Below are 57,671 nucleotides of genomic sequence, written 5' to 3' on the forward strand. Positions count from 1 at the left end.
CCAAAATGAAGACGAACAGATAATCTGCATTCAATGCGTTCACTGACTTATCCCCCTGTTGTCAGGCAGCCGCTGCCTGAACGAAGCGCGGGTGAACAATTTCGCCATGGCGGGTCAGCGTCACCGCTTCGATCAGCGCGTCATCGGTGGGCATCGCCAACCTTCTTTCCGACTTGTCCCAATAGGCTTCGATGAAATTGTAGCAGTTGCGAGCGAACAGGTTCGATGCGTCCACGGCGACCTGCGAAGGCCCGTCGACAAGCCCGATGATCTTGACCCCGTGACGCATCACCATTTCCCCGGCGATGGCCCCCTCCACATTCCCGCCGCTTTCGGCTGCCAGATCGACGACCACGCTGCCGGGCTTCATGCTCGCAATCTGCGCATCGCTGATCAGACGGGGGGCCGGCCTGCCGGGAATGAGTGCGGTCGTGATGACCATATCCTGTTGCGCGATGTGCCCGCTGACCAGCGCGGCCTGCCGCTGCCGATAGGCTTCGCTCATTTCTCCGGCGTAGCCGCCCACCGCCGCGGTAAGCTGGTCGCCATCCTGGATTTCTTCAAATATGGGTTTGGCGCCCAAAGACATGATCTGCTCGCGCGTTTCAGGGCGAACGTCGGTGGCGGAGACAACCGCGCCCAGCCGGCGGGCCGTGGCAATTGCCTGAAGACCTGCGACGCCCACGCCCATGACGAACGCCTTGGCAGCGGCGATCGAGCCTGCTGCCGTGGTCATCATCGGCAGGCAGCGATTAAGTTCGGTCGTGGCCCGTGCAACGGCATGATACCCGGCAAGATTTGCTTGGCTGGACAGTATATCCATGGCCTGAGCGCGCGTCGTACGCGGGAGCAGTTCGAGCGCCATCGCCTCCACCCCCAGTTCGGCATAGGCCGCTATCCGCGCCGGATCAGCGAAAGGCGCCAAGCCGCCTATCAGCTTCGTTCCCTTACGGACCCCCATAAGATCAGCTGGAACTGGCGGGCGTACCGTGACCAGAACATCAGCCTGCGCCAGCGCTTCCTTGCGATCCACGATCGAGGCACCCTGCGCAGCATAGGCTTCATCCAAAAAGCCTGCCGCAGAACCTGCGCCGCTCTCGACCACTGTCGATAGGCCAAGCTTTGTGTATCGCGCGACGATCGAGGGAGTGATGGCTGTGCGATGCTCACCAGCCACCTGGTTGGCCAGGACGGAAATCTTTACCATCGATCCTCTCTCTGCGTCAGTCAGATCGCAATGCTCACCGCAACTGATATTTGGCTAATGCGGAGGCAGTCGTCCTTTGGCCTCAGGGGCCGCATTTGATAATGCCTTTTATCTGACATCTGTCAATTAATAATAACATCACCCTCTTCAGAGCGGCAGTCGTAGGGCAGGCGCAATCGCAGGGTCGGCGCCTGCCCCCCAATCCTCAAAGCGAGATGCCGCCGTCCACGCAGGTGATCTGCCCCGTGACGTAGGACGCCTGCTCGGACGAAAGATAGAGCACCATGCTGGCAAGCTCCTCGCCCCGGCCAGGCCGATTGCCGAGACGAATGCGGCTGGTCATCCATTCCAGCGCTTCCGCACCCGCTTCGCCGCCGGTCATCGCGCGGCCTGGATCATCCAGCGCAGCTTCCGTCTTGTCGATCGCGCCCATGCCGAAGTTGAACCAGCCGAGGCGAACGACGTTCGCGCGCACGCCGTAGACCGCCTCTTCCGCCGCCAGATAGAGCGCCATGCTTTCCAGACCTGCCTTGGGCACTGCGGATTGGCCGTCACGATCGAAGCGGCGGGCGTTGCCAAAGCTGGTGCAAATGGTGATCACACCCTTGTGCGCACGCATCTGTTCCTTCGTGGCGCTGATCACGTTGAAGAAGCCGAATAGCTCTGTCTTGACGAGGAATTCCATGAAGCCCGGCTTCACGTCAGCCAATTGCAATGTATTGTCCCACATCGGACCGGACGCGTAGATCACCGTGTGGATATGCCCGAAGCGTTCCACTACTTCGCCGACGCATTTTTCCACGGCCTGCAAGTCGGTAATGTCCAGCTTGCTGGCCGCCGCTGTCACGCCTTCACCTGCCAGTTCATCCACGAGCGCATTCGCCTTGGTTTCGTTACTGTTATAGGTGAAAGCGATGCTGGCGCCAGTCTTCGCGAAAGCACGGACGATTGCCGAGCCAGCGCCGCCGGTTCCGCCGATGATGAACACGGCACCTTCACGACGTACCGTCAGATTGTAGCTCATTTCCTTCCTCTCCATAATATGGCTGCAATTGCCCGATCGCCGACATACGCATGTCAGCGCCCGGAGTGCTGAGAGCTTAACTGACGATTGTCGTTCATTTAGTCAATCACCAAAGCGTGAGCCGGAGCCCGGAATGGATATTCTCACCGCCCCATCCGGGCGGTCCACGCATTTATGAATTTGACGAATGTGGGCACATCCTTTACCAGACAAATGTCGGTTGCTTAAAAAGTAACGGCGGAGGAGCAGAGCATGAGCCGCTCCGGGTAGAGGGTGAATGACCATCAACAGGCCACCGAAAGCGCTGCATAGCCTTAGCCCTGCTGACTTCAGGGCAAGGAATGGTGCAGGTTTTCGCGCCTGCGACATGTTTCCGGGCCAGTTGAAGCCGACACGATCCAAAGCCATCGGCCATGATCAGATCACTCGCGCGACCACCCTCAACATCGAATCAATGAACTGACAAATGTCTTTGAAGGAAACGACGATATGAGTGATTTTATCTTCACACCCGCCCTCGCCATCACGCAGATCGCTTTCGTGGTGCCAGACGCTATCGAAGCCGCCCGCGCTCATTCCCGCCGCTATGGGTCAGGGCCGTTCTGGGCAGTCGAACATTATCCGCTTCACGTGCACCGCTATCGCGGCAAGGAAAGCGTCATAGATGTCACCTCCGTCTATGGTCAGTGGGGCAATATCACGGCCGAATTCGTGCAGCAGCATGACGACGAACCGTCCGCCTATCGCGATCTCGTGAAGAAGGGCGAGTCACGCATCCACCATTTCGCGATGTTTGTCGACGATCTCGACAAGCGGATCGCTCAATATGAGGCTGAGGGCTGCGAGGCTGCTCTTTATGGCGAAACCTTCCCCAATCGGCTGGGCCGCTACGCCATCATGGACACGTCAAAGCAACTTGGCGTGATGACCGAACTTTACGAGGAAGAAGGCACTCGCCCCTTCTACGACCATTTGAAGAAATCCGCCGAAGGCTTTGATGGGACGGATCCGATCCGCCGGATGCAGTTCACCGACATCTAAGCTGATGTGGAGCCGCCCCGGCATGTAAGGCGGGGCGGCTTTTCCATGCCCAAGGAGATTTAGGCAAGCCGCCGTCAGACCCGCATCCGTTGTGCCCGACAGCCTATGTGGCTCAGTCGGGCTGTAGTCATGGCTTGCTGTTAGGCGCTTCCAAAGATCCGCACGCGGCTATCATGCAATCAGCAGCGAAAAGGGAGGGTCGCTCATGCGCCCTCCCTTGCCTGTTGCCGCATTGTTTCAGACGCAAGCATGGGCTCCGCCCCGCGCTACGTTATCTCGTCAACTGCTCAAATGCGCCGTCGCGCGCGCAGCGATCTCGCCGAGTTCGGACAGGATTGGGTTACGACGGAGCGTAAGCCCGCCATTCACTTGAAGATTCTGGCCGGTCATGAAACATTCATCCGATGCAAGCCACACGACGGCAGCCGCAATGTCTTCGCGCGTCCCCAGGCGTCCAAGCGGATATTCTTTTGCGAATGCGTCGATCAGCTCTTTCACGCTGAAGCTGTCGCCCGCCATCGGCGTTTCAGTCAGGCCGGGTGAAATGGAGTTCGCCCGGATGCCGCGCGCGCCATATTCGTTAGCCACGGTGCGGATTACATGATCGATCCCGGCCTTCGTGCCCATATAGGCCGCATGATTTTCGAGCATGATGGTGGCGGTGGCGGAGGAAATTTGGATGATCGATCCACCCTGCCCCATCACCCGCAACATCGCCTGAATGAAGAAGAAGGGTCCCTTGAACTGGATGCCCATGATCTTGTCGAGATCGGTCTCGGTCGTTTCATGGGTTGGCTTCATCAAGCCCCAGCCAGTGGCATTGACGCCGATGTCCAGCTTGCCATAGGTCTTGACGGCGAAGTCTGCGGCGGCATCTACATCGGCCTTGCTGGTAATGTCCATCAATATGTAGTTGCCGCCGATCTGCTCCGCGATAGCACGCAGCGGCTCTTCGTGCCGGCCCGTCACGACGACCTTGCAGCCCTCCTGCGCCAAGCGTTCGGCGATTTTCTGACCCATATTGGCGGGTCCTGCCGCTCCGGCGACGAGCGCCACCTTTCCCTCAAGCCTCATCTGAACAACTCCTACATTTCAATTCTTGGTGGCAGCTTGCCCTTTTGGATCAGAAGCGAGCAGTCAGCGACACGCCCCACTGACGGCCAATCGACGGATTGGCGAAATCAATGAAAGTGCCTACCGCATCGCCGGACGTATACCCATCATATGTCGTGTTGTTGGTGACGTTCTTCACGAAGCCAGCCACTTCTATCGTCGTCGCGCCGGTGATGGGCAGCTCATAACGGATGCCAAGATCGATTTTCGTAACCGGCGGAATGGAACCACGGGGATCGTTCAGCACGTCGGTCTCGTAGCGACTGGTGTGGAAAATCGCCGCGTTTAACCCCACAGTGCCCGGCCCGGCGCCAAAGCTGTAGTCCGATATGGCGCCTGCCGTCCATTTCGGAACACGCCGCAGCTTGAGGCCGCTCAAGTCTCTCGTCCCTTGACCCAGGTCGCCCACGAAGTCCTTATATTTCGCGTCCAAATATCCAAGCGACCCCGTGATCGTCCAACCGCGCATCGGCGCCACGGCCAGCTCTGCTTCAAAGCCCTTATACTGCGCCTTGGCCACGTTCAGGGTCGTAGCGACGTTAGTCGTACCCACAACCTGGAGGACATTTTCCTGCTTGTCATCCAGCGTATTGTGGAAGGCCGAAAGATTGAGCCGAACACGCTTGTTGAAGAGTTCGGTCTTCAGGCCGACCTCATAAGCCTGCATCGTTTCCGGCTCATAAGCCTGAACAGCGGTAACAAGATTGCCGGGACGTCCATTGAAGCCGCCGGTGTTGTAGCCCTTGCTATACTGCGCATAGGCAAGGATATCGGGCGTGAACTTATATTGCAGATTGACCTTCGGCGTGAATTTCTTGAACTTCGCCCGGCCTGTGACCTGGCCGACCAAAGGACCGATCGCGTCATTGTCACGCGTCGGTGAAACGACCGGCGCCCAAAGGCTGTAATCCGTCGTCTTCCTGTCCCAAGTCTGACGCCCGCCGACGGTCAAGCGCAACTGATCGGTGATATCGTAATCAGCCTGGAAGAATAGCGCGAAGGTCTTGTTGGTCTGGAAAGTGCGATAACGATTCAAGGAGTTGAGGAACGCCACGCCGGGCGGCGTCGAGAATGTCGGCATACCGTTGGTGAGGATGACGTTCCCGTCCACATCCGTGTCCGGCAAGACTGCCGCATCCAGCGACGGGTTTTGCTTTTCGATGTACCGGTAGTTCATATAGAATGCGCCCGCCACGATGTTGAACGGGCCTGAGAAAGACGTCGCAAAGCGCGCTTCCTGCGAGAACTGCTTCGCGTCGACTGACGCCTTATCGCGGAACAGGGCGAAACGCGTCGCGTCAAAATCACTGGTCTGACGTTCGTGGAATTCCCGATATCCCGTGAGCGAAGTGAACTTCACTTCGTCGGTCAGGTCATAGGAGATTTCGCCAGTACCGGCAGTCAGGCGCAAAGAAGCGGGCAACTGAGTGGTTTCAACTTCATTCTTCCCCTTGTCGAAATCACTCAACGGGCGGCAGACGATTTGCGTCGCCGGGTTGAGGCAGGTAGAATTCATGCCCCCGAAATAGCCTGGGACGGAATAGGCGATCAGATCAGGAACAGGCGTGGCGACGTAAGGCGGAATGGCGCTGTCATTTTCCAACCGGTCGAACGATAGATAGATATTGAGCCGATCTGTCGGCGTTGCGACCGCGGCCAGCGTATATTGACGCACGTCGCGATCACCTTCGCGTCCGCCATCCACGATGTTACGGAACTGACCATTGTCCTTGCGCACGGATATGGCGGCCTTGACCGCAAGTATATCCCTGACGACTGGCGCCATGATATAGCCTTCATAATCATTCTGGCCAAAGCTGCCGATCGTGAAGCGCGCTTTTCCAGTCGTATCCGCGGAGGGGTCCGGACGCAGGCGAATGACATTGATGGAACCGCCTGTCGTATTCTTGCCGTTCAAAACGCCTTGCGGACCGCGCAGCACTTCCACCCGCTGCACATCGAAGGCATCTATCAAGGCGCCACGCTGAAAGGCGATGGGAATGCCGTCCAGGGTAATTCCGATGCCTGGTTCAACGCTGGGCAGGACGTCCTGAATGGAAATGCCACGCAAGCTGATCTGCGGAACGTCAACGGCTGCGCCCGAACGTGTGACGGTCATGCCCGGCACCAGGCCGCGCAGTCCCGTCAGGCCATCGACGCGGGCCTTTTGAAGCGTGTCATTGCTGAATGCCGAAACGGAGACAGGCACATTTTGCAGGGGTTCGGCGCGCTTTTGCGCCGTCACGATGATATCGGAGAGCCCGCCAGATTGCTGCTGCTGATTGGCAGCGGTGACATCCGGTGTTTGCTGCGGTTCTGCGGCCCATGCCGCCTGACCGCTTCCCATCGCAGCTGCCATCGCTATCGCCGACGAAAATGCCAAGCCTCGCATCATGTCCTCCCCATCCAACGCTGTTTCTTGATCACATGTGGCGGCGATCCTTGCCGGATACTCTTGTCGCTACACAAGTGTGCTAGCTAACTGCTTTTGAGCGGAGGGTCAACAGGTAAGCGGCCGCAACGAGCCGTAGCCGCGTTTTTATGTGACAGGTGACGGTTACTTTTCGGTTTCAGAGCCGAGAATAATGGGAGACGCGATATTTTTGCCGGAGCCTGCGCGCGCTTCGGCGACTCGCCTGTCCGTCTTCGATGCATCACGTCGGCGCTTGTATATCGGACGGTCGTCATTTATCGTCGCGTCGTGCGGTGGCAGAATATCGCGGCCAAGATCGTAAGGAGTGGAAACCAGATGAGCGTTTATCTTCAGGCAACGTTGGAACTCGATTATGAAACGCTTCCAATCTTCTTGAATATAGTTCCCGAGATGAAGCGTATTGCCGAAGGCGCCGGATGGGAGATGATTGCCGGGCTAGTTACCAAGATCGGTCGGGCCAATACTGTGATCCATCTTTGGAAATTGCCGGACATGAACGCATTCGATGCCGGAATACAAGCGATGGCGAGCGCTCCTGAAGGTGGCAAAATATATCAGGAAATCTGCCGCAGCGGCGCGAAGGAGACGTTGATCTTCGCCGATGCGGCCTCCTATTCCCCAGCACATTGAGCAGAAATGAAAGGCGGGAGGCTCAACGCTTTCCGCCTTTATCGCGATTCTGCGCCCCGGCAGCGATAAAGCATAGCTGCTGCTTACAGCTGATCCAGTTCCGCCATTATATCTTGCGGCAGGACTGTCATGCAGGCTTGCGCATTGGCATGAACCTGTTCGGGCTTCGTCGCGCCGGCGATTACCGATGAAACGAAGGGCTTGGCAGCGAGCCAGCCGAGCGCCAGCTTCGTCATGGGGACGTTTGATTTGCGAGAGATTTCTGCGAGGCGACTAACCTTCTCGAACCTTTCGGGCGTCAGGAACTTGTCGAAGAAGGGTATCTTCTTGAGCGTTTCCAGACGACCCGAACTCTCGTCACCGCCGAGATATTTGCCAGTCAGAAGCCCGTTGGCGAGGGGGAAGTAAGGTAAAAACCCGACTCCATGGTCGATCATCAAGGGCGCGAGCTCCTGTTCAATGTCACGCGCCAGCAAACTATATTCCGATTGGCAGGAAATAAACGCTGCACGATGCCTGGTGCCGGCAGCTTCCAGTGCTTCAGCCAGTTGCGCGGCGCTGTGGTTCGCGCAGCCGACATAGCGCACCTTTCCCTCCTGAATGAGCTGATCGAATGCGCCCAGCGTTTCCCCGATCGGAACAGCCGGATCGGGATAATGCAGCTGGTAGAGATCGACATAATCGGTGCCCAGGTTGGCTAGGCTCTCTTCCAATGCCTGTCGCACATAGGCAGGAGCGGCGCCCTGCTTATCGTCGCCGTCGCCAACCTTGTCGCCCACCTTGGTGGCGATGATCACGGAATCCCGGCGGCCCTTGAATGCTTCGCCCAGGATGCGTTCCGATTCTCCCGGCGGGAAGCCGTAGTTGTTCGCCGTGTCGAAGAAATTGATTCCGGCGTTGAGCGCAGCAGAGATCACTTCGAGGGATTTTTCCTTGTCCAGGAACCAGCCGAAATTGTTGCAGCCAAGACCGGCAACAGAGACCTTCAAGTCGGATTTCCCGAGATTGCGCTTTTCCATGTCGAGAATATCCCCTTTCAAGGTTGGCCGTATATGTACCGGATGGGATCTGAGCCGTCCCACCCTTCGGCGGCATCCCTCACCATTTTGTAAAAGTCGCTGACAACAGCTTCTTCATAAAATTCGGTCAGCATGCCGAACTCGTTGCGGGTGTCCATCATCGCATAAGGGCTGGGCTTGGAGTCTCCGAGCGGTGACACGACGGAATAGAGGATGTTATCAAAGCCCTTACTTTCATAATCCTTGATCGCCCCGTGGATGTCATCGACGAACACCGTCATATGGTGCACGCCGGGCCCACCCGTCGGATAAAGTTCCCGATAGGCCGACGGTGTGTCACAATGCTGCTCCACCAATTCGACCATCACGTCGCCCCATTGGCCGACGACACCTGTCGTATCGAGATCGATCTCCTTGCCCCGATAGGTTTGCAGGTCATGGGGAAGATGCGCGAGCACAAAGAAGGGGCCGGACCCGAAGCGGGCCATATGCCGGTGCGCCCATTCGATCGCGTCCGGTACAACGAATGCGATCTGCCGCACCTTCTTGAGTTGGCCTGAAACAGGGTCCAGGAACATCGAGCCTCTCCTTATTTTCAAATCGGCAATCGTTGGTTCACCACTGGAGGGGCGACGCACGCTGCGTTTCGCCAGCTACCCACGAAATCCGTCACACCATAGGCGCTGCGGGCGCGGGCGCCCGCAGACCATTCGTCATTCGGCGGCAATAGACATTTCATTTTCGGCGATAAGTTGATCGATGCGATCGTGATAGTGGGCGATCCGCTTTTCCTGCCCGGCCAATTCGGCGCCGTTCCATCCGCGCGAATGCATGCCGCGCTGTTGCGCCTCCATGATGCCCGCATCACCATCTAGTGTGATGCCAAGGCTCCCCTCGCCGAAGTTACGCCATTCGCGTTCTACAGGCGCGCGCGCGGTGTCGGCCACGCCACCCGCCGACGTCAGCATCTTGGTGAAGAAATCCTCCGTGCCCGTCGCATAGAACCACGTGTCGAAGGTGCATTTTTCCGGGTCCGTCGGGTGCGGCCAGGCGCGCAGGAACAGCATACCGTCCGAAAAACAGGTCAGCGTCAGATTGGGGAAGATCGAATAAAGGAAGGTGTCGGTCAGTTGCGCATCTTCCATCCGGTCGTAATGGCTATGGCCGCGCTCGACGCCCAGTTTGCGCTTCTGCGCGATGATCGCCTCACGGATCGCCAGCGGCTTGTCTCTGAAATCCTCTGGATTCAACTCCCAGGTCTTGAGGTCCTGAATCAGATAGTCGTCGATCGCCAGCTTGCCGTCCGGCAGATAGCGCGAGGGCTGGCTGCCCGGCGTTACAAGGCGCGCATGACCGTTCTTCAACGTTTCGATGATCGCGGTCACATAATAGGGTTCGTTCACATACAGCCCTTCAGGATGAGCCGTCGGGATGTGGTATGTTTCGCGGAAATTGTCTGAAATGATCTTCCAGTTACAGGGCATCCGCACAGAAATGGCCTGTGTGCAGTGCATCAGTTCGAAGGGATAGCGCGCTAAGGGCTCGTACAGTTCACCCAGATACTCTTTGAGAGGCATTGGGTTGGCATCCATGTTTACCCAGACGAAGCTGGCAAAGGTCTCGCTGTTCAGTTCAGCGAGCCGCTTGCGCCCGCACGGCGATCCGGCGCTGAAATCCTCGGGGTCTTGCGCGCTCAGGCACTCGCCTTCCAGCGACCATTTCCAGCTGTGATAAGCGCAGGTGAAGGACGGCATCGACCCTTCCGCCACCGACACCAGCTTGTTCCCACGATGCTGGCAGACATTGTAGAAGGCTTTGATGCCGCCGTCTTCCTGGCGCACCACCAGGATCGACTCCGCGCCGACCTCTTCCACCAGGAAATCGCCCGGCTCGGGGATCTGATCTTCACGGCAAACCACGAGCCAGCTCTTGGTCCAGACCGCATCCCATTCCCGCGCCGCGAAATCGCGATCGAAATAGCGCCAACCCTGAAGCTTTGAAGAACGCCCGGCTCCCGCCTCGGCGACCAGATTTTCCGTCATATCCATCTCCTGTCGATTCAATCCAGGCGCATCCCGGCGCGCTGATCCTGTTTCCAATCGTCCAGTCATATCTGGCGACCCGCATCGCACTCTTATGGCGATGGGCGGCCCGATCCCAGACGATCATGCATAACGGACAATTGTCCGTCAATAGTAGAGTAATTGTATCGGCCGGGGCCTACGTCCCGCTGACGCAGGCCCCTCCTTCAACTTGCTGACGGCTTGTCCACCGCCTGGGCAATCTTCATCGCCAGATCTTCAGCAACCGGTTTCAGCATCGGACCCAGCAACAGGTTTAGGACTGGACCGGTGGCGCCGCCCGCCTGGACGTTCAGCCTGAAGGTGATCTGTGTATTCGAACTGCCCGCCTCCGCCACCGGCTTCACCGTCTGCACGTCGGCACTGTTCGTCACACGCCGCAGCAACCAGCGGGATAGTCGCTCCCACAAAAGGCTCAGCCAGCCGCTCGATGGAGGCGTCGCAGAGCCGGTGGAAGCTGGCGCGGCATCGGGCACGCCGCCGCCGAGGTCGGTCGCGAGAAATTCACCCGAACCTGTGACAGGCTCCTGCAAGCCCTCCATGACGAAAGTAACCCGGCTAGGCTCGTTCCATTCCGTGACCTGTACCTTGAATTCCGCGCTGCGGGTCAAACCGCCCAGCTCGCCCTTCACCACCCAGATGGACTCGTCGCGGTTGATCTTCTCATGCCGCTGATAGCCTGTCAGAAATGGCGCCCAATTGTCCATGTCCTCCACGAAATTCCAGACCTGAGGCAGGGAGGCGGCGACCGTTGTAGTATGTTCGACTTCAGGCAATCTCGCCTCCTCTTCAGAATCTGTTGACGCTGGACGCTGCCTCGCGCCCCGCGATGTGGCCGAAGACGAGGCCCGGTCCGATCGTCGCCCCGGCGCCTGGATAGGCCATGCCGGTGAACCCTCCGGAAACATTGCCCGCTGCATATAGGCCGGGAATCCGACCGCCCCTGACATTCACAACCTCGGATCTGGCGTTGATCTTCGGCCCCCCCTTGGTGCCGAGGACCCCGGAATAGACACGGCAGGCGTAGAAAGGAGCCTGATCGACCGGGCCCAATGACTGGAGCGCCCCTTCGCGGGACGGGTCGCCATAATGACGATCATATTTGCTCTGCCCCCGGTGGAAATCGGGGTCCTCCCCACGCGCCACATTCGCGTTGAAACGCGTGACCGTGTCTTCAAGGCCATCAGGATCGACGCCGATTTTCTCCGCCAATTGGCGCAGCGATGGTGCGGATTCAAGCCACGCGGGAATGGGATCCCCGGGATAGCGCGTGCCGAAGGGATATTTGTCGAGGAAGCTCCCATCGAGGATGATCCAGGCGGGGAGGTTTGGATAATCGAACGCCACGGGATCGAAATTGCGGAAGGCGCGGCCCACATCGTTATAATTATGGGCTTCATTGACGAAGCGCTTTCCCGCGCGGTTAACCATGATCGAACCGGGGGAAGCCCTTTCGCCGACAACCATGCGGTTGAGCTGCTGCCCTTCATATTCATCCCCGGGAATGCGGATCATCGGCATCCACCAGGCTTCATGGGTGTTGGCCATGCTCGCCTGGGCTTCCGCTGCCATGATAAGGCCGTCGCCTTCGTTGTAAGGCGGGCTGAGCGGACCTTCGATAGAACCGGCCATGAGATCGGTCGCCATGTCCTTGTTCCACTCAAAGCCACCACTCGCGAGGATGACGGCACGGCGCGCGCCGATCCTGACCATGCGGCCATCCTGCTCGACCTCGATCCCCACGATCGCGCCATCCTCGATCACGAGGCGGCGGCCACGCGCGTTCCGGCGAAACTCGACACCCTTGTCTACTGCGCCCTTGATGAGCCCAGCCATCAGCGCCATGCCGGTCCCTACCATGCCCTTGGCAAGCCGGTCGCCGATCACCTCCGGATCCAGCATATTGGTTCCGTCATCGATATCAGTCATCGCGACGGGCAGCGGGAAACAAGGCGCCGAACGTAGGTGAGCGCGCAGTTCCCCCAATTCTCCCGCAGGGAACAGGCCGGGACTTACGGAGCGGCCGAAGGTGCCGCCGGGATGTTCAGGGTGATAGTCTGGAGTCTTCAGAGCCCGGAACGCCAGCTGCGTCTCCTCCTCAAGGAAACGCAGCACACCCGGCGCTTCATCGACATAGGCTTCGGCGAGTTCGACGTCCATTTTGCCGAGCGAAAGGCTGCGCAGATAGGTAAGAGCCTGCTCGCGCGAATCTGTGGTCCCCACTTCATGCATATGGTGATTGTTGGGAATCCACGGCACCCCGCCCGACACGGCGCTCGTCCCACCCAGTTTGTCGCTGCGCTCCAGCACCAGGGTCTGACAGCCGCGATGCTGCGCAGCGATCGCCGCCGACACGCCCGCCGCGCCGGAACCCATGACCACCACGTCGAAAACCTCATCCCATGCAGCCATTATAGCTCTCCAGTCGTTCGCGGTCCGCGCCGCGTCCTTTGTCGTTCATATGTGTTACGCATGGCTGCGTTCCCGGATCAGGTCCGCGGCCTTTTCGCCGATCATTATGGCGGGCATGTTCGTGTTTCCGCCCACCAGCGTCGGCATCACCGACGTGTCGGCAACCCTGAGGCCGCCAATGCCCCTGACACGCAGACGAGCATCAACGACGCTGTCATCGTCCGATCCCATCTTGCAGGTGCCGGCGGTGTGGTAATCCGCGTTCGCATTGGCGCGGATGAAGGCATCGATCTCATTGTCAGTCTGCACCGACGGGCCAGGTGACAGTTCATCGCCACGATAGGGATCGAAAGCGGCCTGGCCGAAAATCCGGCGGCACATTTTGATGCCGTTGCGGAAATCGACCATGTCGCGAGCGTCGCTCAGGTAACGGTGATCCACAACCGGAGCCGCCTGCGGGTCGGGTGACGCGAGCGTTACCTGCCCGCGACTGTGGGGCCGAACCACACAGACATGCGCCATGAAGCCATGCCGGGGCATCAGGCCGGTCAATTCGTCGTTCATCAGGGCGAGCACAAGCGAGAGCTTTATGTCCGGTTCAGTGACGTTGGGCTGCGACCGAATATAGGCAACCGCCTCCATACCCGTGCTGGCGAGCGGCCCCTTGCGCAGAACCAGATATTGGCCAAGTGCTAGCGCGCCTTTGAGCGGGCTGACATATTGATAATGGGACACAGACTGCGTGACCGCCTGCTTCACATAAAGGGAAAGATGGTCCTGAAGGTTCTGACCCACGCCTGGCAGATTGGACACTGGGTTTATGCCAAGCTGCGACAATGTCGAAGCGTCACCGATGCCAGACAGCATCAGGAGCTGGGGCGAATTGATGCCGCCGCCGCAGAGGATCACCTCACCATCTGCCCGAAGATCCAAATCTTGACCTTTTTCCCGGACGCGGACACCCACGGCGCGGCCGTTCTCGACCAGTATTTTGAGCACATGCGCGCCCAACCGCACGTCCAGGTTTGAGCGCGACCGGAACGGCTTTATGTAGGCCGTCGCCGCGCTCCACCGACGTCCTGCGCTGACGAACATATCGACGGGACCCGCACCCTCGCGAGCCGCCCCGTTCGTGTCGTCATTATAGGGATAGCCGGCCTGTTCGCAGGCTTGCAGAAACGCCTTGGCGAGCGGGTTGTGAACACCCGGACGGCTGATCCTGACCGGCCCGGAATGACCGTGCAACAGAGCGTCTCCGCCGGGTTCGTAATTTTCAGCCCGCTTGAAATAGGGCAGCACATCCGCATAGGACCAACCGCTGTTGCCCAGTGCAGCCCACCGGTCATAATCACTCGGCGTGCCGCGATCGTAGATCATTCCGTTGATGGAGCTGCCCCCGCCGAGAACCTTGCCCCGAGGCAAGAACAATATACGGTCGTTCAATTCCGTCTGGGGCGCACTTGTATAATTCCAGCTATGCTTTCCCGACATCAGGAGCGGCATCAGCCCGCCGGGAGCGTGGATGAAGGGGTCACGGTCAGCACCACCCGCCTCCAGCAGGATGACCTTGCGCCGACTGTCTTCCGACAGGCGGTGGGCAAGCGCGCAGCCTGCCGCCCCAGCGCCCACAATAATATAATCCGCGTTCAATGCCCACACTCCACCATCAAGGCCCGACCGTCGGGAACGGGATTCCCAATGCAATGGCTCACCGGCGCGCGTTGGCCTGAACGCAAAAGACCCTGCAACAATCCTACTCCCGCTAGGCGCGTAGTCCGCACCTGTTATCTATCGGTACCCTTCGGCATCCTGCACCTGTTTATGCGACTGCTGTCACGTGGCGCAATGGCTGCCTTCGCAAATATCTCAACCCACCTCCGCTGGCACCGCAACCTCGACTTGGCCATCCACGACACGTGTTTGGAACGTTCGCAGCGGCTTGTCCGTAAGCTGCCCCTTGGGATTGCCGGTTCGCAGATCGAACGGCATGCCGTGTTCAGGACATAGCACCATGCAGCGTCTGATGCGCCCACTGGCCAGAGAAAAGGCACGATGCGTGCATTCATTCTGCACGCAAAAAAACTCTCCATCCGCATTACACAGCAGAAGGTCCAAGCCGTTCACGCTGATCGGCTTGCTGCTGTTGTTCGGCAGGTCGGCCGCCGCCGCGACCGGAAGGAAATCGGCGTTCATGCTATGATCAAGCCTCCATCAACCACCAATTTTGGCATGAGCCATATGACGCCGTTAAGATGATAGGAACAGCCATATGAGCGACATCCTTCGGCCGACATAGCAGATCTGATGCCGTAAGCACGACGACGGCGAGATCGTCCGCAGCTATGGCCTACCCTTGGCGCTTGTGCCACCGCACCTCTCCTCACAGCTTGTTTCCGTGCGGCCGGAATCCAGCTCACATTGTTCAAAGACAGACAAATGTCACATACCATCATCTATCGCCGCAGCCATGGCCTGTAAAGCGATATCGTGCGCTAGGATACTATTTTTGCCACGTGACAATTGGCAGGTTTGGTGAGACTGCGCTTACTTGAAACTTCACCCCTCTATGCTATGGTTGAGCGATGACAAAACAGGGACTGGCGCCGCGTAAAGCCAAAGCGGAAAAAAATGCGACGAAGATCAAACCGCATAGTTTGAGAACGGATTCGGAGCCAAACACCCTTCAAACCCTTCAAAGTGAATTACTTTCCGAACGGGAGAAGCTGGGGCAGCGCGCGCCCGGCAGAGCCCGTGTCGACCGGATCATTGAGGCAACGATAGAGTTGCTCAAAGAGCATAAGCCGGCTGACATTTCCATTGCGATGATCGCCGACCACGGCGGTATCACCCGCACATCAATCTACTCCCACTTCGCCAGCGTTGATGAGATATTGGGCCAGATTGCAATTCGGTTCGTCCAGCAGACGGGCGTTGAAGTGGAGCGCTATGTGCGGCGACGCAAGCCGCAGAGCCTGGAACAACTGGTCACGTTGATGATCAAGGGCATCCAGAACTATTTCAACCAGCCCAATCCAGCGAAGCCGGGCGCACTGGCGCGTCACATTCCATTTGAATCGCGTCATCTGGTGCGTGACTTCGACAAGGTTGCAGCTCTGCCCTACCACACTTTGTGGCACACGGGATGGTCGATCGAACCACTGTCGGAAGAAGACCCGTTTCGGACACTGGTGATCATCCAGTCGGCAATTTTCGAAGCCAGTATACAGCAGCATGGTAAGATTACGGATTTAGCGGTTAAGCAGGCGACAGAAGTCGCGCTGGATTTCCTGGCGCGGGCCGAGGCGCGTTACGGCGCAGCGCCGGAAGAAGCCACGGCCACGGAAAGCAGGCAGGAAGACAGGATAATGGCGGCCGCGAGAACCCTCGCCGCACATGACGACCTCGCTCTGCTCGAAATGGCAACGGCTCAGATCGAATTGCTGGCGTCTACGGTGACAAAATTGTCAGCGAAGCCCGCGCCAAAGCGCCGCAAGAAAGTTTGACCGGAACGGCATCGACACAGCGCAAGCGCCGTTTCTCTGGTTGACCGCAGTCGGCGAAGCTACTCAACGGGCGAGAATGGCACTGGGAATGGCTGTCGCTGACGAGTCGTCTGCCACCCACGTCAACCCACCATTTAGAGCGGAATCCGTCCGGGAGCCGCACTGAACCAGCGATCATATGCCGACGCAACAGGCGAGGACTCTAAGCTCGCGCGCCCATTGTCCTAGTTTTCTGATGCCCGAAAGGTGCCAATTCGGTCCGGCGATTGCTAGCTTGGCCCTGTGGCCTATTATCGAACTTTCCATAATCACCGGATTGCGTTCTCATGCATCTGTGGCAGTCCAAGGGTGAGCCACCGGTAATTAGATTTAGTCGCGCGGCAAATGACGCGACAATGGAGGGGATAGCATGCGGACCTTTACAGGCTCTTCGCTGTTGGCGCTCATTTTGAGCGCGATCGGGACTGGTGATGCCTTGGCGCAATCTTCAGGCGGTGCGGCGCAGTCTTCTGCCGCAGAACTGGCGGACATCATCGTCACTGCTCAGAAGCGAGCAGTGCCATTGCAGGATGTGCCGGTCGCAGTGACGGCTTTCACTGGCGAGACGATGCGGGCGTCCAACCTTGATGCCCTGACCGGCCTGCGCGGCATGGTGCCCGGCATGACGATTTCACGATCCGGCGCAGCCCTCAACACGCCCCAGATCAGCCTTCGCGGCATCTCACTCCAGGACCCGAACCGCGCCGTCGAATCCGGCATCGGCTTTACGATCGACGGTATTCCGCTGGCGTTTCAGCGCGGCACGCTGCTTGATGCCTTCGATATCGAACGTTTGGAAATCTTGCGTGGCCCACAGGGCCTTCTGTTCGGTCGCAATACGACGGGCGGGACGGTGAACGTCATTCGTTCTCGCCCTGATCCAGACGCGCCCGTCAGCGGCAAACTGCGCGCGACGGTGGGCAGTTTCGGACGAACGGATTTTGAAGGCGTCGTGATGGCGCCGATCATTCCCGGCCTGTTGGCGGTAAAGGGCGCGATCGCGATCAAGAAGCATAAGGGTGAGTTCCGCAACAGCATCACGGGCGATCGCGAAGGCAAACGCGATATGCGGGATTATATGCTATCGCTAGTGGCAACTCCGTCCGACCGGACCAGCATCTATCTGTCACTAGAGCGGATGGAAGATGACAGCGAGGTGCCGCCCTACGTGCCTCTCCTCACTCCGGACCTTATTCCGCTGACCGGTCCCAAGCTGCTCACGCCCAATGGCTTGGGCACGCTGGGTTACCCAACTTACGTTTCAGGGCGCAATATCCAGTGCCTCAATCCCGCAACCTCAATCGTATGCAGGCCGCTTAGCAAAAAGCGCAATGACGTAGAGACATCGCAGTTTCCGGCTTATTACAATCTGAGCGCGATGACATTGGAAGTCGCTCACGAACTGGATGGCGTCAAGCTGGTCAGCCTTTCAGGCTATCGTGAAGACGAAGAGGACCAGCTTGGCGATTTCGACGCGACCCGCTTTGCGATCCAGCGGAACGACAAGCGGGAAAGCTCCTGGCAGTTTTCCCAGGAGTTACGCGCGGAAACGCAGTTCGACGGTCCGATCAACTTCGTGGCGGGCGCATTCTTCATCGAATATGCATTCACCGCGCGGCAATTCCCTTCCGTCGATCTAGCCGGATTGTCGGCGACGACCCCGCCGGGCACAGCCTTCTACAACTCGCTCAACGCCTACCGCATCCATCAGAAGAGCCGTTCCTTCGCGTTGTTCTTTCAAGGCGATTGGGACATCACTGATAAGCTGCGCCTGACGGCAGGCGCGCGGCAGACGTGGGATCGCAAACAGACTAACTTCACGCTCTGGGGACGCATCCTTCAGCCGATCCGCGACCAGTTCGTGCTCGGCCCGCAACAAGGCCCGGTGAACGCTTCGGTCAAGTTCGACCAACTGACGCCGCGCATCGGGTTGCAATATGATGTAAAGCCCGACCTCCTCGTCTACGCCAACTGGAGCCGCGGCTATAATGCTGGCGGGTTTAACGGCCGAGCAGGAAGCATCGTTAACGCCGTCATTCCCTATCGCCCCGAAATCATGGATGCCTATGAGGTCGGTTTCAAGAGCGAGTGGTTCAACCACCGCGTCCGCCTCAACGTCGCCGCGTTCCACAACACGCTGAAGGACAAGCAGGAAGATGTCCTCACAATCGCGCCTGGGGGAGCCGTTGTGACGGCGACCGTGAATGCCGCGAAGGCGCGGTACAAGGGCGTGGAGGCTGAACTCGCGATCGTACCCGTTTCTGGATGGACGATCACTGGATCGGCCGGTTACCTGGACGCGAAATATCTGAGCTTCGTCGGAAATCTTGCCGGACAGGGGCTTGCCGACCTCTCCGGCCTCAAGCTTCGCCGGACCCCCAAATGGACCGCTGGGCTGATATCCGACTATGCGTTTGACCTCGGAGCCGGCCGAGCGGGACTTAATGCCGCACTCTATTACACCTCGCGCTATGAAACGAGTGTACTCAACGATCCACGCGGGTCCATTCCCCCGGTGACAAAAATCGACCTTGCCATGCGCTATGAGTTCCCGGTGCATGACAAGTTAAAGATGACGCTGACCGGCTTCGTCAAGAATGTGACAAACAACACCATTTATGACGGGTTCACGTCCAGCAACACCATCGGATCCTTCATTGACTTTGCGATCCCGTCGGTAGGCCGGACGTGGGGCGTATCCCTGGCGGCAGACTTCTGATGGCGGCCCACGATTTCTTTCACGGCAGTGACAAGATGGCGCTGCTCCAGAATTGCTGGGTTGTACCCGACTTGGATGCTGCGATGGAGCAGTGGCTATCAATGGGGGTGGGGCCATTTTTTCGGCGCGATGCCGATTATCCCGAAGCCCTTTATCGTGGAAAACCAGAGCCGCTCGCCTTCAAGGCTGCGCTGGCCCAAGCCGGTCCGGTTCAGATTGAACTGATCCAACAGACCAGCAAAGGTGCATCCGCCTATCGCGACATGGTTCCTGAAGGTCAGAGCGGCTTTCATCACATGTGCCGGATAGTTCAAAGCGTCGAAGAAGAAATCGAGCGTTTGCGAGCGCGAGGCATAGAGATGGCAAGCGAGTTCCGCTCGGTCGGCGGAGCGAAGGTTGCCTATGCCGACACCCGCAGCGAGCTGGGTTGCATGCTGGAATTGGTGCCTGCAGAGCCAGTGTTGATCAACCTGTTCCGCGACGTGGCCGAAGCCGCACGAAACTGGGACGGAACCGGCCCCATCCGCATGCTGAAGCTCAAGAATGGCGGGAACGTGGAAATGGGAGCGCCACAGTGAAGACAGAGGCAGCCAAGACGCTGGACGAGGTCGCATTCGCGACGGCGGTGGACGTTGTAGTCGCTGGGCTGGGAGGTGCTGGCGCCTCTGCAGCGATTGCCGCCGCCGAAGCGGGAGCAGACGTTCTGGTCATAGAACGGACGTCCGGCGGAGGGGGGTCTACCGCCATGTCCGGCGGCTTCATCTACCTGGGCGGCGGCACGCCTCCGCAAAAGGCCAATGGCTTCGCCGACACGCCAGAGAATATGGCCCGGTTCCTGAGGGCCACGCAGCCGAGGGCCGCGATCGACAAGATTGAGGCCTATTGTGAGGGTAGCGTCGGCCATTATGACTGGCTGATGTCGCTAGGCGTCACGTTCAACGAACGCTATTTCGACGGCAAACATTTCCATCCCCATAGCGATGAAACGCTGGTGTGGACTGGAAGCGAAGCCTGCTGGCCCCTGTCTGAAGCGGCTGAGCCTATGCCTCGGGGGCACAAGCCGGGCGGCGGATTTGTTGGGCATCTTCTGTTCGACCGGTTGCTCCAGCGCCTCAATGAACTAAAGGTACGCGTGATCTACGATGCGGCAGTTAACGCGCTCGTCCGTGACGATGCGGGCGCGGTCGTCGGCATCCAGTATCGACAGGAAGGCCGAAACCTCGCAGTGGCGGCGCGCAAGGGCGTGGTGCTCGCCACCGGCGGCAGCGAATGGAACCGGGAGCTTGGCCTTGCCCATGGATCGAAGGGCGTGCGCGACGGCATCTCACCTCTGGGCGTCCCTACCGCCGACGGGTCAGGCATCGCCCTAGGCCAGAGCATGGGTGCGGCAACCATGGCGCTCGACCAGAGCATGGTGACGTCGCCCTTCTATCCGCCAGCCAGCCTGGTAAAAGGTATATTGGTGAACAGTCTGGGCCGCCGGTTCGTAGCCGAGGATGTCTATCACGCTTGGTCCACAGACGCGATTTTGAACCAGCCCGACGGCAAAGCCTATCTTATCTGCGACAATGTCAATTTCGGGCGGCCAGAGCTTGGCGACATCCGATCCGAGCGCAAGCATGAGGTCGTCGATGCTTGGGACAATATCCCGGAAATGGAGGCCGATCTTGGAATGCCTGAGGGCGCGCTGGTGGAGACGATCGGCAATTACAATCGCTATGCCACAACCGGATATGACGAGGAATTCCGCAAGAACCCCAAATGGCTCGCGCCCATTTCGGAAATACCCTTCGCGGCAATCGATTGTTCAGTAGGATCGGCCTATTTCTGCTGCATTAGCTTGGGCGGCATCGATACTGACGTTGACGGTCGGGCATTGAAGGCCGATGGCACGCCTGTCCCCGGCCTTTACGCAGTCGGTCAGGTTGCCCCCAACCTTTCGGTCGAAGGCTGGGGCTACGCGAGCGGTCTGTTGATCGGCGGCGCGACCTTTTTCGGGCGCAGGGCAGGCAAGGCTGCCGCCGCTGAACCCGTCCGCCTCGCTCTCGATCCCGGCTCGGAGCGCCCGGAATTTCCAGCCGACGCCGCCCGATAACGCGAGAGCGATCGGCCGTCTCCAAACATACGCCTATCATTTCAGGAGCAATTCATGACATCCAACCCAACGGCCAATCTCTACGATAGATTGGAAGAAGATCCCTGGCGTTTCCTGAAACTGAGCCAGGAAGAATTGTTCGACCTGGATTATACTGAGGTCGAAAAGATTCAGCTCGCCCTCTTCCAGCGGCGGTTCCGGGATTTGAAACCCAAATTACGCGCTCTCCAGCGCCTGGCCGAGGAAGTCGGATTAGAAGAAATCAGCGGGTTCGATGACCTCACGCGTCTAGCGATGCCGCACACAATGTTCAAATCCTATTCCGCGCTGGACGTGCAGAAAGCACGGTTCGACAAGCTGACTCGCTGGCTTCAGGCGCTTACTACGCACGATCTGTCGAGCGCTCATGCCGAACACTGCGAGTCGATCGAACAATGGTTGCTGGAAGTCGAGCGTTCGACGCCGCTGCGTCCTGTCACTTCATCAGGAACGAGCGGAAAAATTTCGCTATTCCCGCTCAGTACGGTCGAAGAAAAACTTTTCATCGACAAGAACACCTATATCGTCGAGCCATATCATGACGAGCCGGGTATTTACGCGAAGAGCGGTGAATATGTTTTCGTCTGTCCGTGGCCTTCCCGCTACGGCCGCCATAACATCCCCCTCATCATGCGTGTCTTGAAGGAAAATTGCTACGGCGGCCGGGAAGACATGTTCATCACGCTGGACGATGGCACGCTGACCGCTGACGAAATGTGGCTGAACGGACGACTGCAACGGGCACAGGCGCTTGGCGAGGAACTGGAGCTGAGCCCTGCCGAGCAGGCAATCGCCAAGGCGCTCGCAACCCGCGCGTCCAATGCGGATGAACGGTGGACCCGCTTCATCGAAAATGCCGTGATTGGCCTGAAAGGCCAGAAGGTCATGTTCTACGGAGCGCTCATGAACCTCTACCTCATGGCTGAGGCCTGCCGGAAGATGGACATCTTCGTTGAATGGCATCCCGATTCCATGATCATGACCGGCGGCGGAGCCAAGGGGTTCAGCTTCCCTGAAGGGTGGCGCGATGTCGTCGCGGAACGGTTCCCACATCATGTGCCGGGGCGCGTCAAAGAAGTCTATGGCATGACCGAATCCAGCTCGACTGCGGTCTGCTGCCCCCATGACAAACTGCATCCCCTGCCTTGGGGCATCACTCACCTGATGGACCCGGCAACCGGCCAATCGCTGCCGCGCACAGGCACACAGACAGGACGCATGGTCGTGTTCGACCCCATGCCGACCACCTTCTGGGCCGGAGTCATCACTGGCGATCAGGTGACGGTACATTTCGACGGCGGATGCGCATGCGGGCGCAAGGGTCCGTTCATGGATAATGACATCACCCGCATTTCGGAGCTGAATGGCGGCGACGACAAAATCGTATGTGCCCGCACACCGCAGGCATTCCAGAGCCTAGAAGATTTCCTGGCCAAGGCGTCCTGACCCAATCTGTCTCGGAGTATCTGAAGATGAAAGAATATACTATCCCGCTCATCATCCGGGGCCGCATCATAGAGGATAATCTGGTCCGTTATGAAGGGCGTCGGGGAGAAATCGCTTTCCTCACCCCCGACGTGAACAAATATCTGGACCAGATCGTCCTGCGCAATGGCGCTGACCTGCAGGATTATTATTCCGTCAGCCTGGATAATATTCTCGACTTCCTTGAGGAATTGGGCCGCAGGCTGCACCCGGACATAAATCCCGACATTCGCCTGGCGCTGGAAATGAACATGCAGTCGTCGGGCCAGTCACCCGATATACTGCGCACCGCCTATGTTTCCTTCGCCGCGAACCTGCGGCGGACAATCGTCGAGGAAGCCGTCGATCAAAATATCGGCCGCGACTATCTGGAAGGCTGGAAGCCAAGGCCGCTGCATGACCGGGACGCGATGGTGCGCGCTTTTGGGTCGCGCATCGTTCACCTGAACGCTGGCAACGCACCCAATGTGGCGTTGCACGCGGTGATCAACGGGTCCGTGCTGCGCTGTGACAATATCGTCAAGAGCCCCTCTAACGATCCCTTCACCGCCGTCGCCATCGCAAAGACGATGATCGCGATGGACCCCGACCATCCGATCACCCGCCATATGACAGTTGCTTATTGGAAGGGCGGCGACCTTGGCTTCGAGAAGAAGCTATATGACACACGCAATATCGACAAGATCGTCGCCTGGGGCGGCCCGGCGTCGATGAATCACATCCGTCAGCACTTGACCTCGGGCCTCGACCTGATCGCGCTTGATCCGAAGGTCAGCGCCTCGATCATTGGCGCGGAAGCGTTGGAATCAGAGGAAAAGATGCGCTGGGTTGCACAGCAACTGGCCAAGGACTTCGGCTATTTCAATCAGGAAGGCTGCGGCAATAGCCGTCTCGCCTATGTCGTATGCGGCAGTGATGGGCCTTCGCTCGACCGGCTGAACCACTTTGGCCGACTGGTCCATGAGGCGTTGCAGGCGCTGCCCGCCGCTTATAGCTCGCCCCATCCCGCTTTCGACCCGGTGCTGCGCGACGAAATAGAAGGCATCCGCTACTCCGAAGATTACAGGGTGTTCGGCGTCAAGGCGAATGAGGGCGGCGTGATCGTGTCGCAACAAGCCGAGGCTGTCGAATTCAGCGACCGGATCGGCGGGCGCGTCATCAACATCATCCCCGTCCCCGATCTCGATGCCGCAGTTGCCGCCGTGACCATCCATACGCAGACGATCGGCATCTATCCCGATGCGACGCAGGCGGAGATCGCTGACCGGTGCATGTTGCGCGGGGCGCAGCGGCTCTCACCGCTCGGCTGCATTGCCTATGAGGGACTTGGTTATCCTCATGACGCGATGGAGATCATGCGGAGGCTCGCCCGCTGGGGTGTTCGGGAGCAATTCGACGAAGCCATTGCGGAAGCAGGCGCCGGGATGATGTGCGCGGCCTAACGAGATGCGCACATTTCATGAAGGGGAGCGGGATCAATACGCTCCGACGGGCCGCTCAATGCTGTGATCTTCCCCGATCAGCGGCTCCTGTCAAAGCTCCCCTTCCCTTTTGCCACGCGGCGCGACCGCGCCCTGCGTCAACTTGACGGTAGCGCTCATCGATCAGCTTGACGGCCTCATTTTCCCAGTCATCCATTATGTGACTGATCTTGTGACCGATCTCCGACATTATCTGTCCTACCAGGAGAGGCGAAAGAACAATGGAGATGATTGAAAAAGCTGCGACTTGAGGGTCGGTATCCGCCCGATAATAGCCTTGCCGTACCAAGGTCCGGATCAGTTCCTGCATCCGATTGAAGCTGCCCTGCGACTTTTTCTGCCGGTAGGAATGCCATACCGTCGAATAGGGGCGGAAACTTTCAATCAGGACCACGCTAGCCGTACCGCGGTGGATTTCGAGCACATTCATCCAGCCGCTGACGATCTTGCGGGTGGCGTCCTGGCAGTCGGTCAGGAACAAGCTGTTCAGGTCATTGAGAGTCTGCGCGATGTCGCTGCTCAGATTGTCCAGCGCCGCGTCGATCAAGCCATTCTTGCCGTGATAGTAATAGTGGATCATGCCCGCGTTGGTGCCCGCGGCGGACGCGATCTCCCGCGTCGTCAGGTCCAAATGACTCTTGTTTCGCAAGCCATGCTCCATCGCATGGAGCAACTCGTTCGATACTTCGCGGTTGTCGGAAACCGTCGGTCGACCACGCGCGGCAAATGCACCAGGGCGGGCGTCGCCTAGCTTCGTCATGGGCACCTCTCCATCAACTTATCGATGCAGTCACTCCCGCCGCCATTATCCCATGGAAGGAAGAGAGGCGCAACCGCTTGAAGCCTTACCGCCTCTTTCCTGCAAAGAAGCAGGCGAAAGCCGGCTGCGTCGCGCCTCAGCCATGGATTGATGAACTTACTGCGGAAGCTGGTGCAACGCGCAAAGCTTGTTACCGTCCGGATCACGGAGATAGGCAAGATAGAGGGCTCCCATCGGCCCTTCGCGCACGCCCGGAGCATCCTCAATGGACACGCCGCCATTGGCTACCCCTGCCGCATGCCACGCATCGGCCTGCGCTGGATCTTGAACGGCGAAGCCGACCGTACCACCATTGGCATGGGTCGCTGACTGGCCATCGATCGGTTTGGTAATCAGCAGCGAGAGGCCATTATGCATGTAGATCAGCCGCCCATTATCATCAATGAATGCCGACGGGCCCCCGAGCGCTCCTATCGTTGCGTCATAGAAGCGCTTAGACCTTTCGATGTCATTGCTGCCAAGCACGATATGGGAAAACATGAATCTCTCTCCAAAATAATAGCCCTGCGGGCGTCAACTTGCAGTTAGGCACTCGGTTTATCTCGGAATAAATGACATTTGTCAAAAACTGCTCGCAACGCCGATCTGACGTCGGATGCATCTGTTGCCTCTCAGGCCGGAGCGAGCGCGTCCTGCTTCGCCTCTTGCAAGCAGGATTGGGCAGCTCTGCGGCCCGTGAAGACACAGTCCGCCAGGGAAAGACCGCTAATGTAGGTGCGCGATGGAATGCTTCCTGTTGCCCGGCCCGCTGCATAGAGACCTGGGATCGTGCTGCCGTCGGCGCGTCGGACCGCACCCGTCGCTTCATCTAGCGCCAATCCTCCCAAGGTATGGAAAGTGATGAAACTGTAGCGGTTGGCCAGGGACACATTCATCGCCACATAGGGGCCGTTGCCGAGCGATTTCAAATGATCCTTCAGCTTTGAAAAATCATCGTCATGCCGGTTGCGGACCAAGTCTTCATAGCGGCGCACGGTCTGGCGCAGGCGATTGGGGTTGATGCCGCATTTTTCGGCAAGCACGTCGAGATCCCTAGCTCGCTTCGTGCCGCCAAGCAGAAGATTGAGCATGGCTGGAGCACCAAAGCGCATGAATGCGTCCACGCCGTCCGTGGCCACCTGCCGCATCGCCTTTCGAATGTCCTTGGTGGACATGATCAGCCATGCTTTGCCCTCGGGTTGGGCGGCGATAGCTCGGCCGAGAGTGCCGACATAAACGGCTTCGTTGGCGAACCGGTCGCCCGCCTGGTTGACGAGGATGCCATCCAGCAGCGCCGCGGGCGGAGATTGGACCCGACCTACGAACATGGCATCCATCCCCACGGTATCCGCGCCGAGCGCCGTGCCGAGCTTCACTGCCGTTCCGTCGTCGCCCAGCGTGCCCAAGCGCATCATGGTCTTGTAATGCCTGGCGAGCGTCGGAGCATGCTGGTTGAGCATGTCCAGATTGAAGACAAAACCGCCCGTCGAAAGGATGACGCCGGTCTTCGCCCTGATATAGCGCAACTGGCCATGCTCCTGCTCCACAGCCCGCGCCGCCTTGTTCGCGGCTTCGGCCTTGCTCTCCTTGAATGGAGCGGTAGGCGGGAACTTGTCGTAATATTTCTGATGCTCGGCATGTTTCGCCGCTGGCAGCTCGAGCGCGGCGACGCCGACGACTCGCCCGTTGCCATCGACGACCAAGCTTTGAACGATCGTATGCAGCCTCGTGCGAATGGCCGATCGATCAGCGGTCTCCCGCAGCGCGCGATACAGCTTGTTACCCGTGAATCCGCGTCCAAGTGTCCTATGCCCTCGCGGCGCGGGCTTGGCCTCGCGGCAATACGCTTCCACCTTTTCATTGCCTGAATATTGCAGGAAATAGCCCTCGGGCGGATAGGTCGTCTTGCCTGTATAAAGCTTTGTCCCGAACACAACGCCATGGGCCTGCAACCATTGCAGATTGCCCGCGCTTTGATCGCAAAAGCGCTTCAGCGTCTCCGGCTTGACGACATCGCCGACTTCGAGTCTCAGATATTTCATCATGTTGTCAGGATCGTCGACAACGCCGTTCTGTCGTTGGATGTCCGTTCCGGCGGCATAGACCACGCCGCCGCTGAATGCCGTAGCGCCCCCACCATTGAAGCGGTCGATCGCAATGACGCTTGCGCCGTTTTCGACCAATTCCAACGCGGCGCAGATACCCGCTCCGCCATAGCCGACAATGACAACGTCAGCCGTATCATCCCACTGGAAGCTGTCGGCATCGCCGATGGAAACCTGCGGCTCGCCCTGCATCGATGTCATCATCTCAATCCTTCCGGCCATTCTGGTCCGATATCATTATATTCGTCCGGTCCATCACCCTCTCGCAGCCCCCGCTGGGTCACTAGCGGTGACGGGCCTGTAGATCAGGAACAAAAGGCCGATCATTACAAAGGAGGCGGTGTGAATATAGATGGCCCCGTCATAAGAGCCGCTCATGTCGAAGATTATACCAGCCATCGGCGCTGCAGCGAAGATCAGCGGCACTTGAAAGAGGTAGGACATGCCCATCCCAATGCCGACACGATCACGTCCTAGCCATTCGGCGGTCAATGTGCCGAACAGCGTCAATATCCCGTTGCAACACAGACCGACCGGGATGGACAAGGCAAGGAGGACCGGGAAATTCGCGCCCGCCAGGACTAGGCCGAGCCATGGCGGGATCTGGGCAAGTGAGAGGATGGCGAAAGCCTTCGCTCCACCGATGCGGTCGGCGATCCAGCCGAACAGCGGGGCGCCCGCGACCCCTGCCATCCCCTGCACAGCCAGCAACAGCGAGGCAGATCCAAGGTCAAGCCCGCGGCTAATCGCGAGCGCAGCAAGATGCGTAATCATGACGAGGCCCGCCGCACTGAGCACGCCTACGCCGATGGTCATAACCCAAAAGGCTGGCTCGCGCAGCAATCGTACGGGGGTGCCACGGGCGGCTTGCGCCTCCGGAACCGCGCCGATGCCCGCGCTCCTTGCAAGTTGCCCAACGCGCGCGGGATGATCGATCAGCAGGAACAGCAAGGGGACAAGCGCCGCCATCATCACGCCAAAGCACAGGAAGACGCTGCGCAATCCTATGGATTGGAGCATCATCGCGGCGACCACCGGCATGATCATATTGCCGATGGGCATATTGACGAGGCCGATGGCCTTGCCACGCTCCGATATGAACCAGTTGCTGACGACATGGGTGCAGGGGATAACGCCAATCAAGCAAAAGCCCGGCCCGATCAGCAGCGCATAGCAGGCCAGCATTGCATAAATGGATTGAACATGGGCCATCAGCAGATAGCCCGCGGCGCTGAACAGGGCACCGGCCATCATCAGCAACCTGATAGGGAAGCGCAGCATCAGTGCGCCTGCCAGCGGCGACAATAGCCCCATCGCCAGCGTCAGCACGCTCGACCCTGCCGATGCCAGCGCCCGGGTGGTGCCGAACGCCTTTTGAATGGCGTCCACCAGCGCGCCGTAGCTGCCAAAATTGATGCCCAGGACGATGTTCAACACCACGAACAGGAGCGCGGCCATGCGCCAGCCAGAGAAGGCGCCCTCATTCATCTCCGTCGTCCTCATGAGCATCCCTCCTCGCGGTCCCATCCTCAGGCGCGAAGTGTCATCACAGCGAAATACCCCCATCCACCAGCAGCGTCTGCCCGGTGATGTAGGACGCCTGCTCGGATGCGAAGAATAGCACCGTGTTTGCCAACTCCTCCCCGCGGCCGGGACGATTGCCGAGCGGGATCATGCTGCTCATCAGCTTGACCATGTCCTTGCCGATGTCGCTCTGCGTCGTGGACTGATCAATCGGCGCGATCGCGCCCTGGCCGATGTCGAACCAGCCAAGCCCGATGGAATTGGCGCGCACACCATAGCGGCCTTCCTCCACCGCTATTTGTCGAACCAAGCTCTCGATGCCTGCCTTTGCCGAAGCGGACAAGCCGTCATTGATGAGAACTTTGTAATTGGCGAAGGATGTGCACGCGATCAGGGTGCCGCGGTTCTCCCGCAGATGACCGATGGCGCCGCGCACGATGTGGAAAAAGCCTAGCAGCTCCGAATCCACCTGCAGCTTGAACCGTTCCGGTCCATTTTCAACGATCGGGCAAACCTCGATCACTGGACCCGCCGCATAGACAACCGTATGCACTGGCCCGTATTTTTGGGCGACCTCGTCTATGATTTCCTGCGGCCGTTCCGGCTGCTTTATGTCGGCCTGGTAGGCAGCGGCAGTGCATCCCGCGTCGCGCAGTTCCTTTTCCAGGTGGTCCGCCCGCGCCTTCCCACCGAAATAGGTGAACGCGACCGTGCACCCCGCCTTTGCAAAGGCGCGTGTGATGTGACCACCTGCGCCGCCGCTGCCGCCGAATATGACGACCGCGCCTTCCTTGAAGTCATAGGTTACAGACATCTCATTCTCCTAAGTGCAGTGACGCGCGCTCGTGCAAGATGAGGCTCAAAGCCTCATGCCGCCGCTCGCTTGGATCACCTGGCCCGTCAGCCACCCTGACGCGGGCGACGCTAGGAAAAGCACGATCTGGGCAATGTCGTCAGGAGTGCCGATGCGGCCGAGCGCCGCCATGCTCCTGAACATCTGCATCGCCTCGTCGCTTTCGCGGTAGCCGTTGATAAGGTCCGTATCTACTGGCCCGGGAGCGACGGCGTTGACGCGGATTTTGCGCGGCGCGAGCTCGACGGCCATCGAAACCGTGAATGAATTAACGGCAGCTTTGCTCATGGCATAGGCAAAGCCGGGGGGCTGGGCCATCAGTCCGCTCATCGATGAGATATTGACGATCGCGCCGCCGTCGTTGAAGCGGTTCAAAGCTTTCTGCGTGACGAGTATCGGCGACTTGAAATTGACGCGATACATGCTGTCGATTTCTTCTTCATCGATGGTGGTGATCGGCGAGCTTCGTCCGGCGCCAGCATTGTTGATCAGAATATCCAGCCGTCCCCCAGCCTGCTGATCGAACTGCTCGTACAGCTGAGCGACCCCGTCCGCATGGCTGAGATCCGCCTGGACGATCACGGCATCGCCGCCTGCCTGGCGCACGTCGGCTGCCGTCCGGTCAGCACCTTCACGGCGGGAAGAATAGTGCGCAACGATCCGCGCGCCATTTTGCGCCAAGGCAATGGCAACCTGTCGCCCGATGCCACCTGAGGCGCCGGTCACCAAGGCGACCTTGCCGTCCAATACACCCATCTCAACCTCTCCCAGCAGTGAGCCGACACTCGGCAGACCGGCCATCCGTAACGGACCGCTTTATCTTCCCTCATTACCTGACTAATGTCGTACAAACTGTCAATAGCTCTGGCATATGCGCTTGATACGCGGCCGAACATCGAGAACGCAAAGTCCATTGTATCTACCAATCCGCCGTGTCATAGAAGCTTATATAAGACGGATGTCATTTAATTTCTGGAGAGGACATGGCTGACGAGTTCGACTATATCATCGTCGGAGCAGGCAGCGCCGGTTGCGTGCTGGCGAACAAGCTTTCTGAAAATCCGTCGAATCGGGTGCTGCTTCTGGAAGCTGGTGGCGAAAACAAGCATATCTTCGTTCGCATGCCGAAAGGCGTGGCGAAACTGGTCGGCGACCCTAAGTTCGCCCAGTATTTTCCGGTTCAACAGCCGCGCGAAGACGGGTTGGACGCGAGCGAGATATGGTTGCGAGGTAGAGGGCTTGGCGGCTCGTCCGCCATCAACGGCATGATTTATATCCGTGGCCAACCCGAAGATTTCGAACAATGGGAGGAGCGCGGCGCCAAAGGGTGGGGCTGGAACACCATGCTCCGCGCCTTTAACGCCATCGAGGATCATGAATTGGGGGCGTCGAAAGAACATGGGGTCGGCGGCCCGGTGCATGTATCGACGTCGAAGTTCCATTACCCCCTTGCCGACCGGATGATCGAAGCAGGCGGACAGATGGGGCTGCCGCGCAACGACGATTTCAATGCCGGAAGCCGGGAGGGCGTTGGCTACTATCATCATAATATCAAGAATGGCCGCAGGCAGAGCGCGGCGGTCGCCTTTCTGGACCCAATACGCCATCGACCCAACCTGGTGATCCGAACAGGCGTGCAGGTAGATCGGATCATCATCGAAGAGCGCAGGGCGAAGGGCGTCATGTGCAGGATCGGCGGACAGAAGACGGAGTTCCGCTGCAGGGGTGAAGTCATCGTATCGGCAGGCGCGATCGCTTCTCCCAAGCTGCTCCAGCTTTCGGGGATCGGGCCTGCAGAAGATTTGAAAGCTGCAGGCGTCGATGTTCTTGTCAACAGCCCCGATGTCGGGCGGCGGATGCAGGAACACCCGATTTACGGCATCAACTATGATTTGCAGGGCGAAAAGGGCCTCAATCACCGCTATCGTGGGTTGGGCCTTGCGCGCAGCCTTGCAGAATATTTCCTGTTCAAGGGCGGCCCGATGGCGACGGTACCGCAGGAGATCGGCATCTTTGCGCGCAGCCGTCCAAGCGTTACGCGGCCGGACCTTCAGTGTTTCGTGGGCGGCGTGACTCTGGCGCAGGGAGAGGCGGATGTCGCGGTCCCGACCAACGGCGTCAACAAGACACCCGGCATGATGATCGCAACTGCGATGCTGCGGGCCACCAGTGAAGGCACCCTGACAATCACCTCGCCTCACTCGGACGATCCTTTGCGGATCAATCCCAATTGGCTGACGACGCAGGAGGATTGCGAGACGGCGGTCGCCATGGTGCGGTTCGTGCGCAAGTTGATGGCGCAGCCTGCCATTGCCCCATTCGTCACACGCGAAATTGCGCCGGGTCTGAGCGGCAACGACAGCGACGAACAGATATTGACTGCCGTGCGCCGCCATTTGAGTTGCGGCACCCATGCCGTCGCAACATGCCGGATGGGCAGCGATGACGAGTCCGTGGTGGACCCCCGCACGCGCGTTCGCGGCGTGGAAGGCCTGCGTGTGGTCGATTGTTCGATCATGCCCAACCTGACTTCGGGCAATACCAATGCACCGGCGATGGCGATGGCGTGGCATGCATCATCGCTGATCCTTGAAGACGCGCGCTAGGCGCAAACGAGGCGGCCGCGCGCAAGACCCATAAAGGGCATGCAGCCAGGCGATCGTCTGAAAAATGCAGGAGAGATAATCGTGACCCAATGGGATGAGGAAACAGACGTTCTGGTGATAGGCTCTGGCGCTGCGGGCTGCTCCGCGGCGCTGGCCGCCAGGACAGCGGGCGCAGAGGTGCTGCTGCTTGAACGTACGGACAAGCTGGGTGGTACGAGTGCGGTTTCGGGCGGCGTACCTTGGATTCCCAACAATCATCATATGCATGAGATCGGGCGCAGCGATTCCCGCGAGCAGGCCCTCACCTATCTTCGCCGCATTTCGCTGGGCAAGATGGACGATGTCATGATCGAGACCTTCGTGGACACCGCGCCACAGGTGCTGCTGTTCCTCGAACAGGAGACCGATCTTCGCTTCCGCGCTCTTCAGATGCCCGATTATCATCCTGAATTTCCGGGCGGAAATATCGGCCGTTCAGTGACGGCTGGCATTTTTCCGGCCGGGCAGCTGGGCGAATTACGGCCCGCCCTGCGATCGAGCGCACATTTCCCCATCCCCATTTCCATCGCCGATGTGGAAGACGGCATCAACGTGCTGGATTCCGAGGTCATCGGTGGTCGCCTCAACGAGGACATGGTCGGAATGGGCGGCGCGCTGATGGCGGGGCTGATCAAGGGGGCGATCGACCACGGTGTCCGGATCAGGCGCAACATACGCGTGCTGCGGGTCGTACAGGATGGCCATGTCGTCATCGGCGTCGAAGCCGACAAAGATGGAGAACCGCTGCGCATCGGCGCGCGCAAGGGAGTGATCCTGGCCTGCGGCGGATATGAGTGGAACAAGGAAATGACCCGCCAGTTTCTGCGCGGGCCCTTGCATGGCCCGCACAGCCCGCCCTGGAACGAAGGCGACGGGTTGAAGATGGCGATTCAGGCAGGCGCAGAGCTTGGCAATATGTCGGAAGCCTGGTGGCAGCCATCAGTGACGATACCTGGCGAAGAATATGACGGCCGCCCTCTGGTCCGGCTGACCGGCATCGAACGGTGCGGCCCCGGATCGATCATCGTCAACCGGATGGGTCGCCGGTTCGTCAATGAAGCGTGCAATTACAATGACATTGGGCGCGTGTTTCAAGCGTTCGATCCGGTCAATTTCGACTATCCCAACCTGCCTGCCTGGCACATCGTCAGCCAGGATTATATGGACCGCTTCCCGTTCCTGACGCGCTACCCGGGCGATCCGGTCCCGTCCTGGATGGCGAGCGCGGACACGCTTGCTGAACTGGCAGCGAAGATCGGCGTCGATCCTGCCGGGTTGGAGGCAGAGGTCGCGCGCTTCAACGATAATGCACGCAAAGGCGTCGACCCGGACTTCCACCGCGGAGAAAGCGTCTATGAACATTATTGGGGCGATCCTGCCGCCGAAGGCCCTGCAAGGACGCTGGGGCCGCTCGAGCGCGGACCTTATTATGCCGTAGAAACCAAGATCGGGACAATCGGCACGAAGGGTGGTCCGCGCACCAACGAGCGCGCCGAAGTAATGAGCCTGTCCGGCGGCATCGTCCCCGGCCTTTACGCGGCGGGTAACGCCATGGCGAGCATCATGGGCATGGCCTATCCGGGCGGCGGAGCGACGCTGGGCCCGGCGCTGACCTTTGGCCATATCGCCGGGCGCGAAGCCGCGCGCGGCTCCAACCGCTTCTGAAAACCCCTGTCCAGCGGAAGCGGCCTGCCCCTTCCTGCGATGCTGACGAAGGAATTTCATCATGAATGATCCAAAAATTGTCGCGACTTATTACACGATCGCAGGCGATGCCTATCCAGGCGCGCCGGTCGCTAGTCCTTTCCCGTTGGAGCGGCGTGCCGCCGCAGCGGTGGCGGCAGGATATTATGGGATGGGGCTGTCAGGGGATGATCTGGCCGCAAACGTCGCGCTCCACGGCACGGCTGGCATCCGCCGCATCCTGAACGATGCCGGAGTTCAGTTCCTGGAAGTCGAATGCCTGACCGACTGGTTCGCACAGGGCGAGGCGCGCGCTGCTTCCGACAAGATGCGGCGCCTATGGCTGGATACCGCCATGGAGATCGGGACCAAGCATATCAAGATCGTCGGGGACATCAGCGACAGCGGTGTCTCGATGGAAACAATGGCCGCAGACTTCCGGCTGCTGAGCGAGCAGGCTGCCGAGGTGGGTGCCTATGTTTCGATCGAGGTCTTCCCGCTGGCGAATATTCGCGATCTCAAGTCGGGGCGGCAACTCATTGAAATGGCGGGTTCGGACAATGGCGGGCTGTTAATCGACATTTGGCACATGACGCGTCCGGGGATTCCCTATGATGAAGTAGCCGCCCTGCCCGCCAGCTATATCAAGCATGTCGAACTGGACGATGCGGCCGCTGAAGTCGTTGGCGGCATTTTCGACGATTCGACGGACAATCGCCTTCTGCCAGGCGAAGGTAGCTTCGACGTGCCGGCATTTCTGCGTGCGATCGCGGCGACCGGATATGATGGCTGTTACGGGGTCGAGATGCTGTCGCACGAATTCCGCGCGCTCGAACCGGAAGAAGCGGCGAAGCGGTCCTTCGACGCCGTCGCCCGCCAATTCGCACTGGCACGGGAAGATGCCTGATCTGCGGCGGCGCCTCCCGCGAGGAGGCGCCGCTGCAGTGCTCATAGATGTTTCGGGAGGATAAGGTGTCAGCGCAGGATCGAATTGAAGAAACCGACGTCATCGTGATCGGCTCGGGCGCGGCCGGGCTGGCAGCGGCCCTGAGCGCACGCCATGCCGGAGCGGATGTCGTCATTTTGGAACGTTCGGAAAAGCTTGGCGGGACCACGGCGATGTCCGGTGGCGTGCCCTGGATCCCATGCAACCACCATATGCATGAGGTCGGGTCCAGCGACAGCCGCGAGGCAGCGCTTACCTATTTGCGCCGCCAGTCACTGGGCCGCATGGACGACGATATGATCGAAACCTATGTCGATCAGGGTTCAGACGTCATCAAATTCATCGAGGCGCAGACGGACATTCGCTTTCGGGCGCTCAAATGGCCCGATTATCATCCCGAACTGCCCGGTGGGACATATGGCCGGTCGCTGTCGGCTGGATTGTTTCCCGGTGAGAAGCTGGGGGCGTTACGGCCCAGGCTGAGGGGCAGCCTGACCTTTCCAATTCCGGTCTCCAGCAACGACCTGGAGGACGGCGTTGACATCTTCGACCCCGCGATCATCGGCGAACGGCTGGAAAAGGGTTTGGTGGGTGTCGGCAATGCCCTAGTAGCAGGACTGGCGGCCAGTCTGGTCGAAAAGGGCGTCCACATCCTGTTCGGCATGCGGGCGCAAGGTCTCATCATGCAGGACGGCGCGGTCACGGGCGTTACAGGCAGCCAGAATGGCGAGCCATTTCAGATGCGTACGGGCAGGGGCGTCATCATTGCGAGCGGCGGCTTTGAATGGAATGCCGGTCTGGTGAAGGACCTGCTGCGCGGCCCACATGAGGGGGCCGCAAGTCCATCCGATAATGAGGGCGATGGCTTACTGATGGCGGCGGAGGCTGGAGCCGCCCTCGCCAACACCGATGAGGCATGGTGGATGCCGATCATGAAAATCCCCGGCGAGGAATATGAGGGTAAGCCAGCGATCCGTTTCGCAGTGACGGAACTCACAAAGCCCGGATCGATCATGGTGAACCGCAAGGGGCAGCGGTTCGTCAACGAAGCCTGCAACTACAACGACCTCGGCCGCTCCTTTTTCCAATTCGATCCGCAGACGTTCAACTATCCCAATCGGGAAGCTTGGATCATCTTTCACCACGCCTATCTGGACAAATATCCGGTGCTGACGCGCTATCCCGGGGACCCGGTTCCGAGCTGGATGGTGCAGGCGGCGACGCTGCGCGAACTGGCCGACCAGATCGGCGTCGATGCCGATGGCCTTGAGCGAACGGTTCAGCAGTTCAACGAAACGGCGCGAGAGGGCGCTGATCCCCAATTCCATCGCGGCGAAAGCCAATATGATCGCTACCATGGCGACTGGGCTCTGGAGGGCCCCTTTCAAACCGTCGGCCCCCTCGATCAGCCGCCCTTCTATGCCTGCCGCGTCTATCCCGGCGTCCTGGGAACGAAGGGAGGTCCGAAAATCAGTGTCAGAGCCGAAGTGCAGAATTTGCGGGGGGGCCACATTCCCGGCCTTTATGCAGCGGGCAACGCCGCGGCGGGTATCACGGGCATGGCCTATCCAGGCGCAGGCGGGACGATCGGCCCGGCCCTGGTCTTCGGCCACATCGCCGGGCGCGAAGCTGCGGTCAGGACGAACCGTCGATAGCAGCTCACAATGCGATACACCTATTTACCGTTCGCATGTTTACTTAGTTGACAATCGTCGTGAATGGTGCTGAAGTGCGATCGCCTGATAGGTGTGCGATGTGTCGCACGAACTGCGAAGCGACCGAAGATGGTGCGACGTCTTGAAGGGGCACGAAAAGGACATTGCAATGTCCGCCTTACCCGTTTTCGTTCGATTAGCTGATAATCATAATCGTTAGCTTAGGGGAAGATCATGAGGAAAAAGGCATTTTCTGTCGTAGGCTTGTTGTTGGCGAGCGTGGCACCGGCGCCGCTGCTTGCCCAGACTGATGCGGCCGCGCAAAATGATGCAGCGCCCCAGTCCTCGCCAACAGGCCTCACCGATATCATCGTCACGGCCCAGCGCCGCAGCCAGAATCTGCAGGACGTTCCTGTTGCCGTCACGGCGTTTACTGGGGAAGCTCTCGAAACGAAGGGCATTGCCCGTGTGGCAGACCTGCAGCAGGCTGACTCCTCGCTGTTCGTGTCACAGATGTCCGGTGTCGTCATCCCATTCCTGCGCGGCGTCGGAAATCCCGGGGCGTCTACCCCCGGGAACGAGGCAAGCGTTCCGGTCTATATCGATGACGTTTATTATTCCCGTCTTGCCAGCGCCTATCTTGAACTAGCGAACATCGAACGTGTCGAAGTGCTGAAAGGTCCGCAGGGTACATTGTTCGGCCGGAATTCGACCGGCGGCTTGATGCAAGTCTTCACCCGCGATCCTGGTGACAGCACGGATCTCTCGGCAACGCTGGGCTATGCCAATTACGACACGATCAGCGGAAAGTTGTATGCCGCCACACCATTGGGAGATGGCGTCGCCGCCGGTATCTCCGTTGTCGGGCTGGATCAGCGCAACGGATGGGGAAGAAACGAATTCCTGGACAAGGACACGTACAAGCGCAAATTCTATAATATTCGCTCCAAGCTTGTCTTTGAACCCAGCGATACGACCAAGATCCGGTTGAGCGGCTTCTACACTTATCAGCGGCAGAACCAGGGCAACGCCGTCAGTATCTATCCAGGCACGACCCGTGGCTATCCTTTGGGATCGCCCCTTCAGGGCACGCAATATTTCGATCCTCCAGGCTTTTACGATATCTACGCCAACACCGAGATTTTCCACCGGTTGCGTGGTTGGGGAGGGTCGATCAAGATCGATCAGGAACTTGGCTTCGCCGATTTCACAAGCATCACCTCCTATCGGAAGGCAAAGGAACTTCTGAATTATGAGGGCGATCACACCGAGTTGAACTGGCTAGCCTTCCCGATCAGGATCGGAGACCGGCAGATAACGCAAGAACTCCAGTTGAAATCACTGCCTTCCTCGAAGATCAGCTGGATTCTCGGTTTCTTCTATATGAATTCGCGCACGAACGTAAATGTCCGCATCAATGGCGATGCTCTCACTTTGAACGGGCTCGCCAGCCAGAATATCCACAGCCGACAGAAGATCGAATCCCTCGCCCCCTTCGCACAGGCCACTTTCCCTGTCGTCGATGACAAGACCAATGTCACGATTGGCCTACGTTATACGAAAGATCGCGTTCAGGGGGACGGCCAAGTGTCGCTGACCCCGCTGGTTGGAGCCGACATACCCGCAGCGCCGGATTATCATCAAGTGGCAAGCTTCGACAAGTGGACCTACAAGGTCTCGGTCGATCATAATTTCACCGATGACATAATGGCTTATGCGACATGGAGCCGCGGCTACAAGTCGGGTACGTTCAATACCATTCCGCTGAGCGCTCCGCCGACCAATCCGGAAACGGTGACCTCCTATGAAGCAGGCCTGAAGATGACCCTGTTCGATCGGAGGGTACGCGCAAACGTCGCAGTGTTCCGCAACGACATCAAGGACCCGCAGGTCCAGCTCGTTCAATTAGTGGACACCCCTGCTGGGCCGACGCCGTTCGTCGCATTCGCGAACGCTGACAAAGCGCGCACCAAGGGTTTCGAATTCGATACATCCTTCCAGGTGACCGAGCGACTAAGGCTTGACCTGGCGGGGCAGTATCTCTGGGCGAAATTTATCAGCTTCGACAGTGCGCCGATCAACGTTCCCATCTTCACGCCGCCTTGGGGCGTCACCCTGGCCGTTGGCGACGTTGGCGGCAACCGGCTTTCCCAGACGCCCAAATGGAAGGTCAATGCGGGCTTCAACTATGAGCTACCGACCGCTGTCGGCCAGTTCAGCTTCGCCGGGCAAATGTCCTATCGTTCCAGCTTGAAGTGGGACCCGGACAACATCCTTACGGAACCCAAGCTGACGCTGTTCAATGGCAGCATCTCGTTCAAGCCGGAATTCAACAATAAGCTGACCTTCCGCTTGTGGGGCGCCAACCTTACGAACGAGAAATATTTTAACAACGAGATTCCGCAGACCAATACGCCGGCCGGTGACTTGGGCGGTGTTGGAGATCCGCGGACATATGGGGTCGAGGTCCGTTTCGATCTCTGATCATGGTCGCCTGCGTGGTTGCTGAAAAACAGAATGTGACCCGCGCCGAATTCAATCGACGCGGGTCATGAACCTGGCCAGCCATGTCTATGGTCCACAGGGCGCCCTCGCGCCCTTTTGCCGCCCTTTGGAGGCCCTATGCTGCTGCACGAAGATTACCCCCATACGGTCCCGGCACGGGCTTGGCTTCGTTGGAAGGAAAATTACTTCTGGGTCTTCATGGACCCCGATCGTGACCTGTGCTGCCTGGCCCATAGCACGGCGGAGCCGACTTTTGACCGGGCGTTCGCCTCCTTCACCGTCCTGCATAAGGGTGTGAAGGTCAGCCACAGCGGCGAGGTTCCTCTACCTCAGCCCTTCGAGCATCAGAAGCTGCTGCGTTACGGGAACCAGAGGATTCATTTCCTGAAGCCGCAGGAAAAATTTCTCGTTGAATATGAGGATGACACGGTAGCGGCTTCTCTCCATTTCACGCGCCGGATGCATCTGTTCGACTTTCTCGCTTGCGCGGACGTCAATCCGGACCAGTTCTCCATTTCCGAAAATACCGCCCTCGATCGATTTGGCTTTCGCCATCAAGGCCAATGCATGAATGCAACCGGGGTGGTGACGTTCAAGACCGGGGAACTCGCAGGCCTGTCGGTGGACGTGGACGGGTCAGGCTATCGCGACCACAGTTGGGGCATGCGCAATGACCAGATCGTGAAGGATCACAACTGGTCATTCTTCAACTTCCCGACCATGGGCTTTCATCTTTTCACGGTGCGCAACATCGTCCGTCCTGAAAATATGACGGCAGAAGGCTATATCGCGCGGCCGGAGGGCAATGAGGTCATCAAAACACTCAGAATCGAGAATGTCGGTGAAGGGCCGGAAGGCATGCCCGACAAGGTCATATTCCACACCGTCACGCTGGGCGGTGAGACCTTCACCCTGACCGCCGACGTCGGCAATGCCTTTGCCCGCTTGCCTCTACATTCGCAAAAGCCCGGCGCGAAAGTCTATTACAATGTCGAGAATATGTGCCGAGTGCGGTGCGAAGAAACGGGGGAAGAGGGTCTCGCCAATGTCGAAATCGGCACATTGAAGGACGCCTGAAGCGCCAGCATGCCATCCGGCTCACAGCTTGCCGGATGGCGGCCCCTCTCACGCCTCCCGGATATGGGCGCCGGGGATCGTCCGTTCATAACAGCCATAACCCTTCACCGCGCCATTTAGAAGGAGGCTGACGGACTGCTCGTCAACCACGCGCGTCGGACCCGGATCGGTAGGATAGACGCCGACATAGGTGTCGTTCGGAGAGGCGAGCGACAGATAGGAGCTGCCGTGGAATGCGGCTGTATCGATGACGAGCGTGCCCTTTTCATAACTCAGCACTGTCCTGATCAGCTTTTGATCGTCATTCACATGGCCGCATCGTTCGATCTGGTCGATCTTGGCGTCGAAGCTCTTGCCGTCTTCATAGACAACCGCCTCTGAGAAAACCACTTCGCCCTGGTCGATCTCCGCATCGAACAGCAGGAAGGCCAAGCCGTTTTCGAAATAACCCTGAAACCATTGATGGCTGTGCAGATTGCGATTGTCCCGGCCGCCCAGGCTGTGATCCCGGTTCGCCATCGCGTTGAAGCTGAATTGCTCGCTGCCCACGCGGATTGATCCGGAAAGCAGGCCAGGCTGTTCGATATGACCTGCTGGGAGAAATTCCTGAAGCCCGCCTACTTTGTGCAGATCCCAGATATTCCCAGTCGATGTGAAGGTCAGGTCGAAGGAAGCGGGCGTGCGTCGCCCATCACCCACCAAGCCCTGAAGCATCTGCGCGGCGGGTACGCGCATCACGCCGCCGCTGAAGCGGTAAGTGAGCTTGCGCCCAGCCTCCACGATGCGCACGGCGAGATGGGGGCCGCCCGGCCCATCCTGAGCGGCGTGGGCATCGCCGATCGCCCGATGCGCGATTACCGTGCCGTCAGGCAAGCGGATGATGACGACCTCCCGGAACAAAGTGAGGTCATGATGCCATCGACCGATATGCAGCCATAGGCCTACACCCGACTGTGGATCGAACCCGGCGAGGCAGAAATTTTCGCTCCAATTCTCTATGTCGGGGAAATCCCCTTCCCAAGGTGTTTCCTGTAGCGGAATATGCATGATCTTCTCCAACGCGCGGCGAGCGCCCGCGCCTTTAGCGGGCAGAAGGAAATGCGGGCGCGCGCTTTTCCAGGAAGGCCGTAACGCCCTCTTCGAAGTCGGCGTCGCCAACACACGCGACGATGCCGTCCGTTTCGGCATCAAGGATCTGTGCCAGGCTCCGCGCAGCCGCATCGTTGACGAGCCTCTTCGCCTGGACGACGGCCAGTTGCGGCGCTTGAGCAAGGCGGCGGGCGATCTTCATTGCTTCCTCGTCCAACGCATCCGCCCGGACGATCTTGTGAAGCATGCCCAACCGGAGCGCTTCCACGGAACCGACCTTGGCCCCTGTAATCAGCAGCATGCGGGCCATGCGCGTACCCACAACTTGCGGCAGCACGGCAGTAACCCCGCCGTCCGGACTGAGCCCCACGCGCTGATGCGCGAAGACGAAGGTGGCGCTATCATCGCCGATCGCATAGTCGGCGATCAGAGGGTAGAAGAGCCCTGCACCGGCCGCCGCCCCCCGCACGGACACGACGATCGGCCGGTCGAACGCGACGATGGCTTCCACAAGAGCCCGCGCCAGTGGCAGGCGGCGAGCGAAATCCGACTGCCGGACCGTCACGTCTTGCTTTATCGAGTCTGCAAAGCCCGCGACATCACCGCCAGCCGAGAACACCTTTCCCTCTCCGCGAACGAGGATGCATCGGACGGTCCGGTTTGCTTGCGCGGCGCGGAAAAGATCAGTCAGCAGCGGCACCATGGCCTTGGGGATGGCATTGCCCTGTTGCGGCCGATTGAACGACAGGCGCAGGACGCCATCCTGCGTGTCGACCAGATAGCTTTCGTCAGGCGCAGACTGGAGCATCACCGCTGTCCCTTCGCGGCTGGTCAACCGAGCGCCTTGCGAACGGCGGCCTGGATCGTATCGGCATTGGGTGCGAAGGCTTGCTCCAGCGGTTTGGAAAAAGGCACGGCGCAATAGGCTGCGCCTACCCGCTCGACCGGGCCTTTGAGCGTGCCCCATAATTCCTCGGAGATGATCGACGCAATTTCCGCGCCTATGCCGAACTGCTTCACCGCTTCGTGGACGACGACCGCCCGGCCGGTCTTGCGCACGGAGGCAAGAACGGTTTCCCGATCCCAAGGCGAAATGGTGCGCAGGTCGATGACCTCGACTGACTTGCCCTCTGCTTCCAATGCTTCGGCGACTGCGAGGCTTAGCGTCACCATCAGCGAATGCGCTATGATCGTAACGTCGGTGCCTTTACGGGCAACCCGTGCCTTGCCGATGGGAATTACCTGCTTGGTGACCGGCGCTGGGGTCCAGTAGCTTGGCATGTTTTCGATGAACAGCACAGGATCGGGATCATCGATTGCCGCGCGCATCAGGCCATAGGCGTCGTCGGGGGTCGAGGGTGCGACCACCTTTATGCCTGCGGTATGGGCAAACCATGCTTCCAGATAGTCGCTGTGCTGACCGCCTGTGGAAAAGCCCGAGCCGGTCATGGTGCGGATGACCATGGGCACGCCAGTCTGCCCGCCCGACATGAAGCGCAGCTTCGCGGCATGGTTGAAGATCATGTCCATCGGGACCGCGATGAAATTCATCAGCATGATCTCGGCCACGGGCTTGTAGCCGCCCACGGCTGCGCCGATCGCGGCGCCGATGATCGCCTGTTCGGAAATGGGCGTGGACTTGACCCGCTCTTCGCCAAAACGGGTGGACAACCCCTTGGTCACGCCCATGACGCCGCCATCCTGCGGATCGGCGACATCCTCACCAAGAACGATCACTTTGGAATCGGCCTCCATGGCATCATGAAGCGCCAGGTTGATGGCCTCCACCATCGTCATCTTCTTTGCGGTGCTGTCCTGCGACGCAGCGGGTGCAGTGATTGTGTCGGTCATTGCCATTACCTCAAGCGATTTCTTCAGCGAACACGTCACGCTTCAGTTCGGCGACGTCCGGGAAGTCTGCAGCCATGGCGGCTTCGATCGCCGCCACGATCCGGCTGTCGGCATCCTGTTCGATCTCGGCGAGGTCCGCCTCCGTGGCGATCCCTTCGGACAGCAGGCGCGCGCGCAGGACCGGCATCGGGTCCTTGGCCTGCGCATTGGCGTAGATGTCCTTGTCCATATAGTGACCAGCCTCGCCCAGTATGTGGCCGTTGAAGCGGAAGGTCATGGCTTCGATCAGCGTCGGCCCCTCGCCCGCCCGGGCGCGTTCGATCGCGACCTTGGCGGCGCCATACATCTCGTCCGGATCGTTGCCGTCGACGGTGACGCCAGGCATTCCATAAGCCGCTGCGCGGTCCGAAATGCGGTCGATCGCGCGGGAATATTCAGGGGCCGTATGTTCGGCATAATGATTATTCTGACACAGGAAAATGACGGGCAGCTTCCATACGGCCGCCATGTTCATTGATTCATGAAAAGCGCCGATGTTCGTCGCCCCGTCCCCGAAATTCGCCACCGAAACACGGTTGCGGCCGTCGAGCTTCGCGGCCCAGCCGAGCCCGGTGGCGATCGGCATGGACGATCCGACGATCCCGGTCGTCACCATCATGCCCTTTTCCGGGCAAGTCAGGTGCATCGGGCCGCCCTTGCCCTTGCACGTGCCGGTGACCTTGCCTGCAAGTTCCGCCCACAGCTCATCTAGCGGAAAGCCTTTGGCGAGCATGTCGTGGATGCCGCGATAGATGGTGCAGATATAATCGTCATCGTCCAGGCTGACGGATATCGCCGAGGGGATGATTTCCTGCCCGCGCGGGCTGTAATAGGGCATCACCAGCTTGCCCGCCATCATCTGCTTGATGACATGCTCGTCATTCTGCTTGATGAGCGTTGCCTTGCGATAGATTTCCAGGAGCGTTGCCGCATCTGGTTTTGGCCAATTGGACATGTCATCCACTCCAGCTGAGTTTTTAGTAAGACTTCGGCAGATCCAGCACTTTTTCGGCGATGAAGCTCAGGATCAATTGTTCGGTGATTGGCGCGATGCGCATCAGGATCGACTCGCGGAACAGCCTTTCCACCTGATATTCGGTCGAATAGCCCATGCCGCCATGCGTCATCACCGCACGGGTGCAGGCGTCGAAGGCTGCGCGGCCGCCCAGGAACTTACCGGCATTTGCCTCCGCTCCGCAGGGCTTGCCGGTGTCGTAGAGGTTTGCGGCCCGCATGATCATCCAATAGGCCGATTCCAAATAGGTCCAATTTTCCGCCAGCGGATGCTGAATACCCTGATTCTGGCCTATATAGCGGCCAAAGACCTTGCGCTCGGACGCATATTTGGCGGCACGTGCCAGAGCGCCCCGGCCCAATCCCACCGCCTCGATGCCGACGAGTATGCGTTCGGGATTAAGGCTGTGGAGAATATAGTGGAACCCCTTGCCCTCTTCCCCGATCCTGTCCTCATCCGGCACGAAATAATCATCGATGAAGGTCGCGTTGGAATCGACCGCGTTGCGCCCCATCTTTGGAATGCGACGCACCTCCACCTGACTCTTGTCGAGGTCGGTATAGAATAGCGTCATCCCATCCGTAGGTTTCTTGCATTGTTCCTTGGGCGTGGTGCGTGTCAGCAGCAGGATTTTGTTTGCGACTTGGCCGGACGATGTCCAAATCTTGCGGCCAGTCACCCGGTATCCGCCAGGCACCTTCGTGGCGAAGGTCTTGATACTCGTCGTATCGAGTCCGGCATCCGGCTCCGTCACTCCGAAGCAGGCACGGTCCGCGCCCGCGATCAACGGTCCAAGCATTCGCCTCTTCTGCTCGTCCGTGCCGTGAACGACCACCGCATGGGGGCCGAAGATGTTGAGGTGGATCGTGCTCGCTGCAGAATAGCCTCCCGCGCTCGCTGAAACCTCGTGCATCATGATCGCGGCTTCGGTCACGCCCAGATTGGCGCCGCCAAACTCCTCCGGCATGGTGATGCCGAGCCAGCCGGCATCGGCCATCGCCCTGTGAAATTCGGATGGGAAGATCTTCTCATCTTCGCAGCGGGACCAATATTCGTCCCCGAACTGGTCGCATACCTTGCGTACGCTGTCGCGGATGGCTTCCTGTTCCTCTGATAAGCTTATATCCACTGCATCGCTCTCTTTGCGTCAAACCTGCTGATTCAGGTGCGCCCTACATTGGTACGCGATATTACTATATGCTGCGTTCCCTATGTCAAGCAGCGCGGCGCCCTGCAGCCAAAAACAATGTGGTCCGTACGCTTCTGAACCCGTGACCAATGGGCAAGATCAGGGATCGGAAGGAATTTTCATCCTCCGCACCTCGTTCAGTTGATTAATTCGCTATCGTACCATATGCTTCTTTCCAAAAAGAGGAAGCTATGACAAACGCACGTCATCTTTGGGCCGTCGCCGAAGCATTGCAGCGCGAAGTTCGCCCGTTCGTTACTGACAATGGCGCCCTCGCCACGCTCGACAGCGGCATCCGGGTCCTCACCGCGACGGCGAACGGGCTCGAACGGGGACCATCGGAGTTCCCGGGTTCGCCGAATATATCCGAACTCGCTGACACGGATCGCCTGGGAGGCCCTGCCGAAAATGCGGCGGCCTACCGGACGACTGGCGGGGCCATTGCCGAAGTGGCGCAATGTCTCGACAGGGGTGAGCACATCACCGGGTTTCTCGATGCGATAGCGGGCGAACGCAGCCTGCTTGAGTCAGCGGTTGCCCGCATGGACGATGTCGAACGCGCTCAGCCCCAGCAGGCGGATGCCGACAGCGACGCCATCGACCCCAAGAGGTTGGAAGCCTATCTGCGGCAGCGAATGGCACGCGATGCTCTGCGCATCGATTCATTCAAACTGGTCGTGGGCGGCAGGTCGCGCCAGACGGCGCTGATCGGCTTGGCAGATATGGGCGATCTGCCCGCCAGGCTGGTCATCCAGCGCGGCATTCCCAATCTGGCGACCAATGACAGCTTTCTGGATGAACTGACACAATTCAATCTGCTGGGCCGGTTGCATAGTGCAGGCATGCGCGTCCCGGCGCCTGTTCTGGTCGAAACGGATCCCGTATGGCTGGATGCCCCCTTCATGCTGGTGGAGCATGCACCCGGCGCGACCGTGCAACCGGACTATTGGCTCCCGGTCGCCGACGGCAATGTCGTACTCGATCTCGCACGGCAGATGGCAGTCCTGCACAGGCAGCCGATCGACGAAGTGGGACAGGGCCTGCGCCCTTCGCGCAATGCGTTCGACAGTGAAAGCTGGAACAAGGAATTGGAGGAGATGGCCCAGGAATGGCACAGCCTCGCCCGGTGGCCATCAATCACCATGTCGGCGGTGATTTCATGGCTGCGCGCCAATGTCGATTGCATCGAAGACCAGCAGTCGATCGTGCATAATGACATGATTTTTCACAATATATTGGCGCAGGACGGCAACATCACGGCAGTCCTCGATTGGGAGCAAGCGGCGATCGGTCATCCGGGCGAGGATCTCGGCTATTGTTACCCCATCGTGATTGCCGCAGCAGATTGGGAAAGCTTCATGGCCGCCTATCGCTCTGCAGGTGGGCTGGACATTCCACAGCGGCAGATCGACTATTTTGCGCTACGAGGCGGACTAAGGCTCATGAACCTGGTGCTGAAGGGCGGCCGGGACACTTTTGAAAAAGGGCTGAGCAACGACATATTGGTCGCAAGCGCCGGGGCGCATTTCACCCAGCGGCTGATGCATCGCATCGCCGTAGTGCTGCAATCCGTGCTGGAGCGCCCCTAATGTCGCTCATCGAAGCTTTCACGCTCGACGTTCCGCAGGTGCAGCTTGACGATCTGCGCAATCGGCTGGAGCGGACGCGCTGGGCCGACGAGGAACCGGTCTCAGGTTGGGAACAGGGGGTGCCTTCAGAGCGATTACGCGCCTTGGCCAATTATTGGCGCACCGATTACGACTGGCGGAAATGCGAGGCGCTGCTGAACGGCCTTGGCCAGTTCCGCACGCGCATTGACGGTGTCGACATTCATTTCCTCCACATTCGGTCGACAGAGCCGGAAGCTATGCCGCTGCTGCTGACGCATGGCTGGCCCGGTTCGGTGCTGGAGTTCCGCAACGTCGTCGGTCCTCTGACAGACCCGTGCGCCCATGGCGGCGAGCCGTCCGACGCCTTCCACCTCGTTATTCCCTCGCTGCCGGGCTATGGATTGTCCGGTAAGCCTCCGACCACCGGGTGGGGGGTAGAACGGATCGCAAAAGCCTGGGCCGAATTGATGCGGCGATTGGGCTATGACCGCTATGTCGCGCAGGGCGGCGATTGGGGTTCGTTGGTGACGATGTGCCTTGCCGTCGATGCGCCTGCCGAACTGGCCGCTGTACACTTCAACATGCTTTCCATCGTGCCGTCCGATCTGCCGGAAACCCTTGCTCCCGAGGAGCAAGTAGCGCTCGATGCCATGCGACAGTTCAGCGAAGTGGAATCCGCCTATGCGAGGCTTCAGGCGACGAAGCCGCAGACCATCGGCTTTGCGCTGGCGGATTCTCCTATCGGCCAGGCGGCCTGGATCTACGAGAAGCTTCAGCGCTGGTCGGATTGCGACGGCGTACCGGAAAGCGTCTTCTCCCCGGATGAGATGCTGGACAACATTACCCTCTATTGGCTGACGAACAGCGGCGCGTCCTCCGCGCGGCTATATTGGGAAAGCATGCACGGTTTCCGTCCCCGGCATGTCAAGCTGCCCTTGGGCTACAGCCATTTCCCGCGCGAGATCATCTGGCCCGCGCGCGCATGGGCGGAGCGTTATTTCGACAACATCATCCATTGGAAAAATGTCGAAAAAGGTGGTCATTTCGCAGCCTGGGAACAGCCCAGCATTTTCGTGCGCGAAATTCGGGACTGTTTCTGCACCGTTCGCGGCTGACGACATGCGCGGCAGAGCCTGCAAATCAACTCACTGATATCGAGGTCACATCATGGCGTCTGACAACATACTTCCCCTGACCGGCATCAGGGGCATCATCGCCCAAAAGATGAGCGAGAGCCTTCAGAAAACGGCGCAGTTGAGCTTTTTCTGCGACATTGACGCATCCGCGCTGGTCGAGGCACGCAACCGATGGAAAGCGAGCGGGTTGAAACTGGGCTATGAAGATCTGATCATCGCCGCACTGACATCGGCGTTGCGCGACTTCCCCCTGTTCAACGCGGTCGAGACGGAACGGGGAGCCGAACCGCAAGAACAGTTCCATGTCGGTTGCGCGATCGCGCTGCCTGGCGCATTGGTCGCGCCCGCCATTTTCGACGTGGGCAGCCTGTCCTTGGCCGACATCGCCGAGCGGCGGGCCGACCTGGTTGCGAGGGCCAAGGTGAACAAGCTCACAATCGCTGAACTGACGGGCGCAACCGTTACCGTGACCAATCTGGGCCTTACGCGGGTCGAACATTTCACGCCGATCCTCAGCTACCCGCAACAGGCGATCATCGGTTTGGGCCGGATGACCGCCAGACCATGGGTCGCGGAAGATGGCGAAACCCTCGTGATCAGGCCTGTCATGGGTCTGTCGTTGACTGTCGATCATCGGATTATCGATGGGGCGCCCGCCGGCGACTTCCTTACACGTCTGGCTCAGGAACTGGAAAGCGGGGCCGCTTTCTCTCCCACGCCGGGCTGATCCAGGGGCGAAAAAGGGGACCGCATATCATTTGATATGCAGCCCCCGGCAATTTGCTAAGCCATTTCAGTTTATTGATCTGGCTTAGCCCCCTTTCCTTCCTTCCAGATAGAGGTCGAGCTCAGCGTAGAAGTGCTGAATTCGACGCTCCTGTTCGGAAAAAACGATGGTTCCGTTAAGTCCTTTCGACCGCATGCCACGCTGCATCGTCACCATGTTGGCAATGTCTTGCTCAACAACCTCACCGGCCTGCGGGTTTTCATGGGTCGAGCGACGGATCGGAGGACGGATCTTCCCCGAGACATCGACATCATCCTCTACACCCATGTAAGCGGGCGGGCGGCGGCCTTCGGCTAGCTTGGCGGACAGCACCAACACATCCTGATAGCCCCGTTCGGGGTCGGTCGGATGAGGCCTGAACCGCTGTAGCAATATGCCTTCCGGGTGCATGTTCATCGTCACATTGGGGAACAGCGACGGGTTCCAGTCGTCGGTCAGTTGATTGTCCGTGTAGCCCGAATAGTCCACGCCGAAAGGGTTGTCCTCCTTGCGCTTGGCCTGCTGCAATGCTCTGCGAACGTGACGCGCGTCGCCCTTCAGCGCCGACATCTTGATGCCCGCTTCCTGCAGGAAATAGGCAAGCCCCACATTGACGAAGCGATTGTCCGGCCAGCGCGGGCTGACGGAACCTACCGAAAACAGGTTCCGGTTATGGCCGTTCCGATAGAAGTCGTACTGGACATAATGATCATCGACATAGGGCTTTATCTGAGGATGTGTCGCATGAGCATGATAGGTCTCGTTGAATGCCGAATACATCGTCTTCCAGTTGGCTGGAACATCGATCGTCAAATGCTTGACAACGAACATATCCTGAATCTTGTAAGAGGCCAACATGGGAAGAAGGTCAGCATAATATTCCTCAAACGGCATGGGATCGGGATTCATGCTGACGAAAATCAGGCCGCCCCATTCCCTTACATGTACCGGCGTCAGGTCCAGATTCTGGCATAGCGCTTCTTCCCGGAAAGTCTCCCGATCCGTCACGCGGACATTCTTGCCATTGAGGTTGAACCGCCAGCTGTGCACGATGCAAGTGAAGGACGTGGCGCCATGGCCGAAATCATCCTGCACAAGTTCGTTGCCGCGATGTTTGCAGACATTGTAGAATGCGGCGACACCGTCCTTGTTGCGAACCACGATCATCGACTGCTTGCCAAGGTCGAAGCGGAACCAGTCGCCTACATCGGGAATATCGCTAGAAATTCCCGCGAGCAGCCAGACCTTGCTCCACAGTCGCTCTTCCTCGGCGGCCATGACCGCCGGGTCGATCGACCTGCTTGTCTTCACGGTTCGATAATTCGCGATGTTGGGATGGAGGTCTTCCAGCCGCCACGGCGACTTCTTCTCATAGTCTGCGGTGACTTCTCCCGGCTCCAGGATGAAGCTTTCTGGATCGGACAACTGTTCCTTTATAGGACGATCGTTGAACCGGATTTCTGCGTAGCGAACATTCGCCGCCATTCACCCTACTCCTGACTAACCCCGGATCAGAACTGGACGCGTTTGGTAAAGCCACCATCAATGACGAGATTGGCGCCAGTCACATAGCTGGCGGCCGGGCTTGCCAGGAATGCGATCGACTTCGCCACTTCTTCGGGCGATCCTAGGCGCCCCATGGGGATCTGGGCGACGATACCGTTATAGAGGTCTGGCATCAGCGCCTTTGCGCCTTCCCAATTCCCACCCGGATAGCTGATCGGGCCGGGAGTGACCATGTTCACGCGCACGCCCTTGGCAGCCCAAGCCTGCGACAGCTGCTTGCCATAGGTGATCAACGCTGCCTTGATCGCATTGAACGCCTGCGGCATCAGGAATGTCTCGATGGCCGCCGTGCTCGACATGAAGATGACGGACCCAGCGTGCGACTTTTCGAGATAGGGTTCGAGTGCTTCGCACGCATCCACCGCGCCCAGCATGTCGATGCGGTAGCTTTCGTCCCAGTCCATGGCGCCCTGCGCGCCCGAAGAACTGATCGAATGGATGAAGATGTCGCATCCGCCCAGTTCGTCGGCTAGGCCCGTGAGCATCGCCTTATAACCTTCGCGATCTTCCAGCGTGAATTCCCGCGTGGCGGCCTTGCCGCCCAACTCGCTGTTAAATTCTTCCAGCGCCTCTCCGTTGCGGGAGAAGAGGCCCAGCTGTGCACCTTCCGCAGCGAACAGTTCTGCGGCAGCGCGGCTGATCCCGCGCGTCGCGCCGCCCATGATGACCTTCAATCCTGACAAGCCCAGATCCATGAACTCTCTCCCATTTTTTAGATATGATTGGCGAGGCCGTACGGCCGACCGCTGTTCGCCACCATCGTTACTATGCTAGCATACTATTTTCAATATATGACATCAGTCATTTTTCCAATAGAGCTGGTCCACGCTCTCGCCTTCGTCAAAACGCGCTTGTATCGCCTTCATGCTGGCGAGGCTGTCAGGATGCGCGAACAAGCCCTGACTGATCTGCTGATCATTCTCGATACCCTGGCTCTGGTTCAGGTCTTCCGCCTCGCCCAGCATCTTCTTCATCCCAGCGACCGATTGCGGCGGCAGCGATGCGATATGCTGGGCAAGCGCCAGTGCTTCCTCTACAGCTTTGCCCTTGGGCACCACGCGATTGACACCGCCGAGTTCATAAAGTCGCTGCGCGGTCAGTGGACGTCCTGTCAGGACGACTTCGGCCGTGACCGTCCGCCCGATCAGCCGCATCAGGCGCGACGTTCCGCCGATCCCCGTTCCAGCGCCGATGGCGACTTCCGGCTGGCTAAAGCGCGCTTGCTCTTCCGCGACGCGCAGATCGCAGCCCCAGCCCAGCTCGCATCCGCCACCTGACGTGTCACCATTGATCGCCGCGATCGTGACCGCTGGCCCGCGATTGAGGAGCTGGAGCGAGCGGAACCAACCCGCCGGATCGCCAGTCGCTGGCTTTCCTTCAACCAGGTTCACGATATCCGCCAGATAGGCATGTTCGAGCCAGTGCCCTTCCATCGAGGATGCAAGCACGATGACGCGCGCCTTCTGTTCAATTGCAGCCTCCAATGCATCCGCAAGCAGGCTTACCGTCGCGCAGGTGGTGAGCTTTCCCGATACGCCGCCATCGCCCACGGTGATCAATGCGATGCCATCACCGGGCCACTGCGTGTCTACATTTCCTGTCACGTGATTCTCTCCTGATGCCGCCGGCGGCACTTGAGGTTCCTGCCGACCATTATTGACAACCGTCACTACAACATGGCGCATAAACATACAAATGTCATTTATTGATGCAGGCGAGCCTCTGTGCAAGGTGGCGATGCAAGGCCGCCGCGACTATCAATGATTCGCGGCTGCACCGCGCGACGCAGGGGAGGATGAGAATGGCGAGAGCCGCCAACAAGATGAGCGAGCCAGCGCAGACCGTTGGGGCGACCGAAGAACGTTCATTCCCGATGTTCAAAAGGACGTTGGCATATCAGGCGCAATTGCTGGCGCGCATCACGCAGGCCGATTATCTTGAACGGATCAGGATGACCGGCATTGCGCCGGCCCAGGCCTATGTCCTTGGCGAATTGTGGCTGGAAGAACCTCTTTCGCAGGTCGAACTGTCCCGCAGGCTGGAGATCGGGAAGGCCACCATCGGCCAGACACTTCAAAGGCTGGAGAAAGCCGGCATAATCGAGCGGCGTCGGGTTGCGGCCGACCGGCGACTGGTCATGGTGCACCTGACTGCAAAAGGCCAGACATTGCATCAGCCATTGAAGAGCGGAGCGATTGAACAGGACGAACTGCTCTTGCGGAAGCTGGGGTCAGAACGCATCGCCATGCTGACGAACCTTCTGGAGGAATCCAATCGACTCTTGTCGGGTAGCTTTTCAGCCGATGCGGAAAGTGCGGGCATGTTGGAGTAGGGTAGCCACCGGACCATTCACATGATGGCCACACGTTAGTATGCTAGCGTTCTAGATTCTGCAATTGGCTGTCGAAGCCGGACAGCCCGAGCATCAATGGGAGAAGACATGAAGTTCGAACATTATGAAGCCCTGGCGTTCGAACGCGAAGGGCGCATTCTTACCATAAGGATGAACCGCCCGGACGTGCTGAATGCCGTCAGTCCCGCCCTTCATGAGGAAATGGCGCGCGTCTTCTTCGACGCTGCGGACGATGCCGACAGCGATATCATCATTCTGACTGGCTCCGGGAGCGCTTTTTCGGCCGGGGGAGACCTCGGATGGCTTGAAGACCAGGCAGCGGGGCGTCGGGAGCCCTTCGTCAATGAGGCGAAAAGCATGCGGCGCATCGTCATGGGCCTACTCGACTGCCCCAAGCCCGTGATTGCCAAAGTGAACGGAGACGCGATCGGCTTTGGCGCGTCGATTGCGCTGCTGTGCGACATCGTCATCGCCGCCGACCACGTCCGGTTCGCCGATCCTCATGTCAAGCTGGGGCTGGTTGCAGGCGACGGGGGCGCCCTGATCTGGCCGCAACTTATCGGTTTCGGCAAGGCAAAACATTATCTGCTGACCGGCGAGGCTATCGGTGCGGTGGAAGCGGAACGATGCAACCTAATCAGTTTCGCCGTCCCCACCGACGAACTCGATGAGTATGTCGCGGAATATGCGACTCGCCTTGCCCGCGGCGCGCAATCAGCGATACGCTACACCAAGTCGGTGACCAACATCGCCCTGCGGCAATTGTTCAGTTCGGTGTTTGAAGCCGGCGTCGCTTATGAAGGACTGGCGACCTATACCGCTGATTTCGGCGAAGCATTGAACGCCATCCGCGAAAAGCGGCACCCATCCTTCACCGGCCGCTGAGTAACGCTGACTGTGATTTGCATCTTGCGCTCCCGCCCATTAGGTATGTATGCATACCATATTATTACATACTAAACAGCATTGGGTTTAAACCGATGGATCCCGCCTACAGTGAAGAGGATAAGGCGTTCAGAGCCGAAATCCGGGAGTTTGTAGAAGCCAGCCTTCCAGCAGACCTCGCCCGGCGCGGCCGCCACGACTTTCATCCCCACCGCGAAGATCAGGCGGCATGGACTCGTATTCTCGCCGAGCGGGGATGGTCTATGCCGCACTGGCCCGCAGCACACGGCGGGCCTGGGTGGAGCGCGGTTCAGCGCTTCATCTTCGAGGATGAGATGCGCAGGGCTTACGCCCCCACGGCCGACCGCATCGGCGCCGAACTGGTCGCGCCGGTTATCTACACATTCGGTTCGGAAGAACAGCGGCAAACCTATCTGCCAGCCATAAGGCTGGGCGAGACATTCTGGGCGCAGGGATTTTCCGAACCAGGCGCTGGCTCGGACCTATCCTCGCTGCGCACGCGCGCCGTGAGAGACGGTGACCATTATATCGTCAATGGACAAAAGACCTGGACCACCGAAGGGCACCATGCCGACATGATGTTCATGCTCGTGCGGTCCAACCCCGACGTGAAGCCCCAGGCAGGTATATCGTCGCTGGTCGTGGACCTGAAGACGCCCGGCATCACCCGCCGCCCGATCTGGACATTGGACGAGGGGCTGACGGTCAACGAATTCTTCTTCGACGATGTGCGCGTTCCGGTGGAAAACCTGATCGGAGAGGAGGGCCAGGGCTGGACTCACGCCAAGTTCCTGCTGGGGAACGAACGCACCAACAGCGCAGAGGTCCCGCACACTCGGCGAGACATCGCCCAGTTGCGCGAGATCGCCCGGATCGAAACGAAGAATGGCCGCCCACTGATCGAAGATCCGGTGTTTCGCGCGAAACTGGCGCGTATCGAAGTCGACACGAAGTCGCTGGAATATGCGGTGTTGCGTGCCCTCACCTCCGACAATCACGGCAGCGCGTCCGTCGCGTCGCTGGTCAAGGTTCGCGGATCGGAACTGCGACAGCGCGTCGCTGATCTCGCCGCCGAAGCCCTGGGTGACTATGGCATGGCCGTCAGCACCGATGGCAATGCCGAACATCGCCTTTCCGATAAGGACGAGAGTGGCAGTCCCATCCCCGAGCATGGCATCGGCGTCGCGGCCAAGGCGATGTTCCGCCGCGCCACCACTATCTATGGCGGGGCAAACGAAATTCAGCGCACCCTGATCGCCAAGACCGTCCTGGAGCTGTGACATCATGGATTTCAACTATACAGCTGAGCAGGACGCTCTGCGCGACAGCGTCAAGCGCTTCGTCGAACGGGAATATGACTGGGACAAGCGGTTCGCTATCATCCGGTCAGCGGATGGCGTCGCGCCGGATCATTGGGGCGCCTTCGCCGAATTGGGCTGGTTGGGTGCGGGCCTTGCGGAAGAGGCAGGCGGATTTGGCGGAGGCCCGATAGAGAATGCGCTGATAGCCGAAGAATTGGGGCGCGGCCTGGTGACCGAACCCTTTATCGGGCATGTTCTCGCCAGCCAGTTGCTGGCCGCCGTCGGATCGGACAGCGCCAGCACCCTTCTGACAAACCTGATCATGGGCGAGCAGCGGGCAGCCGCGGCATTGCAGGAGCCGGTTGGGCGCGGCGATTGGCGGATTGTCGAAGTGCGCGCGGAAGGTTCGGGCTCGTCGCGGCTCCTTACGGGCGTCAAATCTCTGGTCGAGGCCGCGAGCCAGGCGGACATGTTCCTTGTGACCGCTCGGCAGGGCGATGGAATCGGCATTTACCTCGTCAGCCAAGGACAGGCTGGTCTGGAACTTCGTCCCTATCGTACGCTCGACAATCGCCGGGTCTGCGACCTTCATCTGAATGACGCATCGGCGGAGTTGCTCATGGAAGGCGAGGACGCCGAACGCGCGATCGCCTTGGCCGCGGATCATGCCATCATCGCGCTATGCGGCGAGGCGCTCGGCATCATGGACACCGCGCTCTGGACGACGCGGGATTATCTCAAGGTCCGCAAGCAGTTCGGCACGACGCTCAGCAATTTCCAGGCTCTTCAGCATCGCATGGCGGACATGTTGATCGAGGTGGAGATGACCCGATCCGCTCTCTTCAACGCTTTGGGCGTCATGCAGCAGGAGGAGGCGGTCAGGACCGCCGCCGTGTCAGCTGCCAAGGTTCAGGCGTCGAACGCAGGGCTGTTCGTCGGCCAGCAGGCCATCCAGCTTCATGGTGGCATCGGCGTGACCGAAGAACTGAACATCAGCCACCATTATCGCCGTCTCTTCGTCATCGCGCGCCAGTTTGGCGACGCCGACATGCACCTTGCGCGCTTCGCCCGCGCGACGGACGAGGTAGAAAATCGCTAATCAGCAGGGCCGCCTACACCGCGAAACAGGGCAACGTCCTGATTGCCCGCTTCGCGCAGCGTGACCAGCCCCATTTCCTCGATCAGCCACGCGCCTTCCGACAGCTTGAAACTATAAGATACCAAGCCCCATAGTTCATGAAGCGACGGTGCCAGCTCCGCGCAACTGGCCCAGCCATGGCGCTTCGCTCGCAAGCTCGCATGGTCGGCTGTCACCGTGACGATCGGGTTAAGCAGCGTGTGGCAGGACAGCTTCGCCGGGGGATTGAGCGAGGCTATGCCTGCCACCAGTTCGTCCACCGGCACCAGCGCAGCCTCATCACCGACAAGCACGCCGATTCTGACCGTGACCATGGGCATGAAACTATGTCTTACGCGCAGCCAATCTTTAGCATCGACCGCTTCATCGAGCACATATGCGGCTCTCAGCACTGCTCCGACAGAAGCGGCATCGGTCATGACGCGTCCGATGGCATGCGCGCGCCCCATCGGATCGCCCGGCGGATGATTTCCAGAAAGACATGGTTGCCCCAAGGCCCCACTTGCGGTTCGATCTCCGCGATAAATGGCTGCAGGTCATATCGTCCACAGCTGTGGCCCGGAGCCAGAAACAGTGCCTCGCCTGCGCCATGACGATGGAGCACCGCCTGCGGACGCGGCAGGTCTTCCAGCCAGGGCCCTTTCACGTAACCGGGCGCGTCGCCGGTATAGCGAGATTCGAGCAGGATCTCGCTCTCCCCGCGCAATTCCAGGATATAGGGTTCGTCCACTACCTCGAACGGCGGCAGGCCCGCCACGATCGGATGATCGGACACCGAACGCACGGTAAAGGGCTGGAGCGCGAGATGCGATATGAAGCGGCAGCCCAGCAAATCCATATAGGCGGGATGGCGATCCGGCGTGTCGGTAAGGCCCGGCAGCTTGATGCCGCCAATCTCCACCTCCGTGCCGGAAAACTCAATATAGGCGGCGCTGCCATGGATGGCGAGCCAGCGTCCGCCGCGCGCCAGGAACCGTTCCAGTTCCGCCAGAGCTTCGCCTTCGGGGAAGATATTGGTGGTGTAGGTCAGCAGAAAATCAGCGGCCTTCAATGCGTCCAGATCGTGGAAGCCGTTGGTACACGTCGTCCTGATCCGTTCATCCGCTCCAAGCGCCGCCAGCAGGCGGCGGCGCACCATGTCGAAGTCGTGGAAATTGCCACCGACCAAAAGCAATGCCCGCACAGTGCCGCTTGGCCGTTCGTCCTCCATCGCTTTCCCCTTAGTCACAGCCTCAGTTCCAATTCGCCTGTCCGCCATCCACCGGTATCGTGGCGCCGGTGATGTAGGCAGCCTCGTCGCTCGCGAGGAAGAGGACGGCGCGCCCGATATCCGCCTGGGGATCACCGATCCGCCGCAGCGGAATGGTGGAAAGATAGGCGTCGGGTCCTTCAGGCTTGGCGTCCAGCCAGGCCAGCATAGCCGGTGATCCTGCCAGCGGCGCGATGTTGTTGACGCGGATGCCGTCTGGCCCCCATTCGGATGCCGCCGCGCGCGTAATCGCGCCGATCGCCTGCTTGGCGGCAGAGTAGGCGGCGGTGCCGCTCGTATCCCAGTTGATTGCGGTGGAAGAGACGATGTTGATGATCGCCCCGCCCCC

At 59.3% G+C, this 57,671-nt stretch carries 50 protein-coding genes (1 of these 50 running past the window's edge); 22 read left to right on the forward strand and 28 right to left on the reverse strand.

Annotated elements, in window-relative coordinates; all coding sequences use genetic code 11:
• Positions 1 to 61: 61 nt before the first annotated feature.
• Together SPHS8_RS17345 and SPHS8_RS17350 are read right to left on the reverse strand one after the other, a co-directional pair.
• Positions 62 to 1,207 carry an NAD(P) transhydrogenase subunit alpha gene (locus SPHS8_RS17345; RefSeq protein ID WP_201516583.1) on the reverse strand — a complete coding sequence of 382 codons (1,146 nt, stop codon included), beginning with the start codon at positions 1,205 to 1,207 and terminating at the stop codon, positions 62 to 64.
• A 205-nt stretch (positions 1,208 to 1,412) separates the two neighbouring features.
• The gene (locus SPHS8_RS17350; protein WP_201516584.1) at positions 1,413 to 2,231 is read right to left on the reverse strand and encodes an SDR family NAD(P)-dependent oxidoreductase; all 819 of its coding nucleotides are present in this window, start codon (positions 2,229 to 2,231) and stop codon (positions 1,413 to 1,415) included.
• A gap of 277 nt (positions 2,232 to 2,508) precedes the next feature.
• On the opposite strand from SPHS8_RS17350, the gene SPHS8_RS17355 reads away from it, so the two are divergent.
• Together SPHS8_RS17355 and SPHS8_RS17360 are read left to right on the forward strand one after the other, a co-directional pair.
• A complete protein-coding gene (locus SPHS8_RS17355; protein ID WP_201516585.1) occupies positions 2,509 to 2,694 on the forward strand; it encodes a hypothetical protein in 186 nt (61 codons plus the stop codon).
• A 26-nt stretch (positions 2,695 to 2,720) separates the two neighbouring features.
• Positions 2,721 to 3,272 (forward strand): VOC family protein, encoded by a 552-nt coding sequence (locus tag SPHS8_RS17360; protein WP_201516586.1) that lies wholly within the window; start codon positions 2,721 to 2,723, stop codon positions 3,270 to 3,272.
• Positions 3,273 to 3,551: 279 nt separating this feature from the next.
• Here the strand turns inward: SPHS8_RS17360 and SPHS8_RS17365 are convergent, their stop codons facing one another.
• The gene (locus SPHS8_RS17365) at positions 3,552 to 4,346 is read right to left on the reverse strand and encodes an SDR family oxidoreductase (RefSeq protein WP_201516587.1); all 795 of its coding nucleotides are present in this window, start codon (positions 4,344 to 4,346) and stop codon (positions 3,552 to 3,554) included.
• Positions 4,347 to 4,395: 49 nt separating this feature from the next.
• Positions 4,396 to 6,744 (reverse strand): TonB-dependent receptor, encoded by a 2,349-nt coding sequence (locus SPHS8_RS17370; RefSeq protein ID WP_201531128.1) that lies wholly within the window; start codon positions 6,742 to 6,744, stop codon positions 4,396 to 4,398.
• A gap of 390 nt (positions 6,745 to 7,134) precedes the next feature.
• Here SPHS8_RS17370 and SPHS8_RS17375 point away from each other — a divergent pair, with 390 nt between their 5' ends.
• Positions 7,135 to 7,449 (forward strand): NIPSNAP family protein, encoded by a 315-nt coding sequence (locus SPHS8_RS17375; protein ID WP_201516589.1) that lies wholly within the window; start codon positions 7,135 to 7,137, stop codon positions 7,447 to 7,449.
• Positions 7,450 to 7,532: 83 nt separating this feature from the next.
• Here the strand turns inward: SPHS8_RS17375 and SPHS8_RS17380 are convergent, their stop codons facing one another.
• The 7 genes from SPHS8_RS17380 to SPHS8_RS17410 form a co-directional block, all read right to left on the reverse strand.
• Entirely contained in the window at positions 7,533 to 8,468 is a 936-nt protein-coding gene (locus tag SPHS8_RS17380) for an aldo/keto reductase (RefSeq protein WP_201516590.1), read from the reverse strand.
• 17 nt (positions 8,469 to 8,485) lie between these two features.
• The gene (locus SPHS8_RS17385) at positions 8,486 to 9,046 is read right to left on the reverse strand and encodes a VOC family protein (protein ID WP_201516591.1); all 561 of its coding nucleotides are present in this window, start codon (positions 9,044 to 9,046) and stop codon (positions 8,486 to 8,488) included.
• Positions 9,047 to 9,181: 135 nt separating this feature from the next.
• Positions 9,182 to 10,510 carry an aromatic ring-hydroxylating oxygenase subunit alpha gene (locus SPHS8_RS17390; protein ID WP_201516592.1) on the reverse strand — a complete coding sequence of 443 codons (1,329 nt, stop codon included), beginning with the start codon at positions 10,508 to 10,510 and terminating at the stop codon, positions 9,182 to 9,184.
• Between the two features lie 206 nt (positions 10,511 to 10,716).
• Positions 10,717 to 11,325: a CoxG family protein gene (locus SPHS8_RS17395; protein WP_201516593.1), complete on the reverse strand. Its 609-nt coding sequence runs from the start codon at positions 11,323 to 11,325 to the stop codon at positions 10,717 to 10,719.
• Positions 11,326 to 11,338: 13 nt separating this feature from the next.
• Complete coding sequence (locus SPHS8_RS17400; protein WP_201516594.1) at positions 11,339 to 12,961, reverse strand: FAD-dependent oxidoreductase; 1,623 nt, start codon at positions 12,959 to 12,961, stop codon at positions 11,339 to 11,341.
• 54 nt (positions 12,962 to 13,015) lie between these two features.
• Positions 13,016 to 14,620, reverse strand: a complete 1,605-nt coding sequence (locus SPHS8_RS17405) for a GMC family oxidoreductase (protein ID WP_380799898.1) — start codon at positions 14,618 to 14,620, stop codon at positions 13,016 to 13,018.
• Positions 14,621 to 14,827: 207 nt separating this feature from the next.
• Positions 14,828 to 15,154, reverse strand: coding sequence for a Rieske (2Fe-2S) protein (locus SPHS8_RS17410; protein WP_201516596.1), 327 nt, complete (start codon positions 15,152 to 15,154; stop codon positions 14,828 to 14,830).
• A 389-nt stretch (positions 15,155 to 15,543) separates the two neighbouring features.
• Between SPHS8_RS17410 and SPHS8_RS17415 the strand changes: the two genes are divergently transcribed.
• From SPHS8_RS17415 to SPHS8_RS17440, 6 genes are all read left to right on the forward strand, one after another.
• Positions 15,544 to 16,464, forward strand: coding sequence for a TetR/AcrR family transcriptional regulator (locus tag SPHS8_RS17415; protein ID WP_201516597.1), 921 nt, complete (start codon positions 15,544 to 15,546; stop codon positions 16,462 to 16,464).
• A 409-nt stretch (positions 16,465 to 16,873) separates the two neighbouring features.
• Entirely contained in the window at positions 16,874 to 19,222 is a 2,349-nt protein-coding gene (locus SPHS8_RS17420; protein ID WP_201516598.1) for a TonB-dependent receptor, read from the forward strand.
• The gene (locus SPHS8_RS17425; protein WP_201516599.1) at positions 19,222 to 19,800 is read left to right on the forward strand and encodes a VOC family protein; all 579 of its coding nucleotides are present in this window, start codon (positions 19,222 to 19,224) and stop codon (positions 19,798 to 19,800) included. Before SPHS8_RS17420 ends, SPHS8_RS17425 begins: the two co-directional genes overlap by 1 nt.
• Positions 19,797 to 21,317: an FAD-dependent oxidoreductase gene (locus tag SPHS8_RS17430; RefSeq protein WP_201516600.1), complete on the forward strand. Its 1,521-nt coding sequence runs from the start codon at positions 19,797 to 19,799 to the stop codon at positions 21,315 to 21,317. The genes SPHS8_RS17425 and SPHS8_RS17430 overlap by 4 nt, the downstream gene beginning before the upstream one ends.
• A gap of 54 nt (positions 21,318 to 21,371) precedes the next feature.
• A complete protein-coding gene (locus SPHS8_RS17435) occupies positions 21,372 to 22,802 on the forward strand; it encodes a hypothetical protein (protein ID WP_201516601.1) in 1,431 nt (476 codons plus the stop codon).
• A 26-nt stretch (positions 22,803 to 22,828) separates the two neighbouring features.
• Positions 22,829 to 24,283, forward strand: coding sequence for an acyl-CoA reductase (locus tag SPHS8_RS17440; RefSeq protein WP_201516602.1), 1,455 nt, complete (start codon positions 22,829 to 22,831; stop codon positions 24,281 to 24,283).
• 55 nt (positions 24,284 to 24,338) lie between these two features.
• Here SPHS8_RS17440 and SPHS8_RS17445 read toward each other — a convergent pair whose 3' ends face one another.
• From SPHS8_RS17445 to SPHS8_RS17470, 6 genes are all read right to left on the reverse strand, one after another.
• Entirely contained in the window at positions 24,339 to 25,082 is a 744-nt protein-coding gene (locus tag SPHS8_RS17445; RefSeq protein ID WP_201516603.1) for a TetR/AcrR family transcriptional regulator, read from the reverse strand.
• A gap of 156 nt (positions 25,083 to 25,238) precedes the next feature.
• A complete protein-coding gene (locus SPHS8_RS17450) occupies positions 25,239 to 25,622 on the reverse strand; it encodes a VOC family protein (RefSeq protein WP_201516604.1) in 384 nt (127 codons plus the stop codon).
• 131 nt (positions 25,623 to 25,753) lie between these two features.
• Positions 25,754 to 27,430 (reverse strand): FAD-binding protein, encoded by a 1,677-nt coding sequence (locus SPHS8_RS17455; protein ID WP_201531120.1) that lies wholly within the window; start codon positions 27,428 to 27,430, stop codon positions 25,754 to 25,756.
• 51 nt (positions 27,431 to 27,481) lie between these two features.
• Positions 27,482 to 28,729, reverse strand: coding sequence for an MFS transporter (locus SPHS8_RS17460; protein ID WP_201516606.1), 1,248 nt, complete (start codon positions 28,727 to 28,729; stop codon positions 27,482 to 27,484).
• Positions 28,730 to 28,772: 43 nt separating this feature from the next.
• Positions 28,773 to 29,564, reverse strand: a complete 792-nt coding sequence (locus SPHS8_RS17465; RefSeq protein ID WP_201516607.1) for an SDR family NAD(P)-dependent oxidoreductase — start codon at positions 29,562 to 29,564, stop codon at positions 28,773 to 28,775.
• Between the two features lie 45 nt (positions 29,565 to 29,609).
• The gene (locus tag SPHS8_RS17470; protein ID WP_201516608.1) at positions 29,610 to 30,404 is read right to left on the reverse strand and encodes an SDR family NAD(P)-dependent oxidoreductase; all 795 of its coding nucleotides are present in this window, start codon (positions 30,402 to 30,404) and stop codon (positions 29,610 to 29,612) included.
• Between the two features lie 182 nt (positions 30,405 to 30,586).
• Between SPHS8_RS17470 and SPHS8_RS17475 the strand changes: the two genes are divergently transcribed.
• The 6 genes from SPHS8_RS17475 (at position 30,587) to SPHS8_RS17500 (ending at position 40,114) form a co-directional block, all read left to right on the forward strand.
• Positions 30,587 to 32,209 (forward strand): GMC family oxidoreductase, encoded by a 1,623-nt coding sequence (locus SPHS8_RS17475; protein WP_201516609.1) that lies wholly within the window; start codon positions 30,587 to 30,589, stop codon positions 32,207 to 32,209.
• Positions 32,210 to 32,290: 81 nt separating this feature from the next.
• Positions 32,291 to 33,913, forward strand: a complete 1,623-nt coding sequence (locus SPHS8_RS17480; RefSeq protein WP_201516610.1) for an FAD-dependent oxidoreductase — start codon at positions 32,291 to 32,293, stop codon at positions 33,911 to 33,913.
• A 61-nt stretch (positions 33,914 to 33,974) separates the two neighbouring features.
• A complete protein-coding gene (locus tag SPHS8_RS17485) occupies positions 33,975 to 34,838 on the forward strand; it encodes a sugar phosphate isomerase/epimerase family protein (RefSeq protein WP_201516611.1) in 864 nt (287 codons plus the stop codon).
• Positions 34,839 to 34,903: 65 nt separating this feature from the next.
• Positions 34,904 to 36,532, forward strand: coding sequence for an FAD-dependent oxidoreductase (locus SPHS8_RS17490; RefSeq protein WP_201516612.1), 1,629 nt, complete (start codon positions 34,904 to 34,906; stop codon positions 36,530 to 36,532).
• Between the two features lie 234 nt (positions 36,533 to 36,766).
• Positions 36,767 to 39,016, forward strand: coding sequence for a TonB-dependent receptor (locus tag SPHS8_RS17495; protein WP_201516613.1), 2,250 nt, complete (start codon positions 36,767 to 36,769; stop codon positions 39,014 to 39,016).
• A 138-nt stretch (positions 39,017 to 39,154) separates the two neighbouring features.
• Positions 39,155 to 40,114, forward strand: a complete 960-nt coding sequence (locus tag SPHS8_RS17500) for a hypothetical protein (RefSeq protein WP_201516614.1) — start codon at positions 39,155 to 39,157, stop codon at positions 40,112 to 40,114.
• 48 nt (positions 40,115 to 40,162) lie between these two features.
• On the opposite strand, the gene SPHS8_RS17505 is transcribed toward SPHS8_RS17500, so the two are convergent.
• Genes SPHS8_RS17505 through SPHS8_RS17525 form a run of 5 tightly spaced genes read right to left on the reverse strand, consistent with a single transcriptional unit; the run spans position 40,163 to position 45,237 of the window.
• A complete protein-coding gene (locus SPHS8_RS17505; RefSeq protein ID WP_201516615.1) occupies positions 40,163 to 41,161 on the reverse strand; it encodes a hypothetical protein in 999 nt (332 codons plus the stop codon).
• A 34-nt stretch (positions 41,162 to 41,195) separates the two neighbouring features.
• Positions 41,196 to 42,038: an enoyl-CoA hydratase/isomerase family protein gene (locus tag SPHS8_RS17510; RefSeq protein WP_201516616.1), complete on the reverse strand. Its 843-nt coding sequence runs from the start codon at positions 42,036 to 42,038 to the stop codon at positions 41,196 to 41,198.
• Positions 42,035 to 43,054 (reverse strand): alpha-ketoacid dehydrogenase subunit beta, encoded by a 1,020-nt coding sequence (locus SPHS8_RS17515; protein ID WP_201516617.1) that lies wholly within the window; start codon positions 43,052 to 43,054, stop codon positions 42,035 to 42,037. The genes SPHS8_RS17510 and SPHS8_RS17515 overlap by 4 nt, the downstream gene beginning before the upstream one ends.
• Positions 43,055 to 43,064: 10 nt before the next feature.
• The gene (locus SPHS8_RS17520; RefSeq protein ID WP_201516618.1) at positions 43,065 to 44,048 is read right to left on the reverse strand and encodes a thiamine pyrophosphate-dependent dehydrogenase E1 component subunit alpha; all 984 of its coding nucleotides are present in this window, start codon (positions 44,046 to 44,048) and stop codon (positions 43,065 to 43,067) included.
• A 22-nt stretch (positions 44,049 to 44,070) separates the two neighbouring features.
• Positions 44,071 to 45,237: an acyl-CoA dehydrogenase family protein gene (locus tag SPHS8_RS17525; RefSeq protein WP_201516619.1), complete on the reverse strand. Its 1,167-nt coding sequence runs from the start codon at positions 45,235 to 45,237 to the stop codon at positions 44,071 to 44,073.
• 251 nt (positions 45,238 to 45,488) lie between these two features.
• Here SPHS8_RS17525 and SPHS8_RS17530 point away from each other — a divergent pair, with 251 nt between their 5' ends.
• The 3 genes from SPHS8_RS17530 to SPHS8_RS17540 are packed head-to-tail and all read left to right on the forward strand — an operon-like array spanning position 45,489 to position 48,770.
• The gene (locus SPHS8_RS17530) at positions 45,489 to 46,886 is read left to right on the forward strand and encodes a phosphotransferase (RefSeq protein ID WP_201516620.1); all 1,398 of its coding nucleotides are present in this window, start codon (positions 45,489 to 45,491) and stop codon (positions 46,884 to 46,886) included.
• Entirely contained in the window at positions 46,886 to 48,022 is a 1,137-nt protein-coding gene (locus tag SPHS8_RS17535) for an epoxide hydrolase family protein (RefSeq protein WP_201516621.1), read from the forward strand. Before SPHS8_RS17530 ends, SPHS8_RS17535 begins: the two co-directional genes overlap by 1 nt.
• A 52-nt stretch (positions 48,023 to 48,074) precedes the next feature.
• Positions 48,075 to 48,770, forward strand: coding sequence for a 2-oxo acid dehydrogenase subunit E2 (locus SPHS8_RS17540; protein ID WP_201516622.1), 696 nt, complete (start codon positions 48,075 to 48,077; stop codon positions 48,768 to 48,770).
• Positions 48,771 to 48,854: 84 nt separating this feature from the next.
• Here SPHS8_RS17540 and SPHS8_RS17545 read toward each other — a convergent pair whose 3' ends face one another.
• The 3 genes from SPHS8_RS17545 to SPHS8_RS17555 all read right to left on the reverse strand — a co-directional run bounded on the left by SPHS8_RS17545 (position 48,855) and on the right by SPHS8_RS17555 (position 51,979).
• A complete protein-coding gene (locus SPHS8_RS17545; RefSeq protein ID WP_201516623.1) occupies positions 48,855 to 50,294 on the reverse strand; it encodes an aromatic ring-hydroxylating oxygenase subunit alpha in 1,440 nt (479 codons plus the stop codon).
• Positions 50,295 to 50,320: 26 nt separating this feature from the next.
• Positions 50,321 to 51,070, reverse strand: a complete 750-nt coding sequence (locus SPHS8_RS17550) for an SDR family NAD(P)-dependent oxidoreductase (RefSeq protein WP_201516624.1) — start codon at positions 51,068 to 51,070, stop codon at positions 50,321 to 50,323.
• Between the two features lie 102 nt (positions 51,071 to 51,172).
• Positions 51,173 to 51,979, reverse strand: coding sequence for an enoyl-CoA hydratase/isomerase family protein (locus tag SPHS8_RS17555; protein WP_201516625.1), 807 nt, complete (start codon positions 51,977 to 51,979; stop codon positions 51,173 to 51,175).
• A 197-nt stretch (positions 51,980 to 52,176) separates the two neighbouring features.
• On the opposite strand from SPHS8_RS17555, the gene SPHS8_RS17560 reads away from it, so the two are divergent.
• The 4 genes from SPHS8_RS17560 to SPHS8_RS17575 all read left to right on the forward strand — a co-directional run bounded on the left by SPHS8_RS17560 (position 52,177) and on the right by SPHS8_RS17575 (position 56,034).
• The gene (locus tag SPHS8_RS17560) at positions 52,177 to 52,707 is read left to right on the forward strand and encodes a MarR family winged helix-turn-helix transcriptional regulator (protein ID WP_201516626.1); all 531 of its coding nucleotides are present in this window, start codon (positions 52,177 to 52,179) and stop codon (positions 52,705 to 52,707) included.
• 108 nt (positions 52,708 to 52,815) lie between these two features.
• Positions 52,816 to 53,613 carry an enoyl-CoA hydratase-related protein gene (locus tag SPHS8_RS17565; RefSeq protein WP_201516627.1) on the forward strand — a complete coding sequence of 266 codons (798 nt, stop codon included), beginning with the start codon at positions 52,816 to 52,818 and terminating at the stop codon, positions 53,611 to 53,613.
• Positions 53,614 to 53,708: 95 nt separating this feature from the next.
• Positions 53,709 to 54,914, forward strand: coding sequence for an acyl-CoA dehydrogenase family protein (locus tag SPHS8_RS17570; RefSeq protein ID WP_201516628.1), 1,206 nt, complete (start codon positions 53,709 to 53,711; stop codon positions 54,912 to 54,914).
• Between the two features lie 4 nt (positions 54,915 to 54,918).
• Positions 54,919 to 56,034 carry an acyl-CoA dehydrogenase family protein gene (locus SPHS8_RS17575; RefSeq protein WP_201516629.1) on the forward strand — a complete coding sequence of 372 codons (1,116 nt, stop codon included), beginning with the start codon at positions 54,919 to 54,921 and terminating at the stop codon, positions 56,032 to 56,034.
• On the opposite strand, the gene SPHS8_RS17580 is transcribed toward SPHS8_RS17575, so the two are convergent.
• The 3 genes in view from SPHS8_RS17580 to SPHS8_RS17590 are tightly spaced (at most 22 nt apart) and all read right to left on the reverse strand, a layout consistent with a single transcriptional unit that may run on beyond the window.
• Positions 56,031 to 56,492 carry a nuclear transport factor 2 family protein gene (locus SPHS8_RS17580; RefSeq protein ID WP_201516630.1) on the reverse strand — a complete coding sequence of 154 codons (462 nt, stop codon included), beginning with the start codon at positions 56,490 to 56,492 and terminating at the stop codon, positions 56,031 to 56,033. The genes SPHS8_RS17575 and SPHS8_RS17580 overlap by 4 nt on opposite strands.
• A complete protein-coding gene (locus SPHS8_RS17585) occupies positions 56,489 to 57,283 on the reverse strand; it encodes a ThuA domain-containing protein (protein ID WP_236575247.1) in 795 nt (264 codons plus the stop codon). Before SPHS8_RS17585 ends, SPHS8_RS17580 begins: the two co-directional genes overlap by 4 nt.
• A 22-nt stretch (positions 57,284 to 57,305) precedes the next feature.
• Positions 57,306 to 57,671: the end of an SDR family NAD(P)-dependent oxidoreductase gene (locus SPHS8_RS17590; protein ID WP_201516632.1), read on the reverse strand. It continues 396 nt past the right edge of the window; the window shows 366 of its 762 coding nt (coding positions 397–762); its start codon lies beyond the right edge, outside the window — the gene reads right to left on this strand; its stop codon occupies positions 57,306 to 57,308.

Source organism: Sphingobium sp. S6 (assembly GCF_905120495.1).
Taxonomy (GTDB): Bacteria; Pseudomonadota; Alphaproteobacteria; order Sphingomonadales; family Sphingomonadaceae; genus Sphingobium; species Sphingobium agri.

Excerpts from the sequence above, each read along its gene's own strand:
- SPHS8_RS17345 (WP_201516583.1), bottom strand. The coding sequence starts at position 1,207 with ATGGTAAAGATTTCCGTCCTGGCCAACCAGGTGGCTGGTGAGCATCGC.
- SPHS8_RS17350 (WP_201516584.1), bottom strand. The coding sequence starts at position 2,231 with ATGAGCTACAATCTGACGGTACGTCGTGAAGGTGCCGTGTTCATCATC.
- SPHS8_RS17355 (WP_201516585.1), top strand. The coding sequence starts at position 2,509 with ATGACCATCAACAGGCCACCGAAAGCGCTGCATAGCCTTAGCCCTGCT.
- SPHS8_RS17360 (WP_201516586.1), top strand. The coding sequence starts at position 2,721 with ATGAGTGATTTTATCTTCACACCCGCCCTCGCCATCACGCAGATCGCT.
- SPHS8_RS17365 (WP_201516587.1), bottom strand. The coding sequence starts at position 4,346 with ATGAGGCTTGAGGGAAAGGTGGCGCTCGTCGCCGGAGCGGCAGGACCC.
- SPHS8_RS17370 (WP_201531128.1), bottom strand. The coding sequence starts at position 6,744 with ATGGCAGCTGCGATGGGAAGCGGTCAGGCGGCATGGGCCGCAGAACCG.
- SPHS8_RS17375 (WP_201516589.1), top strand. The coding sequence starts at position 7,135 with ATGAGCGTTTATCTTCAGGCAACGTTGGAACTCGATTATGAAACGCTT.
- SPHS8_RS17380 (WP_201516590.1), bottom strand. The coding sequence starts at position 8,468 with ATGGAAAAGCGCAATCTCGGGAAATCCGACTTGAAGGTCTCTGTTGCC.
- SPHS8_RS17385 (WP_201516591.1), bottom strand. The coding sequence starts at position 9,046 with ATGTTCCTGGACCCTGTTTCAGGCCAACTCAAGAAGGTGCGGCAGATC.
- SPHS8_RS17390 (WP_201516592.1), bottom strand. The coding sequence starts at position 10,510 with ATGACGGAAAATCTGGTCGCCGAGGCGGGAGCCGGGCGTTCTTCAAAG.
- SPHS8_RS17400 (WP_201516594.1), bottom strand. The coding sequence starts at position 12,961 with ATGGCTGCATGGGATGAGGTTTTCGACGTGGTGGTCATGGGTTCCGGC.
- SPHS8_RS17410 (WP_201516596.1), bottom strand. The coding sequence starts at position 15,154 with ATGAACGCCGATTTCCTTCCGGTCGCGGCGGCGGCCGACCTGCCGAAC.
- SPHS8_RS17415 (WP_201516597.1), top strand. The coding sequence starts at position 15,544 with ATGACAAAACAGGGACTGGCGCCGCGTAAAGCCAAAGCGGAAAAAAAT.
- SPHS8_RS17420 (WP_201516598.1), top strand. The coding sequence starts at position 16,874 with ATGCGGACCTTTACAGGCTCTTCGCTGTTGGCGCTCATTTTGAGCGCG.
- SPHS8_RS17425 (WP_201516599.1), top strand. The coding sequence starts at position 19,222 with ATGGCGGCCCACGATTTCTTTCACGGCAGTGACAAGATGGCGCTGCTC.
- SPHS8_RS17435 (WP_201516601.1), top strand. The coding sequence starts at position 21,372 with ATGACATCCAACCCAACGGCCAATCTCTACGATAGATTGGAAGAAGAT.
- SPHS8_RS17440 (WP_201516602.1), top strand. The coding sequence starts at position 22,829 with ATGAAAGAATATACTATCCCGCTCATCATCCGGGGCCGCATCATAGAG.
- SPHS8_RS17445 (WP_201516603.1), bottom strand. The coding sequence starts at position 25,082 with ATGACGAAGCTAGGCGACGCCCGCCCTGGTGCATTTGCCGCGCGTGGT.
- SPHS8_RS17450 (WP_201516604.1), bottom strand. The coding sequence starts at position 25,622 with ATGTTTTCCCATATCGTGCTTGGCAGCAATGACATCGAAAGGTCTAAG.
- SPHS8_RS17455 (WP_201531120.1), bottom strand. The coding sequence starts at position 27,430 with ATGATGACATCGATGCAGGGCGAGCCGCAGGTTTCCATCGGCGATGCC.
- SPHS8_RS17460 (WP_201516606.1), bottom strand. The coding sequence starts at position 28,729 with ATGAGGACGACGGAGATGAATGAGGGCGCCTTCTCTGGCTGGCGCATG.
- SPHS8_RS17465 (WP_201516607.1), bottom strand. The coding sequence starts at position 29,564 with ATGTCTGTAACCTATGACTTCAAGGAAGGCGCGGTCGTCATATTCGGC.
- SPHS8_RS17470 (WP_201516608.1), bottom strand. The coding sequence starts at position 30,404 with ATGGCCGGTCTGCCGAGTGTCGGCTCACTGCTGGGAGAGGTTGAGATG.
- SPHS8_RS17475 (WP_201516609.1), top strand. The coding sequence starts at position 30,587 with ATGGCTGACGAGTTCGACTATATCATCGTCGGAGCAGGCAGCGCCGGT.
- SPHS8_RS17485 (WP_201516611.1), top strand. The coding sequence starts at position 33,975 with ATGAATGATCCAAAAATTGTCGCGACTTATTACACGATCGCAGGCGAT.
- SPHS8_RS17495 (WP_201516613.1), top strand. The coding sequence starts at position 36,767 with ATGAGGAAAAAGGCATTTTCTGTCGTAGGCTTGTTGTTGGCGAGCGTG.
- SPHS8_RS17500 (WP_201516614.1), top strand. The coding sequence starts at position 39,155 with ATGCTGCTGCACGAAGATTACCCCCATACGGTCCCGGCACGGGCTTGG.
- SPHS8_RS17505 (WP_201516615.1), bottom strand. The coding sequence starts at position 41,161 with ATGCATATTCCGCTACAGGAAACACCTTGGGAAGGGGATTTCCCCGAC.
- SPHS8_RS17515 (WP_201516617.1), bottom strand. The coding sequence starts at position 43,054 with ATGACCGACACAATCACTGCACCCGCTGCGTCGCAGGACAGCACCGCA.
- SPHS8_RS17520 (WP_201516618.1), bottom strand. The coding sequence starts at position 44,048 with ATGTCCAATTGGCCAAAACCAGATGCGGCAACGCTCCTGGAAATCTAT.
- SPHS8_RS17530 (WP_201516620.1), top strand. The coding sequence starts at position 45,489 with ATGACAAACGCACGTCATCTTTGGGCCGTCGCCGAAGCATTGCAGCGC.
- SPHS8_RS17535 (WP_201516621.1), top strand. The coding sequence starts at position 46,886 with ATGTCGCTCATCGAAGCTTTCACGCTCGACGTTCCGCAGGTGCAGCTT.
- SPHS8_RS17540 (WP_201516622.1), top strand. The coding sequence starts at position 48,075 with ATGGCGTCTGACAACATACTTCCCCTGACCGGCATCAGGGGCATCATC.
- SPHS8_RS17545 (WP_201516623.1), bottom strand. The coding sequence starts at position 50,294 with ATGGCGGCGAATGTTCGCTACGCAGAAATCCGGTTCAACGATCGTCCT.
- SPHS8_RS17550 (WP_201516624.1), bottom strand. The coding sequence starts at position 51,070 with ATGGATCTGGGCTTGTCAGGATTGAAGGTCATCATGGGCGGCGCGACG.
- SPHS8_RS17560 (WP_201516626.1), top strand. The coding sequence starts at position 52,177 with ATGGCGAGAGCCGCCAACAAGATGAGCGAGCCAGCGCAGACCGTTGGG.
- SPHS8_RS17565 (WP_201516627.1), top strand. The coding sequence starts at position 52,816 with ATGAAGTTCGAACATTATGAAGCCCTGGCGTTCGAACGCGAAGGGCGC.
- SPHS8_RS17570 (WP_201516628.1), top strand. The coding sequence starts at position 53,709 with ATGGATCCCGCCTACAGTGAAGAGGATAAGGCGTTCAGAGCCGAAATC.
- SPHS8_RS17575 (WP_201516629.1), top strand. The coding sequence starts at position 54,919 with ATGGATTTCAACTATACAGCTGAGCAGGACGCTCTGCGCGACAGCGTC.
- SPHS8_RS17580 (WP_201516630.1), bottom strand. The coding sequence starts at position 56,492 with ATGACCGATGCCGCTTCTGTCGGAGCAGTGCTGAGAGCCGCATATGTG.
- SPHS8_RS17585 (WP_236575247.1), bottom strand. The coding sequence starts at position 57,283 with ATGGAGGACGAACGGCCAAGCGGCACTGTGCGGGCATTGCTTTTGGTC.